Annotated in this window: 50 protein-coding genes (1 of these 50 cut by a window edge); 22 read left to right on the top strand and 28 right to left on the bottom strand. The window is 64.8% G+C overall.

Translation table 11 applies throughout. The features are described from left to right. From V9L17_RS20105 to V9L17_RS20095, 3 genes are all read right to left on the bottom strand, one after another. A protein-coding gene (locus V9L17_RS20105) for an NAD(P)-dependent malic enzyme (RefSeq protein WP_337352646.1) crosses the window boundary here: on the bottom strand, positions 1-336 show its 5' portion. Its footprint begins 864 nt before the window's first position; only the first 336 of its 1200 coding nucleotides appear in the window; its start codon is at positions 334-336; its stop codon lies beyond the left edge, outside the window. A 290-nt stretch (positions 337-626) separates the two neighbouring features. Further along, positions 627-1232, bottom strand: a complete 606-nt coding sequence (locus V9L17_RS20100) for a TetR/AcrR family transcriptional regulator (RefSeq protein WP_337348707.1) — start codon at positions 1230-1232, stop codon at positions 627-629. A gap of 103 nt (positions 1233-1335) precedes the next feature. After that, positions 1336-2622: an MFS transporter gene (locus V9L17_RS20095; protein ID WP_337352645.1), complete on the bottom strand. Its 1287-nt coding sequence runs from the start codon at positions 2620-2622 to the stop codon at positions 1336-1338. 120 nt (positions 2623-2742) lie between these two features. On the opposite strand from V9L17_RS20095, the gene rraA reads away from it, so the two are divergent. From rraA to V9L17_RS20080, 3 genes are all read left to right on the top strand, one after another. Next, a complete protein-coding gene (gene rraA / locus V9L17_RS20090) occupies positions 2743-3240 on the top strand; it encodes a ribonuclease E activity regulator RraA (RefSeq protein WP_337352644.1) in 498 nt (165 codons plus the stop codon). A gap of 115 nt (positions 3241-3355) precedes the next feature. After that, positions 3356-5017, top strand: a complete 1662-nt coding sequence (locus tag V9L17_RS20085; RefSeq protein ID WP_337352643.1) for an MDR family MFS transporter — start codon at positions 3356-3358, stop codon at positions 5015-5017. A gap of 209 nt (positions 5018-5226) precedes the next feature. Beyond that, positions 5227-6663: a sugar porter family MFS transporter gene (locus V9L17_RS20080; RefSeq protein WP_337352642.1), complete on the top strand. Its 1437-nt coding sequence runs from the start codon at positions 5227-5229 to the stop codon at positions 6661-6663. An 84-nt stretch (positions 6664-6747) separates the two neighbouring features. Here the strand turns inward: V9L17_RS20080 and V9L17_RS20075 are convergent, their stop codons facing one another. The 4 genes from V9L17_RS20075 to V9L17_RS20060 form a co-directional block, all read right to left on the bottom strand. After that, positions 6748-7269 (bottom strand): GNAT family N-acetyltransferase, encoded by a 522-nt coding sequence (locus V9L17_RS20075; protein WP_337348702.1) that lies wholly within the window; start codon positions 7267-7269, stop codon positions 6748-6750. Between the two features lie 193 nt (positions 7270-7462). Beyond that, positions 7463-8626: a mannitol-1-phosphate 5-dehydrogenase gene (locus V9L17_RS20070; RefSeq protein WP_337352641.1), complete on the bottom strand. Its 1164-nt coding sequence runs from the start codon at positions 8624-8626 to the stop codon at positions 7463-7465. Further along, on the bottom strand, positions 8626-10677 hold the full coding sequence (locus V9L17_RS20065) for a PTS mannitol transporter subunit IICBA (protein ID WP_337352640.1): 2052 nt from the start codon (positions 10675-10677) through the stop codon (positions 8626-8628). The genes V9L17_RS20070 and V9L17_RS20065 overlap by 1 nt, the downstream gene beginning before the upstream one ends. A gap of 100 nt (positions 10678-10777) precedes the next feature. Continuing rightward, complete coding sequence (locus V9L17_RS20060; protein ID WP_337348699.1) at positions 10778-11500, bottom strand: TetR/AcrR family transcriptional regulator; 723 nt, start codon at positions 11498-11500, stop codon at positions 10778-10780. Between the two features lie 158 nt (positions 11501-11658). On the opposite strand from V9L17_RS20060, the gene ptsP reads away from it, so the two are divergent. Then, entirely contained in the window at positions 11659-13344 is a 1686-nt protein-coding gene (gene ptsP, locus V9L17_RS20055; protein WP_337348698.1) for a phosphoenolpyruvate--protein phosphotransferase, read from the top strand. A gap of 43 nt (positions 13345-13387) precedes the next feature. Next, positions 13388-13666: an HPr family phosphocarrier protein gene (locus tag V9L17_RS20050; protein ID WP_131135386.1), complete on the top strand. Its 279-nt coding sequence runs from the start codon at positions 13388-13390 to the stop codon at positions 13664-13666. 3 nt (positions 13667-13669) lie between these two features. Here the strand turns inward: V9L17_RS20050 and V9L17_RS20045 are convergent, their stop codons facing one another. Continuing rightward, positions 13670-14476, bottom strand: coding sequence for an alpha/beta fold hydrolase (locus V9L17_RS20045; protein ID WP_337348697.1), 807 nt, complete (start codon positions 14474-14476; stop codon positions 13670-13672). 51 nt (positions 14477-14527) lie between these two features. On the opposite strand from V9L17_RS20045, the gene V9L17_RS20040 reads away from it, so the two are divergent. After that, positions 14528-14947 carry a helix-turn-helix domain-containing protein gene (locus tag V9L17_RS20040; protein ID WP_337348696.1) on the top strand — a complete coding sequence of 140 codons (420 nt, stop codon included), beginning with the start codon at positions 14528-14530 and terminating at the stop codon, positions 14945-14947. A 74-nt stretch (positions 14948-15021) separates the two neighbouring features. Continuing rightward, entirely contained in the window at positions 15022-15375 is a 354-nt protein-coding gene (locus tag V9L17_RS20035) for a hypothetical protein (RefSeq protein ID WP_337348695.1), read from the top strand. Here the strand turns inward: V9L17_RS20035 and V9L17_RS20030 are convergent. Further along, a complete protein-coding gene (locus V9L17_RS20030) occupies positions 15372-16592 on the bottom strand; it encodes a PucR family transcriptional regulator (protein WP_443198052.1) in 1221 nt (406 codons plus the stop codon). The genes V9L17_RS20035 and V9L17_RS20030 overlap by 4 nt on opposite strands. Before the next feature lie 233 nt (positions 16593-16825). Here V9L17_RS20030 and ald point away from each other — a divergent pair, with 233 nt between their 5' ends. Then, on the top strand, positions 16826-17944 hold the full coding sequence (gene ald, locus V9L17_RS20025; protein WP_337348694.1) for an alanine dehydrogenase: 1119 nt from the start codon (positions 16826-16828) through the stop codon (positions 17942-17944). Positions 17945-18013: 69 nt separating this feature from the next. Here ald and V9L17_RS20020 read toward each other — a convergent pair whose 3' ends face one another. The 6 genes from V9L17_RS20020 to V9L17_RS19995 form a co-directional block, all read right to left on the bottom strand. Continuing rightward, a complete protein-coding gene (locus V9L17_RS20020) occupies positions 18014-19072 on the bottom strand; it encodes a Gfo/Idh/MocA family protein (protein ID WP_337352639.1) in 1059 nt (352 codons plus the stop codon). A gap of 108 nt (positions 19073-19180) precedes the next feature. Next, positions 19181-20899, bottom strand: coding sequence for an ABC transporter family substrate-binding protein (locus V9L17_RS20015; RefSeq protein WP_337352638.1), 1719 nt, complete (start codon positions 20897-20899; stop codon positions 19181-19183). A 52-nt stretch (positions 20900-20951) separates the two neighbouring features. Next, on the bottom strand, positions 20952-23189 hold the full coding sequence (locus V9L17_RS20010; RefSeq protein WP_337352637.1) for an ABC transporter ATP-binding protein: 2238 nt from the start codon (positions 23187-23189) through the stop codon (positions 20952-20954). Beyond that, positions 23186-24187: an ABC transporter permease gene (locus V9L17_RS20005; RefSeq protein ID WP_337348690.1), complete on the bottom strand. Its 1002-nt coding sequence runs from the start codon at positions 24185-24187 to the stop codon at positions 23186-23188. Before V9L17_RS20005 ends, V9L17_RS20010 begins: the two co-directional genes overlap by 4 nt. A gap of 2 nt (positions 24188-24189) precedes the next feature. Next, a complete protein-coding gene (locus V9L17_RS20000) occupies positions 24190-25173 on the bottom strand; it encodes an ABC transporter permease (RefSeq protein WP_337348689.1) in 984 nt (327 codons plus the stop codon). Positions 25174-25534: 361 nt separating this feature from the next. After that, the gene (locus tag V9L17_RS19995; protein WP_337348688.1) at positions 25535-26143 is read right to left on the bottom strand and encodes a TetR/AcrR family transcriptional regulator; all 609 of its coding nucleotides are present in this window, start codon (positions 26141-26143) and stop codon (positions 25535-25537) included. A 124-nt stretch (positions 26144-26267) separates the two neighbouring features. Here V9L17_RS19995 and V9L17_RS19990 point away from each other — a divergent pair, with 124 nt between their 5' ends. Together V9L17_RS19990 and V9L17_RS19985 are read left to right on the top strand one after the other, a co-directional pair. Further along, positions 26268-26825 (top strand): NAD(P)H-dependent oxidoreductase, encoded by a 558-nt coding sequence (locus tag V9L17_RS19990; RefSeq protein ID WP_337348687.1) that lies wholly within the window; start codon positions 26268-26270, stop codon positions 26823-26825. Between the two features lie 197 nt (positions 26826-27022). Next, positions 27023-27865: a hypothetical protein gene (locus V9L17_RS19985; protein ID WP_337352636.1), complete on the top strand. Its 843-nt coding sequence runs from the start codon at positions 27023-27025 to the stop codon at positions 27863-27865. Between the two features lie 9 nt (positions 27866-27874). On the opposite strand, the gene V9L17_RS19980 is transcribed toward V9L17_RS19985, so the two are convergent. Beyond that, entirely contained in the window at positions 27875-28717 is an 843-nt protein-coding gene (locus V9L17_RS19980; protein ID WP_337348685.1) for an isocitrate lyase/PEP mutase family protein, read from the bottom strand. A 111-nt stretch (positions 28718-28828) separates the two neighbouring features. Between V9L17_RS19980 and V9L17_RS19975 the strand changes: the two genes are divergently transcribed. The 3 genes from V9L17_RS19975 to V9L17_RS19965 all read left to right on the top strand — a co-directional run bounded on the left by V9L17_RS19975 (position 28829) and on the right by V9L17_RS19965 (position 31096). Next, positions 28829-30121 (top strand): aminotransferase-like domain-containing protein, encoded by a 1293-nt coding sequence (locus V9L17_RS19975; RefSeq protein WP_337352635.1) that lies wholly within the window; start codon positions 28829-28831, stop codon positions 30119-30121. Between the two features lie 46 nt (positions 30122-30167). After that, positions 30168-30596, top strand: a complete 429-nt coding sequence (locus tag V9L17_RS19970; protein ID WP_337348683.1) for a universal stress protein — start codon at positions 30168-30170, stop codon at positions 30594-30596. Positions 30597-30757: 161 nt separating this feature from the next. Continuing rightward, positions 30758-31096 (top strand): hypothetical protein, encoded by a 339-nt coding sequence (locus V9L17_RS19965; protein ID WP_337352634.1) that lies wholly within the window; start codon positions 30758-30760, stop codon positions 31094-31096. Between the two features lie 46 nt (positions 31097-31142). Here V9L17_RS19965 and V9L17_RS19960 read toward each other — a convergent pair whose 3' ends face one another. The 5 genes from V9L17_RS19960 to V9L17_RS19940 all read right to left on the bottom strand — a co-directional run bounded on the left by V9L17_RS19960 (position 31143) and on the right by V9L17_RS19940 (position 36835). Beyond that, positions 31143-31751 carry a phosphatase PAP2 family protein gene (locus V9L17_RS19960; protein WP_337348681.1) on the bottom strand — a complete coding sequence of 203 codons (609 nt, stop codon included), beginning with the start codon at positions 31749-31751 and terminating at the stop codon, positions 31143-31145. A gap of 63 nt (positions 31752-31814) precedes the next feature. Next, the gene (locus tag V9L17_RS19955; RefSeq protein WP_337352633.1) at positions 31815-33266 is read right to left on the bottom strand and encodes a dihydrolipoamide acetyltransferase family protein; all 1452 of its coding nucleotides are present in this window, start codon (positions 33264-33266) and stop codon (positions 31815-31817) included. Between the two features lie 85 nt (positions 33267-33351). Next, complete coding sequence (locus V9L17_RS19950) at positions 33352-34332, bottom strand: alpha-ketoacid dehydrogenase subunit beta (RefSeq protein ID WP_337348679.1); 981 nt, start codon at positions 34330-34332, stop codon at positions 33352-33354. After that, on the bottom strand, positions 34332-35567 hold the full coding sequence (gene pdhA, locus V9L17_RS19945; protein ID WP_337352632.1) for a pyruvate dehydrogenase (acetyl-transferring) E1 component subunit alpha: 1236 nt from the start codon (positions 35565-35567) through the stop codon (positions 34332-34334). Before pdhA ends, V9L17_RS19950 begins: the two co-directional genes overlap by 1 nt. A 149-nt stretch (positions 35568-35716) precedes the next feature. Next, complete coding sequence (locus tag V9L17_RS19940; protein WP_337352631.1) at positions 35717-36835, bottom strand: histidinol-phosphate transaminase; 1119 nt, start codon at positions 36833-36835, stop codon at positions 35717-35719. 58 nt (positions 36836-36893) lie between these two features. Here V9L17_RS19940 and V9L17_RS19935 point away from each other — a divergent pair, with 58 nt between their 5' ends. Further along, positions 36894-37322, top strand: coding sequence for a phage holin family protein (locus V9L17_RS19935; protein ID WP_337352630.1), 429 nt, complete (start codon positions 36894-36896; stop codon positions 37320-37322). A gap of 8 nt (positions 37323-37330) precedes the next feature. Here the strand turns inward: V9L17_RS19935 and V9L17_RS19930 are convergent, their stop codons facing one another. Continuing rightward, on the bottom strand, positions 37331-38776 hold the full coding sequence (locus tag V9L17_RS19930) for a hypothetical protein (RefSeq protein WP_337352629.1): 1446 nt from the start codon (positions 38774-38776) through the stop codon (positions 37331-37333). Further along, on the bottom strand, positions 38776-39078 hold the full coding sequence (locus V9L17_RS19925; protein WP_337348674.1) for a hypothetical protein: 303 nt from the start codon (positions 39076-39078) through the stop codon (positions 38776-38778). Before V9L17_RS19925 ends, V9L17_RS19930 begins: the two co-directional genes overlap by 1 nt. A gap of 177 nt (positions 39079-39255) precedes the next feature. Between V9L17_RS19925 and purB the strand changes: the two genes are divergently transcribed. Further along, entirely contained in the window at positions 39256-40698 is a 1443-nt protein-coding gene (gene purB / locus V9L17_RS19920; protein ID WP_337352628.1) for an adenylosuccinate lyase, read from the top strand. A gap of 244 nt (positions 40699-40942) precedes the next feature. Further along, positions 40943-41614, top strand: coding sequence for a histidine phosphatase family protein (locus tag V9L17_RS19915; RefSeq protein WP_337348672.1), 672 nt, complete (start codon positions 40943-40945; stop codon positions 41612-41614). Positions 41615-41618: 4 nt separating this feature from the next. Here the strand turns inward: V9L17_RS19915 and V9L17_RS19910 are convergent, their stop codons facing one another. Together V9L17_RS19910 and V9L17_RS19905 are read right to left on the bottom strand one after the other, a co-directional pair. After that, positions 41619-42554, bottom strand: coding sequence for a serine/threonine-protein kinase (locus V9L17_RS19910; protein WP_337352627.1), 936 nt, complete (start codon positions 42552-42554; stop codon positions 41619-41621). A 346-nt stretch (positions 42555-42900) separates the two neighbouring features. Further along, positions 42901-43410, bottom strand: a complete 510-nt coding sequence (locus tag V9L17_RS19905; RefSeq protein ID WP_337348670.1) for a MarR family winged helix-turn-helix transcriptional regulator — start codon at positions 43408-43410, stop codon at positions 42901-42903. Between the two features lie 213 nt (positions 43411-43623). On the opposite strand from V9L17_RS19905, the gene V9L17_RS19900 reads away from it, so the two are divergent. The 5 genes from V9L17_RS19900 (at position 43624) to V9L17_RS19880 (ending at position 53450) form a co-directional block, all read left to right on the top strand. Beyond that, positions 43624-48489: an NAD-glutamate dehydrogenase gene (locus V9L17_RS19900; protein WP_337352626.1), complete on the top strand. Its 4866-nt coding sequence runs from the start codon at positions 43624-43626 to the stop codon at positions 48487-48489. Between the two features lie 140 nt (positions 48490-48629). Next, on the top strand, positions 48630-49133 hold the full coding sequence (locus tag V9L17_RS19895) for a GNAT family N-acetyltransferase (protein WP_337348668.1): 504 nt from the start codon (positions 48630-48632) through the stop codon (positions 49131-49133). 283 nt (positions 49134-49416) lie between these two features. Then, a complete protein-coding gene (locus tag V9L17_RS19890; protein ID WP_337348667.1) occupies positions 49417-50502 on the top strand; it encodes an extracellular solute-binding protein in 1086 nt (361 codons plus the stop codon). Positions 50503-50544: 42 nt separating this feature from the next. After that, positions 50545-51612, top strand: a complete 1068-nt coding sequence (locus tag V9L17_RS19885) for an ABC transporter ATP-binding protein (RefSeq protein WP_337348666.1) — start codon at positions 50545-50547, stop codon at positions 51610-51612. After that, on the top strand, positions 51609-53450 hold the full coding sequence (locus V9L17_RS19880; RefSeq protein ID WP_337352625.1) for an ABC transporter permease: 1842 nt from the start codon (positions 51609-51611) through the stop codon (positions 53448-53450). The genes V9L17_RS19885 and V9L17_RS19880 overlap by 4 nt, the downstream gene beginning before the upstream one ends. On the opposite strand, the gene V9L17_RS19875 is transcribed toward V9L17_RS19880, so the two are convergent. Next, on the bottom strand, positions 53451-54506 hold the full coding sequence (locus V9L17_RS19875; RefSeq protein ID WP_337352624.1) for an FAD-dependent monooxygenase: 1056 nt from the start codon (positions 54504-54506) through the stop codon (positions 53451-53453). Positions 54507-54562: 56 nt separating this feature from the next. Here V9L17_RS19875 and V9L17_RS19870 point away from each other — a divergent pair, with 56 nt between their 5' ends. After that, positions 54563-55102: a TetR/AcrR family transcriptional regulator gene (locus V9L17_RS19870; RefSeq protein ID WP_337352623.1), complete on the top strand. Its 540-nt coding sequence runs from the start codon at positions 54563-54565 to the stop codon at positions 55100-55102. Between the two features lie 98 nt (positions 55103-55200). On the opposite strand, the gene V9L17_RS19865 is transcribed toward V9L17_RS19870, so the two are convergent. Both V9L17_RS19865 and V9L17_RS19860 read right to left on the bottom strand, forming a co-directional pair. Then, positions 55201-56394: a 4-hydroxybenzoate 3-monooxygenase gene (locus V9L17_RS19865; RefSeq protein ID WP_337352622.1), complete on the bottom strand. Its 1194-nt coding sequence runs from the start codon at positions 56392-56394 to the stop codon at positions 55201-55203. A 121-nt stretch (positions 56395-56515) separates the two neighbouring features. Further along, positions 56516-57265 (bottom strand): IclR family transcriptional regulator, encoded by a 750-nt coding sequence (locus V9L17_RS19860; RefSeq protein ID WP_337352621.1) that lies wholly within the window; start codon positions 57263-57265, stop codon positions 56516-56518. Positions 57266-57337 lie beyond the last annotated feature (72 nt).

Below are 57337 nucleotides of genomic sequence, written 5' to 3'. Positions count from 1 at the left end.
GCCGAACGTCTTGAACAGCGCGGACTTGCCCTCCATGACCGGCAGGGAAGCGCTGGCGCCGATGTTGCCAAGGCCCAGCACCGCGGTGCCGTCGCTGACCACTACCACCAGGCGTTGGGCCCAGGTCAGGGTCTTGGCGAGTTCCGGATTGTTGTGGATGGCGCGGCTTACTTCCGCCACGCCGGGCGTATAGGCGATCGAGAGGTCGCGCTTATTGGACAGCGGAACGGTGCTGGTGATCGAGAGCTTGCCGCCCTGGTGGGCGTCAAAGATCTCCGCTTCGGTCAGGGCCGTTGCTGCGGAATTGTCAGTGGGTGCGATTGCGTCAATGGACACGTCTTTGTCTCCTGGGGCTAGCCGTGGGCGCACGGCGCAGAAAGGCTCAAGCACATGGAGGCTCAAGATGGTGGATTCGGCGCTTCGCGGGCCCAGGGGTGGCGGGCCCGGGGTGAAGTCCTTGCAGGTGCGGGTTTCCAGCCACTCCGGTTCTGCAATGGTAAACAGGCTTAATGGGTGAAAAAGGCCGCCGGGCGCCCGTCTTGGGCTGAAAAATCGATTATTCGGAACGTTTTGTGAGCCGGATCACGCGAATAAGGCTGATTTAAGGGCCTAATGGTCTAGACCGGTTACGCCGATTTATGCACTGGGTAGTCCTCAGAGGAGGCCGGAACCAGCAATGAGCACGCCTTTTTGAGGTCTTCCTCCGCCTCAAAGAGGGACAAACGCCGGTTCCGGACAGACTGGACCAGACCAGTGACCGTTAGCAACACAACCCTGGCTGTGATGTCGTTACTGGCGGCAGCGACGGCGTCCTGGCTCAGGGTGTCGATTTCCCGCAGCAGCACCGTGGTGTCCCGATCCTTGAGGTACACGCCACGGGCGAGGCACTGTTCCACCGCCGGCTGCATCACCCGCATGTGGAAGATCTCCATCACCACTCCGGACAGGGCACGCCCGCGGAAGCGGGCCGAAGCGCCGCGGGTCCCTGTCTGCAGTTCATCCAGCTGGTGGCGGTACAGGGCGAGCATCAGGTGGGTGGGAGACGGAAAATACCGGTAGAGCGTGCCGAGGGGAACGTCTGCCTTTGCTGCAACCTCGGACAGTTCCACCGAGTCCAGCCCTTTGCGGGCGAACCCTCCGGCTGCTTCCAGGATCCTGGCGTAACGCAGTTTCTGGCGTGGGGCAGTAGGCCTCGCGGCCATGGGCGGATGGTCTGAAATGGTCTGGGGCATCAGGATTCCGGGGTTGTGTTCTTATGGTGCAGCAGCAGGGAGCGTCCCCATTCCGTGCCGCCTGCAGTCCGGTTCAACTATACGGCACGTGTTTATGGCCCTATCAGTCCACGCTCTTGATTTTGACCACGAAAACCGCACCGAGCAGGCCGATCACGGCGGCCGTGATGAACAACGTAAGGTACCCGCCAAAATAGGTCACGGCGAGGAATGCGAGGGCTGGCGCGAACACCTGCGGAAGTGAGTTCGCGACATTGATGATGCCCATGTCCTTGCCCCTGTCCGCGGCAAGGGGAAGGACCTGCGTCAGCAGGGCAAAATCGACGGCAAGGTATGCGCCGAACCCGACACCCAGGATGCCGGCCCCCACGAGGGCGCCGTTCCAGACCGGGAAGAATGCCATTGTTAGTCCCGCGGCGGCAATGATGGCGGAGGACCCGATCACGAACGGCTTCCGCCGGCCAAGCCGGTCGCTCCACGGGCCTGCCACCACAGCAGTGATCATCACCATTACCGCGTAAATGCCAGTCAGGGTCAGGACCCCCAGGGCCGGGTCCTCATGTTTGAGGACGTCCCGGAGGAAAAAGAGCAGGTACACAATGGTCATCTGGTTGCAGACGTTGACCAGGAAGCGCGTGAGCCACGCCCAGGCAAAGTCCGGGTAGCGGACAGGGCTGATCCAGAAGCTTCGGACGAACTCACCGAGCCGGAACGGAACGCGCTCCGCTTTTGGCAAGGGCGGGTCGTTGCGGTGGAACAGGTACGGCAGGATGGACACGATCAGCGCTCCGGCGCATAGGGCGTACCCCACCATGTAGTTGCCGCTGACGACGGCGCCAAAAACCGCGCCGATCAGGATTCCCACCGTCTGGCCCATGGCAGCCAGCCCGCCCACGCCGCCACGCTGAAGCACGGGAACCCGGTCCGGGACAGCAGCGGTGATGGCAGCGTAAGCCGCATTGGCTCCCAACTGCACCAGGCACCAGAACAGCACCATCAGGGCCACTGTGACGGCGCCCGACAGGGCAAGGAGCGCCGCGGTGGCCAGAATCGCACCCGCCAGGACCCACGGCGACCGGCGGCCGAAGCGCGAGGTGGTGCGGTCAGACAACGCCCCAAACAAAGGATTGGCCACCAGGGATACGGCAGCACCACAACCGGTCACGAGCGACAAAATCGCTTCCTTGTTGGCCTCGTCGATGCCGATGGCCTGCTGTCCGATAAAGACGTTGATCGGCCCAAAGAAGGCGGCGTTAATACCAACGTTGACCAGCACCAACCCGGTGACCCAGCGGGCGGTGACTTTCGTAGTCGGCTCGGCGAGGGCCGCCGTCGTGCCGTCCGCTGCAGGGCCGGGATCCGGCGGTGCGGGTGTGTTGGACAGGCTCATGGCTGGTTCCCCCTGGAACGGTTGGTGATTCTGAAAATCAGACTATCGTGGGCATCATCGTCCCGCTTGTCATACGGCACAACTGCCTTTCAGGGACTGCCGGAAACCCCAGGAGAACGCATGACATCAGCTGCAGGAAACCCCTCCACCCAGGCCATCAACACGGCCGATCTCTACGATGAACGAGGGGAGGAGCTTGCCTCGGTGTCTCTCCAGTTCCAGTCGCTCGGGGGCCGGTCACATTTCAGCGGCCAGGCGCGGACCATCCGCTGCTTCCAGGACAACGCCCTGGTGAAGGCCACACTGGCCACCCCCGGACACGGCCATGTATTGGTGGTAGACGGCGGCGGCTCGCTGGCCACCGCCCTGATGGGGGACATGATCGCCGAAAGCGCCGTGGCGAACGGTTGGGCCGGCGTCGTGATTAACGGTGCCATCCGCGACCGGGAGGCGATCGCCCGGCTGGACCTGGGCGTCAAGGCGCTGGGCAGCAACCCGCGCAAGAGTGGCAAGGACGGAGTCGGCGAGGTTGATGTTGACGTTGTGCTCGATGGCGTGAGCATCCGGACAGGGGCCATGATCTGGTGCGATCCGGACGGCATCCTCGTGGAGCGCTGACCCCGCCCGGCAAGGGGCCGCAAAAGAAATCCATGGCTCAGGGAATGAAACGGGACGTAACATAGTTACCGAAAGCAACTATCAAGCGTGATCCCTTTTCTTCCCTGGAGCAGTTATGTCCAAAACAACCGCTGTGAGCGCCGCCGGCGAAACCCTGACGCAGCGTCAGATCGTCACCGTGATGGTGGGACTCATGCTGGGCATGTTCCTGGCATCCCTGGACCAGACCATTGTGTCCACCTCCATCTACACCATCGCCAACGACCTGGACGGGCTCTCCCTGCAGGCGTGGGCCACTACCGCGTACCTCATCACCTCCACCGTGAGCACGCCGCTCTATGGAAAGCTGAGCGACATCTTTGGCCGTCGCCCGCTGTACCTGATCGCCATCGTGATCTTCTTGGCCGGCTCGTTGTATGCCGGCTCAGTGCACTCGATGACAGAATTGGCCATCGCCCGCGGTGTCCAAGGCCTGGGTGCCGGCGGCCTGCTGGCCCTCGCGCTGACCATCATCGGCGACATCGTGTCCCTGAAGGACCGGGCCAAATACCAGGGCTACTTTATGTCGGTGTTCGGCATCTCCTCGGTCCTGGGACCCGTGGTGGGCGGCGCGTTCGCCGGATCAGCCAACATCCTGGGCTTTGACGGCTGGCGCTGGGTGTTCTTCATCAACCTGCCCATCGGCCTGGCCGCGCTGACCGTGGTGTTCCTGTTCCTGCACCTGCCGGCCAAGCACGTGAAACAGAAGATCGACTACTTCGGCGCTGCCGCCATCACCCTGGCAATCGTCCCGCTGCTGCTTGTAGCGGAACAGGGCCGCAGCTGGGGCTGGGCGTCCATGAACTCCTTCCTCTGCTACGGGCTGGGTGTTGTAGGCATCGCTTGGTTCCTGCTCGCCGAAAAACGGGCCGGCGACTACGCACTGATCCCGTTGCGGCTCTTCCGGAACGCCACGTTCGGCTTGTCCTCGCTGCTGAACTTCATCATCGGCATTGGCATGTTCGGTGCCATCGCCATGCTGCCGATGTACCTGCAACTGGTGAAGGGCCTCACCCCCACTGAAGCCGGCCTGATGATGATCACCTTTACCCTTGGCATCCTGACCGGTTCCATCACCGCCGGCCGCACCATCTCGGCCTCTGGCACGTACCGGATCTTCCCCATCACGGGCACCGCCATCCTTACCGCCGCTGCACTGGTCATGGGACTGTCCCTCGGTGTGGACACAGGCCTCTGGGTTCCCGGCGTGATTGCCGTGTTCTTCGGCATGGGGCTGGGTTTTTGCATGCAGCCGCTCACCTTGGCCATGCAGGTGTCCGTGCCGCCGAAGGACATGGGTGTGGGCACGTCCTCCGCCGCCTTCTTCCGGTCCATGGGCGGCGCGGTGGGAACGGCCGTGTTCATCTCCATGCTGTTCAGCGTCGCGGCGGGCCGGATCGCGGACGGCATGAAATCCGCGATGGAAAGCGCCGACTTCCAGGCCGTTCTCAAGGACCCGGCCGTTGCGGCGGATCCGGCTAACGCCAAGCTCTACGAGTTCTTCCAGAACGGCGCGTCCAACGAGTCCCTCAACGACACCAGCTGGCTGCATTCCGCCAACAGTGTGCTCACCCGACCCATCACGGAGGGCTTCGCCTACGCGATCGACACCGTGATGCTCACCGCCGCGGTGCTCACGGGCATCGCGTTCCTCATCAGCTTCGCACTGCCGAACAAGAAGCTGACCGACCCGAAGGCCGCCCCTCGGGAAGACGCAGTTGCGGTGGCGGCTCACTAAGGCGGCCCCGGGCCGCAAAACTGATGACGACGACGGCGCCGCGGGCCCGCCGTCGTCGTCTGTCTGTCTGGGAGGGTGATCGTCCCAAGTGGAACCGCGGGCGGTGACGTGCCACACTGTTTAGCGCGTGTGCGCCGGCCGTCTGGGCCGGTACCGCAGCCGACGACGTCCGCACCGCATCCACCCAACCCCCAAACCCAGGGAGCACCATGCCCACCGCCAAGGAGCAGACAACCGCCAAAATCCCCCAGCGGGTGATCTGGCTGGCACTCGCGGGCGCGGTAGGTGGCTTCCTGTTTGGTTTCGACTCCTCCGTGGTGAACGGCGCAGTCGATGCCATCAAGGACGAGTTCGCGCTCTCGGAGGCCGTCACCGGCTTCGCCGTGGCCATCGCCCTGCTGGGCTGCGCCGCCGGCGCTTTCCTCGCCGGCAAGGTGGCCGACCGCTACGGCCGCATTCCGGCCATGAAGCTCGGCGCCCTGCTGTTCCTGGTCAGTGCCGTCGGCACCGGCTTTGCGTTCGGTGTCTGGGACCTGATCTTCTGGCGCCTCGTGGGCGGCCTGGGAATCGGCCTGGCCTCGGTCATCGCGCCGGCCTACATTTCGGAGATTTCGCCACGGCAGGTCCGCGGGCGGCTGGCATCGCTGCAGCAGCTGGCCATCACCACCGGTATCTTCGCCGCACTCCTTTCGGATGCCCTCTTCGCCACCAGCGCCGGAGGCGCGGACCAGGCGTACTGGCTGGGCATCGAGGCGTGGCGCTGGATGTTCCTTGCCGCAGCCGTTCCGGCCGTAGTCTACGGCTGGATCGCATACACCCTGCCGGAATCCCCGCGGTTCCTGGTGTTCCAGGGCAAGGAAGACGAAGCCCGTAAGGTCTTCGACTCCATCGCCCCGGACGAGGACACTGACCGACACATCCGCGAGATCCAGGACGCGATCGAAGAGGACAAACTGGCTGGCCAGAAAGGCTCCCTCCGAGGCAAAACCTTCGGGCTGCAGGCCGTCGTCTGGATTGGCATCATCCTCTCCGTCCTGCAGCAGTTCGTGGGCATCAACGTGATCTTCTACTACTCCACCACCCTGTGGAAGGCTGTCGGATTCCAGGAGAAGGACTCGCTCACCATCTCCGTTGCCACCTCGGTCACCAATATCCTGGTGACTCTCATCGCCATCGCCCTGGTGGACCGGATCGGCCGACGCCCCATCCTGCTGGCCGGATCCATCGGCATGGCGGTCTCGCTGGGCACGATGGCCGTGGCATTCTCCACCGCCGTGGGCTCAGGTTCGGACATCTCCCTGCCGGGCGCCTGGGGCCCGGTAGCCCTGGTGGCCGCCAACATCTTTGTGGTCAGCTTTGGCGCGTCCTGGGGCCCGCTGGTCTGGGTGCTCCTCGGCGAGATCTTCCCATCCCGGATCCGCGCCCGTGCCCTGGGCCTCGCCGCCGCCGCACAGTGGGTGGCCAACTTCGCCATCACGCTCAGCTTTCCCGTCATGGCCGCCGGCTCGCTGCCGCTGACGTATGCCATGTACGCGCTCTTCGCTGCGGCGTCCTTCTTCTTTGTGATGTTCAAAGTGCCGGAGACCAACGGCATGTCCCTGGAACAGGCCGAGACACTGTTTGTACGCAAGGGCGCAGCCGCCTAACCCCCCTCGCGCCGCCCAACTAAGTAGCAGCACATGTCGTTTTGAGCCCTCAAAAGAGCATCTGCTGCTACCTAGTTGGGGTATTCAGAGGGTCAGCTTCATGCCCTCATGGCTGGCGTCGAACCCCAGCCGCTCGTAGAACCGGTGGGCGGCCGTACGGGACTTGTGAGTAGTTAGCTGCATCATCGAACAGCCACGGCGCCGGGACTCCTCGATCGCCCACTGCACCATGAGGTTGCCGATGCCCTGCCCCCTCAGGCTGCCCGCAACGCGCACACCCTCGATCTGCGAGCGCCAGGACCCCTGCCGCGAAATACCAGGGAGGAAGCTCAGCTGGAAGGTGGCAACCACGGGCCCCTCCTCGGACCCGGGCGGCAACAGATCACCAACAGCCAGAAGGTGGGACCGGTCGGCGTCGATCGCTTCAAAGGCCTGCTCGTAAGGGGCCATGTCCTCGGCCCGTTCGCGGCCGGCACCGAGGGAATCATCGGCAAGCAGCGCCACAATGGCGGGCAGGTCGGCGGGCAAGGCATGGCGGAGGCGGAAGGTCCCGCCGTCGACGTCGGCAGTCAACAAAGGGGGCAGGGCGGCTGGGTTCCGGGTCACCTCACCAGCATTCCACAGCCCTGCGGGCGTGCGTGTACGGTGGAAAAGCCGATTTTGTAACCGCCATCACCCATTCGGCGGGCCACTCGAAGGATTTTGCACATGCCTGGTCAGAGCGTCAGGGCCGGGAGAGAACAAGGCACGACGCCGGCACTCGAGGTGGGTGCCGGCGTCGTGTGTGTTGAGAGAGGGTCTAGGCCGGGGCCTTGGCACCTTCCGCCTGGCGTTCCTCCACCAGGGTGGACACGGCCTCGAACAATGGATGCTCCGGCGCCAGCCCGGTGATCCGGGCAGTGGCGTCGGCCGGTGATGAGGAAGCCAATATCTCCGCGAGCTCGGTGGCCTCGGCGTCGGCGGGGTCGTTGAAGCGCAGGGCTGCGGCGATCGCACCCAGGAGCGCTTCGGGCACGATCCCGCGTTCCGCCAGCTCCGCGGCCGGGCCGATGAACCGCTCGTGCCGGCTGAGTTTCCGCAGCGGGGCGCGGCCCACCCGGTTCACGGTGTCCGGCAGGTGCGGGTTGGAGAACCTGACCAGGATCTTCTGGACGTAGGCCTCCTGCTCGTCGTTGCTGAACCCATGCTTGGCAACCAGGAGCTGCTTGGTTTCCTCCAGGACCGCGCGGACATCCTCGGCAACGTCCTGGTCGGCCATGGCTTCGGAAATCTTCTCCAGCCCGGCCTCAAAACCGAAGTACGCCGCGGAAGCGTGCCCCGTGTTCACGGTGAAGAGCTTCCGTTCGATGTACGGTGCGAGCTCGTCCACAAAAGTGGCCCCAGGAATCACCGGCGGTACGCCACCAAACGGCGTCCGGTCGATGACCCATTCGTAGAACGTCTCCACCGTGACATCCAGCCCCTGTCCGGGCTCCTGGTTGGGCACGATCCGGTCCACTGCTGTGTTTGCGAACACTGCCGCGGAGTCAAGTGAACCGGCGGCTTCGTCCCAGAGCCCGGCGACTTCGCCGCGCAGGATGTCCGTGGCGTTGATGGCGTTCTCGCAGGCCATGACCTGCAGGGGCGCCAGTCCGGCCTCCCGCGCCGCGATGCCCCGGGTGATGGCGGGGGCCACGAACTTCAGGATGTGCGGACCGACGGCGGTGGTGACGATGTCCGCCGTCGCGATTTCCCGCACCAGCTCCGCATCGTGCGTGCCGGAGTTCAGCGCCCGGAAGTTGTCGACCGTCCGGACGGTAGGGTTCTCCCCTACCTCGTGGACGTTGTAGCTGTCAGCTGCCGCCAACTGGTTGATGAGGTCCTCGGCGACGTCCGCGAACACCACCTCATACCCGGCCTGGTGCAGCAGCAGCCCGACAAAGCCACGGCCGATGTTTCCCGCCCCGAAATGTACTGCCTTCACTATGCGTTGACCTTTCCGAACAGCTCCAGCACTTCGTCCACCGATGTGGCGGCCTCCAGCTGGGCAACCTGGGCCTTGTTGGTGAAGACCTTCGCGATGGAGGACAGGATGTGGAGGTGTTCGTTATTGATGCCGGCCACGCCCACGACGAACTTGACCTCCTTGCCGTTCCAGTCGATGCCCTCCGGATACCGGATCACGGACACAGCGGACTTCCTGATGTGGTCCTTCGCCGCGTTGGTGCCGTGCGGGATGGCCAGGTAGCTGCCCATGTACGTGGACACCGACTCTTCACGTTCGTGCATCGCAGCGATGTAGCCCTCGTCCACGGCACCGCGGGCCAGCAGGAGCCGGCCGGCTTCATCGATCGCGGCATCGCGGGTAGTGGCGGTGCCGTTCAGGATGACGCTGTCCGCTACCAAAATCTCGGAAGGTACGACGGCGGCTGGTGCGGTTGTCCCCGCGTCACCCGGAGCCGTGCCACCCGGGGCTGAGTCCACCGGGGTGTCCGCAGCGTGGGCGCCATGGCCGGCGGCAGCACCGGCGTCGGACGTTTCCGGAGCGTTGCTCTTCTTGACCAGCTCAACAATTTCGTCGTAGCGCGGGCTGCTCATGAAGTTGTCCACGGAGTAATGGACGGCGCTGGAGGTTGCAGGCTTGGCCCGTTCCGTCAGGTCCTGGTGCGTGATCACCACATCGTAGGTGTCGCTCAGGTTGGCGATGGCCGCGTTGGTGACCTTGACCTCCGGGAAGCCGGCGGCCTTGATCTTGTTCCGCAGCACCGATGCGCCCATGGCACTGGAGCCCATGCCGGCGTCGCACGCGAAGACGATGTTCCTGACCGGTCCGGCCAGGACAGCCGTCCCTACCCCGCCGCCGGCACCCGCGCCGGTCAGCGTGGAAGCGACGGAACTCTTCTTGCCCTTCATGGCTTCCATGCGGCTGGTGGCCTCGGTCAGGTCCGTTTCGTCGCTGTGCTTGGTGGTCTTCAGGATCACCGAGGCGACGACGAAGGAAACTGCCGTGGCGAGCAGGACTGCAAGGATCACGCCCAGGTAGCTGTCCCGGGCGGTCTGGGCCAGCACTGCGAGGATGGAGCCGGGAGCGGACGGCGCCACGAGGCCCGAGTTGGTGATGGACAGCGTGGCAATGCCCGTCATGCCGCCAGCGATCGCGGCCAGGATCAGCAGCGGGCGCATCAGGACGTACGGGAAGTAGATTTCGTGGATGCCGCCGAAGAAGTGGATGATGGCAGCGCCCGGGGCGGAGGCCTTCGCTGCACCGCGGCCGAAGAACATGTAGGCGAGCAGGATGCCGAAGCCGGGGCCCGGGTTGGCCTCAAGCAGGAACAGGATGGACTTGCCCTGCTCCAGGGACTGCTGGATACCCAGCGGGGTGAGTACGCCGTGGTTGATGGCGTTGTTCAGGAACAGCACCTTGGCGGGCTCGATGAAGATGCTGGTCAGGGGAAGCAGGCCGTTGCTGACCAGGAACTGGACCACATTGCCGGCGGCCGTGCTGAAGGCCGTGACCAGTGGGGAGATCCCGTAGAAGCCCAGCATGGCCAGCAGGCCGCCCCAGATGCCGGCGGAGAAATTGTTCACCAGCATCTCGAAGCCAGGCCGGATCTTGCCGTCCCAGAGCGAGTCGATCTTCTTCATGGTCCAGCCGCCCAGGGGCCCCATGATCATGGCGCCAATGAACATCGGGATGCCGGCGCCGACGATGACGCCCATGGTGCCGATAGCACCCACCACGCCGCCGCGGACGTCGTAGACCATGCGGCCGCCGGTGTAGGCAATCAGGAGCGGCAGGAGGTAGGTGATCATGGGACCGACCAGGCCAACATTCGCCACACCTTCGGCATTGGTACCAAAGCCGCCCAGTTGGGGAACAGGGATCCAGCCCTTTTCGATAAAGAGGGCGGTGATGAGGCCCCAGGCGATGAACGCCCCGATGTTGGGCATGATCATTCCGGACAGGAACGTCCCGAACTTTTGGACGCCAACGCGCACGCTGGTACGGGGTTTTGCAACTGTCTCTGTTGCCATGTGATTTCCTAACCGTGATTCCTGCTGCTCCGCAGGATGGTCCGATATTTCGACGACGGTACTGCCTGTGCAAAAGTGCTGTTGTGCGGCTTGGGACCGGCTAGCTGCTGGTCGAGATCCGGTGAAGCCACTCGAGGAAGAGTTTGAGTTCCGAGCTGGAGAGCTGGTCTGAGTGCGAGGCCTGAAGTGCGGCATTCAGGGCAATCGCTGCCACCACTACCGAGGACTTCCCGGAGTCATCCGGGCTGCCACCGGCAGACTGGTCCGCGGACACCGCAAAAATCATGGCGTCCCGCGTCATGGTGGACAATTCAAGGTTCCGTTCAGCGGCAGGCTCCGCAATCAGCATGAGGGTCACCCCTACGTTGGCGGCCAGGATGGATCTGGCTGCTTCCCGCGGCTGGACGTTCAGCTGGCCTGCCACCGCTGCTTTGTTCAGCATCTCCTCCATCAGGGCCTCGGCATCGGCAACGATGGCGGGACGGCTTTCAGGACGGATATTGCCGAACATCACCAAGTACAGTTCCGGCTGGTTGAGCCCGAACTGGACGTGGTTGTCCCACATCCGCCGGATGTCCTCCAGCGGGTGTCCGGACGGGGCGAAATCCCTTTCCCCCGCGACATATTCCTCAAATCCCGCGGCGACGACGGCGTCAAACAGACCTTCCTTGTCACCGAAGTGGTGATACAGAGTAGGTGCCGTAACCCCTGCCAGCTGTGTGATCTGGCGGGTGGAGACGGGTGCCCCCGCGGATTTTGCCAGCAATTCGGCCGCCGCACGCAGCAGCCGCATTTTGGGGGGAAGCTGGCCATCCAAACTCATAACCGCTACCCTATCACCTATAGCATTGCTATATGAACTGAATCACATACAATTTTTTCAGGCACGTTTCGCGCCACCTGACGTAGCAGTCACGGCGCCCCGGCATGGCGCCGGGAACCTTGGCGGGCCTGGCTACCGGCAGAGAATGAGGACCTTCAGTGCAGAACTTCCCAGGAGTTGGCGTCAGCCCAGGCCGCATCATCGGCACCGTCCGGCAGATGCCCAAACCGATCAGCGAACCGCCTGCAGGCGAACAGCTGGCCGCCGGTGTCACGCCTGAGGATGCAACCGCAGCACTCAAGGCAGCCTCGCAGGCCGTCCACGACGAACTCAAGGCCCGTGCCGCCCACGCCACCGGGGACGGCAAGGCTGTCCTGGAGGCCACGGCACTGATGGCCAAGGACACCATGCTGATCAAGGGCGCGGCCAAGCTTGTTGCCCGCGGCCTCTCGAGCGAACGCGCCATCTGGGAATCCGGTTCCTCGGTCTCGGAAATGCTGCACAACCTGGGCGGGTACATGGCCGAACGCGCTACGGACGTCCTGGACGTCCGCGCCCGGATCGTTGCCGAACTTCGCGGCGTTCCTGCGCCCGGCATCCCCAGCTCCAGCACGCCGTTTGTGCTCGTGGCGGAGGACCTGGCACCGGCCGACACCGCGACCCTTGACCCGAACAAGGTCCTGGCCCTCGTGACGGCAGGCGGCGGACCGCAGTCCCACACCGCCATCATTGCCCGTTCGCTTGGCCTGCCGGCGGTGGTGGCTGCTGTGGGAGTAGACGAGCTCGCGGATGGCACGGAAGTCTATGTTGACGGCGCCGCAGGCAGCATCACCGTAGATCCTGACGACTCGCTGCGTGCCGCGGCGGATGCGTGGGCGGCCACGGCTTCCCTGCTGGCTGAGTTCAGTGGCACGGGCACGACGGCGGACGGCCACCTGGTGCCGCTGCTCGCCAACGTGGGCGGCGGCAAGGACGCCGAGGCGGCCGCCAAGCTCGGCGCCCAGGGCGTGGGCCTGTTCCGCACCGAATTCTGCTTCCTGGAACGCGACTCCGAGCCCACCGTCGAGGAACAGGCCGCAGCCTACAAGAGCGTCTTTGATGCCTTCCCGGGGAAGAAGGTGGTGCTTCGTACGCTCGACGCCGGCGCTGACAAGCCCCTTCCGTTCCTGACCGACTCCACGGAACCCAACCCGGCCCTGGGGGTCCGCGGCTATCGCACGGACTTCACTACGCCCGGTGTCCTCGACCGCCAGCTGGAAGCCATTGCCCTGGCTGAGAAGCAATCCGAAGCGGACGTGTGGGTCATGGCTCCAATGATTTCGACGGCGGAAGAAGCGGCCCGTTTCGCTTCAATGTGCGCCGACGCCGGCATCCGGACGCCCGGGGTCATGGTGGAAGTTCCTTCCGCCGCCCTCACTGCCGAAGCGATCCTGCGCGAGGTGGGCTTCGCGAGCCTGGGCACGAACGACCTCACCCAGTACGCCATGGCCGCGGACCGCCAGCTGGGCCCGCTCGCCAACCTGAATACGCCCTGGCAGCCCGCAGTCCTCCGCCTGGTGGGGCTGACTGTGGAAGGCTCCCGCGCCGAAGGCAATAACAAACCTGTGGGTGTCTGCGGTGAGGCCGCAGCCGACCCCGCCCTCGCCGTCGTTCTTACCGGCCTGGGTGTGGCCACGCTGTCCATGACTGCGCGCTCCCTGGCCGCCGTCGCAGCGGTCCTGAAGACCGTGACGCTCGCCGAGGCCCAGGAGCTCGCCAAGCTCGCGCTGTCCGCACCCAGTGCCACCGAAGCCCGGGCCTGGGTCCGCGAAAAGCTGCCCGTCCTCGACGAACTTGGGCTCTAGCGCCGGTGCCCGCGCGAACTTTCAACTACCAGGAGGAATAAAAATGCCCGAACGCATCGCCACCATTGCCAGCCGCTCAGGCCTGCACGCCCGTCCGGCCGCTCTCTTTGCCGAGGCCGCCGGCGACGTCGGAGTGGAGGTCACCATCGCCATGCAGGGTGAGCCGGCGGATGAGGCGCTGGACGCTTCCAGCATCCTGTCGCTGATGACGCTCGGTGCGGCCAAGGGCGACGTCGTGGTGCTCCGGGCCGAAGGTGACGGGGCGGATGCCGCACTCGATTCCTTGGTCAAGCTCCTGGAAACGGATCTCGACGCCGAGTAGTGCTCAGGCGGTAACACCGAATCCGTCGACTGCCCGGACCCAGCTGCTGATCGCGGCGGCCGTGGCTCCCGGCGCCGTGTGCTGAAGGACGTGCCCCACCCCGGGTATCTCCGCCAGGCTGCCTTGTGGCGCCTGGGCGGCGAGCCGTTCGCACCACCCGCGCCGGGCCACGGGGTCTTTCGCTCCGCGCATCACCAGCACAGGCTGGCTGACACCCTGGATCCTGGATTCGAGCGGATAGTCCATCATCACAGGCAGCTGTGTGAGGTACCAGCGCAGGCCGGTCCGGAAGTAGTCCCCAAAGACAATGACATTCGAGGACACGGATTCGCCGAACACCGCATCACGTGTGAGGGCCAACGCCTGGAGCGGCACCGATTTCCTGGTGCTGTCCACCACCGGGCCCATCAGCACCAGGCCAGCGACCAGTCCGGGGTCCTGGAGGGCAAGCTCCACCGCGTATTGCGTGCCCATGGAGTGGCCTACCAGCATGCAGGACCGGACCCCGGCGCCAGCCAGCACACTGCTGACAAACGCAGCATATTCCCCCACGGGCACCTGGCGGCCGGGCCTGGGCGCGGCGCCGAAGCCGGGGAGGTCCAAGGTGTAGACATCAGCCACCAGGGCCAGCTCATGGTGTAGACGTGCAAAGTAGCGGTGGGAAACACCGATGCCGTGCAGCAGCACGTAGGTGGGCCTGTTCCCGCTTCCATTTTCGGCGGCGGGTCCGCTGGCGTGTCGCGTTGCCGAAGCGTACAGCCGTCCGGTGAGGCCGCCCGACGTGACCTCCCGGCCATCACCTAGTTTCATCAGGCGAGCATACCGCCACCGGGTCCGCAGCAGCGGGTTAGGCTGTTGCCCATGGCATTGATAGCTCCCCGGATGACCGCCGGCCTCCCGGTCGAGGACGCTGAGAATCTGCAACGGGCACTGGCGGGAAGCCACGACATCACAGTCTTTGTGGACGGCACGGTCCACCGACTTCCGCCCCAGGCGCGGGACGCCGTCGTTGACCTTCTCAGCCGCTTTAGCCGGGGTGAGGCAGTGGCCGTCAGCAGCGTGGAGGAAATGCTTACCACCTCCCAGGCGGCGGAACTGGCCGGCATCTCCCACACGTATTTGCGCAATATGACCGATCGCGGCGAAATACCTGTGGAATACCGGGGCACGCACCGCAGGATCCGGCGGGCGGCCATCGTAGCCTGGCTGGAAGAACAGAAGAAGACGGACCAGGCGAAGCGGCAGGCCACCGAAAATGACGGCCCGCGCGCCCCAGAATGACGGAGTGATAAGGATCAAGCAACGATCTTGGCGAGCCCTTAAAAGAGGCTGACTGCCGGGGTTAGGCTTGATTTGTGGCGAATTTCAGAGGGTTGCACGTGGTGGCGGGCATTGCCGCCATGCTGGTTGCTGCCATGCTGGGATCCGCCATGAGGCTGAACAACACTGCGGTGGTGATGTCCAGTTGCGTAGTTTTCGTCGCCGTGGCCATGTGGGCTGACAGCGCAATCTCCAAGCGCCGCCGCGCAGCAATGGGAATTCAAGAAACCCTGACCCTGCAGCAGGCAGCTTCCCTGGACCAGGCAACGTCCCTGGAGTCCGGCCGTGAAGCTGCTCCTGCCACCCGCCAGGACATTCCGCAGCGCGCCGTCCAGGACCAATCGATGGCACCTGACGAACCCTCCAAACACGAAGGTAACGCCGCCTAAATCCTGGGCCGGGCCGCCCACCGGCGCATCTTCAGGGCAGCATGCAATTCCAGCCTGGGCAGGCCCTTGAGCGGGTCCACCCCGAGCAGGGCCCGGATACGGCCCAGCCGGTTGTAGATGCTGCTGCGGTGCAAATGGAGTTTATCGGCCACGTCCTGCACTGCTCCGTCGTTGTCGTACAGCAGCTCCAGGACAGGGATCAGTTCACCGTTTCGGTCGTGGTCCTCCAGCATTCGAAAGTAGACCGACCCGGAATCCGTCCAGGCGCCCGCCCCGCCGCCGGCCGATGCCAGCAGCTGGTAGACCCCGGTGGCCCGGCAGTCCACCAGCTCACCCAGCTGCGGATCCACCGCTGCTGCCTGCGCGGCCAGCTTGGATTGCCGGTACGCCTCTGCGAAACCCCTCGGCCGGGCGAATCCCTCGCTGATTCCAAGGATGATGCGGTGCACCGGGCGGCCGGAGCGCTTGGCCAGTTCCAGCTGATAGTGGACCAGCACCTGGGCATGGTTGGCGCGGCCCGTGGACTCCTTGAACAGCACCACGGAATGCGTTTCGGTGCCCGCGCTGAACAGGGCCACGTCCACCCCGATGGTGGCCTGAAGTGCCGCCGACCGGTGGATCAGGGTGGACGCGATGGGGTCCGGCCCTCCGGCCCAGCCGTCGGAGTCAAGGACCGTGACCATCTGCCACGGACCCTTGCCCTGAATCTCCTTCCATCCCGCAACAGCCGCCACAGCGTTCGCCTCGCCGGAACAGGCAGCCAGGAATTCGCGTTCGCGGCCGCGGCGGAACTCGGATTCAGCCGTGTTCGAATCCAGCAACAGGCCGGAGAGCATCTCGATTTCGTGGTTCACTTCCGGCAGTTGGGTGAGGATCGCCGTCGGGTTTTCATCCTCCGAGTCCTGCTGGACCCACAAGTAGCCCACCCGGAAACCGCGCACCATCAACGGCACGCAGACCCGGCCCAGCATGCCCAGCTCTGGGTTAGCGGGGATCACAACGGGGCGGACCGCCGTCGAAATACCGTGCGAAAGCTGCCAGGCGCTGACGTCCACGGGGACGCGTTTGCTCAGCAGGAAGTTGACCCGGACGCGGTCGGCGTGGGACTGGTTGGAGCTGTACGCGAGCAGCAGCCCGTCCAGGTCCTCCAACGAAAGCCCCCGCCCGAGCTTCTGCGCGATGCGCTCCACGAGCTGTTCGACATCCTGCTGCTGCATGGGCCAACAGTACTGCCGGGACGGGTGTTGCCGCGAACGGACACGAGGCGACACCTGACGCTTGCACGCTGGACAAATGTCGAGCCGTGTTTTCAAAAATCCGCGGAATGGCGCGGCTGCCACAGTGCCGTCTCGCCGGATTCGTGTCACCTGCCTCACAACCGGATTTATTCTGGAATCAACAACTTTCCCCGCAATGCAAGGGCCTTCGGGCCCTGAAAATGGAGCCCACAATGATCATCGGTGTCCCCAAAGAGATCAAGAACAACGAATTCCGCGTGGCCATCACAGCGGCCGGCGTCAACGAATTCCGTACGCACGGGCACACGGTGCTGGTGGAGCGCGGTGCAGGCGTTGGCTCCGGCATCACCGATGAGGAATACGCCATCGCCGGGGCCGAAATCGTAGCCTCCGCCGACGACGTCTGGGCCCGCGCCGACATGGTCATGAAGGTCAAGGAACCCATCGCCGCGGAATACCACCGCTTCCGCAAGGGCCTGATCCTCTTTACGTACCTCCACCTCGCCGCAGAGCCCGAACTGACCCGGGAGCTGATCAACTCCGGCGTCACCGCCATCGCCTACGAAACCGTCCAGGAAGGCCGGACCCTGCCGCTGCTGGCCCCGATGTCCGAGGTCGCCGGCCGGCTCTCCGTGCAGGTGGGCGCAACATCGCTGATGGCACCGGCAGGCGGCAAAGGCGTGCTCCTGGGCGGTGTCCCCGGTGTCCGTCCCGCCAAGGTGGTTGTGCTCGGTGCCGGCGTTGCCGGAACCAACGCAGCAGCCATGGCCTTGGGCCTGGGCGCTGACGTCACCATTCTGGACATCAACATCAACCGGCTCCGCGAGCTTGACGCCCAGTACCAGGGCCGCCTGAAGACCGTGGCGTCCAACAAGTACGAGATCGAAAAGTCCGTGGTCGACGCCGACCTCGTCATCGGATCCGTCCTGATCCCCGGTGCCAAGGCACCCAAGCTGGTCAGCAACGAACTCGTCGCCCGGATGAAGCCCGGCTCCGTACTTGTGGACATCGCCGTGGACCAGGGCGGATGCTTCGAGGACACCCACCCCACCACGCACCAGGAACCCACGTACAAGGTCCACAACACGATCTTCTACTGCGTGGCCAACATGCCCGGCGCCGTCCCGAACACGTCCACGTATGCCCTGACCAACGTCACCCTCCGGTACGCCGTGGCACTGGCCAACCTGGGCGTCAAGGCCGCCTTCGACCGCGACCCCGCCCTCGCCGCCGGCCTCAACATCGCCGCCGGCCACGTGGCGCACCACTCCGTGTCAGAAGCCCACAACCTGCCCCTCGTGGCGGACTGGCACGAACTGGTCTCCGCGTAACCTCATCGACTGCTCCGTAGCCGCCCTTTTGGACCCCCAGAACGGCAGTTACGGAGCAGTCGATTGCCCTTAAGCCAGTTCGCGTGCTTTTTCTATTAGTTTGAGGACCTCTACCGGGCCGGTGGGGTCTACTGGGAGGGGGCGGGCTGAGGCTGTGCCGCCGTCGAGGATCTTGTCCGCGAGGATCCTGTAGAACTCGGGGTAGGCGCCGCGTTCGGTGGGCAGCGCGTCCAGGTGTCCGTCGCGGCCCAGGACGCCGGCCCATTCCGGCGCCTCCAGCCCGAACTCCTCGTCCAGCGGGCTGCCGCCGGCCACGATATACGGTTCCTGTGGATCGACCCCGTGCTTGGTGAATGCTCCCGAGGATCCGAGGATGCGGAACCGGGGGCCCTGCTGCGCGCAAAGCATGTTCATCCTCAGGTGGCTGGTCACCCCGGATTCGTGGCTGAGGACAAGGAAGACGTCATCGTCCACTTTCTCGTGCGGCCGCCGCGCATGCAGCTCCGCGTGGGCCACCGTGGCCGGGCCGAACAGCAGGAGGGCCTGGTCGATGAGATGCGTGCCGAGGTCAAAGAGCACACCACCGCCATCGGCTGCTGTGGCGTTGGCCTTCCATGCTTTTGAGATGTCCGGGGACCAGCGTTCAAAGCTGGATTCGAAGCGGGTCACGCTTCCAAGTGCCTCCCCGGCCAACAACTTCCGGACTGTAAGGAAATCCCCGTCCCAGCGCCGGTTCTGGAAGACCGTGAGAACCCGTCCCAGCCGCTCCGCCAAGGCGATCAGTTCCTGCCCTTCGGACGATCTGACAGCGAAAGGCTTGTCCACCACCACATCGAGTCCGGCTTCCAGGGCGGCCTTCGCCAGCGGAAAGTGCGTGGCGGGAGGCGTCCCCAGCACCACCAGGTCAAGGTTCCCGGCCAGCGCAAGCACAGCGTCGCCGTCGGGCACTGTTTTGACGCCTGGATACCGCTCGACTGCGGCAGCCTGCCGCCCGGCGTCGGATGTTGCAACGATGTCCAGCGAGTAGCGGCGGTCCGCCGCGATCAGCGGCGCGTGGAAGACGCTCCCTGACAGTCCAAAGCCGACGACGGCGGTGCGGATGGTGCGTTCATCAACAGTTCCGGTCATAGGGCTACGCTACCCGCACGCTCTCTCACTTCCCGTGTGTTAAACCCAAGCGCTCCCTCACTTCCAGCCGGGCGACCGACCGGAAGTGAGAGAGCGTTGGAGGGGGTGTTACTTCTTTTCCCAGCCCAGCGTGGTCCAGTCCGGGACCTGCGACAGGCTCTGGAACAGGGACGGGCCGTAGTTGGCCAAGCCCTTACGGACGAAGGAGATCTGCGGGCCGTTCATCACGACACCCATGGAGAAGTACTTCGCCATGTGCTCCTTCTCAACTTCCATTGCCGCCTTGTTGCGCTCGGCGTTGTCTTCGATGGAGGCGAGGTCGGCGATCTTCTTGTCCAGTTCAGCGTCGCCCAGGCCGTTCTCGTTGACCTTGGAGTCGTAGTACTGCTTGACGGCGTCCGTGGCGTCCGGGCCAACCGTGTAGCCGGAGACGCTCATATCGAAGTCTCGGCCACCAATGACCTTGCCGAAGTCGGCCGAGGCGCGCTGGTCGATGCCAACATCCATGCCGCCGGCCTGGAGCTGCTTCTGCAGGGTCTGCGTGAAGGCCAGGGTGGTGGGATCGTCACCGAAGTTGCTGATCTTGAAGGCAGCCGGCTTGCCGTCCTTCTCCATGATTCCGGCAGCGTTCGGGGCGTAGCCGGCGTCGGTCAGGACCTTCTTGGCAGCGTCCGGGCCGGTTTCCTTCACGGGGTAGTTGTCCTGGTAGTACTCGGAGAACGGCAGGAGCATCATGGAGCCGGAGCTGGGTTCTTCCCAGTTCAGGCCGTTGAAGCGGACCTTGCGGAGCGCTTCGCGGTCGACGGCGGCGAAGATGGCTTCGCGGACGGCGACGTCGGTGATCTTCTGGGCGTTGATGTTCATGCCGCCGGCGAAAAGGCGCTGGCCGCGGCGGACCTCGGAGTTATTGGTGCCCTCCAGCTGCTTGTACAGGGCGATCGTGTTGGCCGACATGGCGTCGATTTCACCGTTCTTGAAGGCGGCGATCTGCGCGCTGGTTTCAAGCTGGCGGAAGACCACGCTGTCCAGGACCGGCTTGTTTCCCCACCACTTCTCGTTCGGAACGAGAGTCACGGTCTTGGCCGCGGCGTCGTACTGGTCCAGCTTGAAGGGGCCAGCCATCCATTCCGGGTGCATTTCGCCCACGAAGCCTTCGTTGAAGATTTCAGGGGTGTTGACGGCCGGGTGGATCAGGCCGAAGAACAGCGAGTCCAGCGGATAGACCGGCTGGCTGGTCTTGACGATGATCTCCTTATCGCTGCTGCCGGCTTCGACGGATTCAATGAATTCGTAGGCCCCGGAGCTGACGATGTCGTAACCGGCATCCGGGCTCTTGAGGATGTTCCAGGTGTTCTTGAAGGCCTTGATGTCGATCGGCGTGCCGTCGTTGTACGTGGCTTTGTCGTTGACCTTGATGGTGACAGTCTGCTTGCCATCAACAACTTCGCTCTCCACCGACTCGCAGAAGTCCTTGTTCGGGGTTGCCTTGCCCACAAAGTTCAGTTTCCAGCAGCCGCCGATGCCGCCGCTGTTCACGGCCACCGGGTTGATGGGGATCTGCAGGGCGGAATTGTCAGAGCTGTTGCCGTTGTTGGAGAACCCGTTGAAGTCCGGCCCGATGCTCCCCAGCGGCAAGGTCACCTTACCGCCGGGCTCAAGATCCGCGGCAGGCTTCTCGTTGATGCTTATGAGCTTGGAGAGGTCGCTGCCAGCCTCCTGCCCCTTTGCCGTTTCCGGTCCCGTGGGTGTGCCACCGCCCCCGCAGGCCGTGAGCGCCAGAGCGGCAGCTACAGCCGCCGCTCCCCCAATCCTGGTCAGATTCTTCATGGTGTTCCCTTCATTGGTGCGAGTGGTGGTGCTTGTGATGGGTCGAAAAAATCTAGGGTGCATGGGGTTCCGCCGTTTCGTGGACCACCAGCATGTCCTCGTCCAGCTCACCGTCCGGGAAGAAGCAGGCGAACTGCTGGTCCACCGGAGGCAGCCAGCCAGCTTCCAGCGCCTGTGCTGCGGCCGAAGCCGGAACAGCTTCCAGCGGCGGTTCGAGCGTGAGGCATTTCTCCTGCTTCGCCGCGGGAAGCGCCGCGAAGACGGGGCAGCGGGTTGCGAAGTTGCAGCCCTTGGGCGCATCGAGGGGCGAGGGGAGGTCGCCCTGGAGGATGATGCGCTCCCGGGTGCGCTCCAGCTGGGGATCCGGGACCGGTATGGCGGACAGCAGCGCCCGCGTGTACGGATGGCGGGGGTTGTCAAAGACGCGGTCCACCTCGCCGATCTCCACGATCTTGCCCAGGTACATCACGGCCACCCGGTTGGAGATGTGCCGGACCACGGAGAGGTCGTGGGCAACCATCAGGTAGCTGAGGCCCAACTCGGCGCGCAGCTGGTCCAGCAGGTTGATGACGCCGGCCTGGACGGACACGTCCAGAGCGGATACGGGCTCATCGAGGACCACAAGTTTCGGGTTCACGGCCAGGGCGCGGGCGATGCCCACACGCTGCCGCTGGCCGCCGGAAAACTGGTTGGGGAACCGGTTGACGTGGTCGGGCTGCAGCCCCACCAGCTTCATCAGCTCCATGATCCGCTTCATGATGGCCCGCTTGTCCAAGCCCGCGTTCTGCAGCGGTTCGGCCAGGACCTCATAGACCGTGAACCGCGGATCCAGGGCCCCGGTTGGATCCTGGAACACCATCTGCAGTTCGCGGCGCATGGCGCTCTTGGCCTTGCCGGTGGTGGCTTCCTTATTGCTGAGGCCGCCGATCACCACCTCGCCGTCCTGATCCTTGTGGAACTCCATGATTTCCAGGAGCGTGGTGGTTTTTCCGGAGCCGGACTCCCCGACGATGGAGAAACACTCGCCCTCGCGGATATCAAAGCTCAGGCCATCCACGGCCTTGACGGTGCCGATGCGCCGCTTCAGCAGGGCACCCTTGGTGAGCGGGAAGTGCTTGCGCACGTCCTTGAGTTCCAGCACCGTTGCCCGTTCCGCACGGGGAATGGCATCGAAGCGGGACACGGGCACCGGTGGTGCCGAGAAGATTTCCAGGACGTCGGTGTCCCCACCCAAGGCATCGGACTTGATGCAGGCAGCTTTGTGTCCGGCGTGGCCCGCAGCAGGGAGTAGTTCCGGTTCCCCGGCCCTGCAGGCATCTGTGACCAGCGGACACCGCGGGGCGAACGAGCAGCCGGTGGGCGTGTGGATGAGGTTGGGCGGGATGCCCTCGATGGGGACCAGCGACGTCTTCTCGGCCACGTCCACGCGCGGCACGGCCCCGAGGAGGCCCATGGTGTAAGGCATCCTCGGGTCGTAGTAGATGTCATCCACGTGCCCGGTCTCGACGGGCCGGCCGGCATACATCACCATGATGTCGTCGGCGATGCCCGCCACCACACCCAGATCGTGGGTGATCATCACGACGGCGGCACCGGTCTCCTCCTGCGCCGTATGAAGCACCTCCAGCACCTGGGCTTGGATGGTGACGTCCAGCGCCGTCGTCGGCTCATCCGCGATCAGCACCCGGGGGTTGTTGGCGATCGCGATGGCGATCATCACGCGCTGGCGCATGCCGCCGGAGAACTCGTGCGGGAAGGCTTTGAGCCTGTCCTTGGGGCTCGGGATCCCCACCATGGCCAAAAGTTCGACGGCGCGGGCTTCTTTGGCCTGTTTGCTCATCGTGGGGTTGTGGATGGTGAGGGCCTCGATGATCTGGGTGCCCACCGTAAAGACCGGAGTCAGGGAGGAGAGCGGATCTTGGAACACCATGGCGATGTCATTGCCGCGGTAGGCGCACATCGCCTTGTCGCTGAGGCCCAACAGTTCCTTTCCCATCAGCCGCACGGACCCAGCGATTTGAGCCGTGGGAGGCAGGAGGCCCATGATGGCCAGCGATGTGACGGATTTACCGGAACCGGATTCGCCCACGATCCCCAGGGTCTTGCCCGGCATCAGGTCGAAGTCGACGCCGCGGACCGCGTGCACCACCCCGTTCTCGGAGTTGAACCGGACGTTCAGGTCACGAACCGACAGGACAGCGTCCGACGGCGAATACAGGCCGGCGACTTGGAGGCGTTCGGCGGCGGATTGTGTGGGATCGGCCGGTTCGAGGTACGTTTCGCTGCTCATTTCGCCGGCTCCTTGACGCTGTTCTTCGCGCTGTCCTTGGGGGTCCTGTTCTTCGTGGCCTTGCCGACGGAACTGGAGCTGGGGTCGAAGGCGTCCCGCAGGCCGTCGTTCATCATGGCAAGGGAGCCTGTCAGCAGGAACATCACCGTCAGCGGGACCCAGAACATCCAGGGGAAGGTCTGGACCTGGGACGTGGCGCCACCGATCAATACTCCCAGGCTTACATCGGGGACCTTGATGCCGATGCCGATGAAGGAAAACGCAACTTCGGCCAGGATGGCACCTGTGACACCGCGGGTGATGTCCAGGACCAGCAAGGATCCGATGTTGGGAACCAGGTGGCGCCACACGATCCTGCGGGGCGGGACGCCCATGTATTGGGCGGCCTTGACGAAGTCCCGCTGCATCAGAGACATGGACAGGGACCGGATAAGCCGGGCGGTGCCCATCCAGCTGAAGACCAGGAGCACGATGATCAGGAGGAGCCAGCTGGGCAGGTTCTTTTTCAACCCGTCCCCTCCGCCGCTCGTGGCCACAGCCACCACCAGCAGGGCAGGCATCATGATGAGCGCCTCAAGGACAAAGAGCATCACCTTGTCCACTTTTCCGCCGAAGTAGGCCATGGTGCAGCCGTAGACGGCGGCGACCAGGACGGACACCAGCCCAACAATCAAGCCAATCATGATGGAGATCCGGGTGCCCTCCACAGTCATGGCGTAGAGGTCGATTCCGGCCTGGGAAGTGCCCAGGAAGTGGTCCCCGGAGGGTGGCATGCCAATGTTGAAGGGGTCGATGGTCTCCTTGTCCCAGGGTGTGAAGTACCCGCCGACGAAGGAGAAGAGCGTGAGGCCAAGGAAAATGATGAGGCCCGCCACGGCGGTCCGGTTCCGCATGAAGCGGCGGAAGATAATGGTGGATTTGCCGATGACCGCGTCGGCGCTTTCCAGGTGAGCGTCCTGCGCTACTGCTGCCGGGTCGACGGCATTGAGGTTGGTCACGGCTACTGCACCCTCACTCTCGGGTCAACAAGCGTGGTGGCGAAGTCCGCCAGGATGGCGCCGAGGGCGAAAATGACTGAGCCATAAGCAAGCGTTGCCGTGGCGGCGTTTACGTCCTGGAGGGAGATGGCGTCGATGCTCCAGGAGCCAACCCCCGGCCAAGCGAAGATTTTCTCGGCGAAGAAGCCGCCCGCGAAGATGGCCGGAATGGTGAAGGCAATGCTCTGCGCAACCGGGATGAAGGAGACCCGGAGGGCGTGCCGTGAGATGGCCTGGTTGCGGGTCAGGCCCTTGGCGCGGGCCGTGCGGACGAAGTCGGCGTTGACGTTATCCAGCAGGTATTGCCGCTGGGCGATCTGGTAAGAGCCCCACCCCACGAGCGTGATGGCGACGGTGGGCACCGCGTAGTGGGCCACCATGTCCACGAACTGCGCCCAGCCCTGTTCCATGCCTGGCGTCGAGATGCCGGTGACGAAGAAGATCCGCTCGCCGACGGTTTCGTTAATGTTGATCGCACCGAGTTGCACGAGGAAGTAGGCGATTGGCGCCGGCACGATGTAGGCAAGGTAGCTGTACGAGGTGATGACGCGATCTTGGAACTTGTATTGGCGGGCCGCCGAGTACACACCGAGGGCGACGCCGATCACGAGCGTCAGGACGATGGAGGCGAGGAAGAGCCGTGTGGAGATCCACACGCGATCGCCGAACTCGGCGTTGATGTACGCGCCGTTGGGACTGCGGCCCCAGTCCCAGCGGGTCACGATACCCGTCAGCCACTCTACGTAGCGCTCCCAGGGGCTAAGGTCCGGGTCCAGTCCCTTGAGGCGCATGGAGTTGGCGACCTGCTCTGGAGTGGGGCGCGGGATTCTTTCCTGCTCCAGCAGCGCGGGTTTGAGGGAGCTGACCGCAAGGAAATACCCGGCCGAAGTGGTCAGGAAGATCATAAAAACATAGGTGATTCCGCGCTTGGCGAGGTACCGGAGCATGTGCCAGCTACTTCTGTATCGCCGCTACCGGTTGCTCGACCTGTTGTGTCAGGGAACTCCGGCGCGCTGGCTCCGGGGCGTTGGCCGTAACTGCTATCACGAGCTTGATCCTTCCGTCGTCCCCGGCCAGGCAGGGGATGCGCCGCCACTTCCGGGTTCCTCACCAGCGGGTAGCTGGCTTCCCGCACCGTTGCCGGCTTGGTCCTGGTGGACTATGTTGCGGGTCACATTCCACAGGAAATTACCACACAGATCCTGTCAAAAAGCGACCAAACGGACGGGAATGCCCCACGCCGTATCGAATCGTTATGAATAATTCAGTGGAACTGATTTGACAGACGCATCAATCGGGCCGGGCGGGTTACGCCCCACGCACTACACGGGTGACGAGCTCACGCCAGGACTCGGCGAGCCGCTCGGGCTCAATGCCATGCACCCGGACCGCGTGCAACAGCCGCTCCGGGTCCAGCGTGGCACTGAGGGCCATGGCCATCAGGCGGGGGTCCGCGTCCATGCCCTCCTCACGGAGGAGCAGTTCGATGTGCCTGTGCCAGAGGACGGCGGCCGGGACGTCGAAGCGGTTGTAGGCGGATTCATCGGCAGCGCGGGCAAGCTCCCCGTATTCCAGCACATAGGCGATGCGGGCCGAACCGAAGGCTATGAGCCGCTCCAGGCCGGGGGCGCCGGGACCCAGGGGCGGCGGCCCGAACATAAAGCGGGCCTGGAATTCAGCTTCGGCGTCACTGAGAAGTGTCATCATCAGGCCGGCCCTGCTGCCGAACCGGCGGAACACGGTTCCCTTGCCCACGCCGGCGCGCTCGGCCAGCCTGTCCATGGTGAGTCCGTCCGCACCGCATTCATCGATAAGTTCGCGGGCGGCTCCCAGCAGGCGCTCACGGTTCCGGGCAGCATCGCTGCGCTCGGTGACCGGTCCGGACAACGATCCGGGACGCAATGGGATGAAGCTCACATCCCACATTCTAGACCCCGGGAATATTATCCGGACCGTAGTCCGTTTAGATCGTGAAGGCCCCAACAGCCTGAGTTTTCCAGCCAGCCTGCGGACCCGCCGCAGCCCCGACCCAGGAGTCCCCATGTCAAAGAGCACCGTCCTTACCCTCGTCGGCAGCCTCCGCGCCGAATCCACCAACCAGAAGCTCGCCGAGGCCATCCGGCTGAACGCGCCCGAGCAGGTTGACGTGGTCATCCACGACAGCCTCGGCAACATTCCGTTCTACAACGAGGACATCGACGTCGAAGGCCAGGTTCCCGCCGCAGCTGCAGCCCTGCGCGCCGCCGCCAACGAAGCCGACACCCTCCTGCTGGTCACGCCCGAGCACAACGGAACCGTGCCGGCGTCGCTCAAGAATGCCATCGACTGGCTGTCCCGCCCGTTCGGTGCCGGTGCCCTGGCAGGCAAGCCCACCGCCGTCGTCGGTACCGCCTTTGGCCAGTTCGGCGGGGTATGGGCCCAGGATGAGGCACGCAAGGCTGTCGGCATCGCCGGCGCACAGGTGCTTGAGGACGTCAAGCTGGCAGTCCCCGGTTCCATGGTCCGCTTCGCAGAACTGCACCCGAAGGATGACGCCGAGGTTGTCGAGCAGATCAAGGGCGTTTTTGATGCCCTCGCCGCTGCACGCCCCGCAGCCTAAGCCCCACAGATACCGAATGCCCCGTCTACCGCAAGGTATCCGGGGCATTCGTTATGGCTCCGTGAGTCGCCGGGCCAAAGGGGCCTCCGGCGTGACCAACTCTTGTCCCAACCGGTACCGGAGCGGCATTCCCTGGCCTGAGTGGCGGCCGTAACGTTAAATGCACGGAAATGTACCGGACGGAATTGCGGTGCGGGATGGCGAGCAGGCGTAGTGCCACGAAACGGGCGGCGGCAGCAGCTGTGGCCCTGGTGCTTCCGCTGTGGCTGGGGTCCTGCGCTGCCGTGGCCGAAATACCCGCCGGCACTGCTGCCAGCGAACAGGCTCTCCCGCCTGCGGAACCCCTGACCCCCATTCCCCAGCCCCAGGCCGCACCACCCGCCGGGTCCTTGGGCGCTGACAGCCCAGTGGCGAGTCCGGTACCTTCCGGGGACACACCCGACAGCGCCCCGGCGGATGGGACTGCGATCCAGACAGGCGAACCACCAGCAGCCGCAGCTCCCGGCTCCGGCACAGGAGCTGGCAGCGCCGGTAACCCGGGGCAGGCCCAGACCGGGGTAGCGGGAACGGCACCTGCTGCGGAACCGCAGCCCGCCCAGACCCGCAGTCCCGACGAGCCGCCTATCGGCAATGCCGCCGGAGCGCAGTCCGTCACGGCGTACTACGTCCTCCTGGACGACGGCGGCAGCAGCGGTGTGCGCTTCGGCTGCAACGACAGCCTGGTGGGCGTCAAGCGCTCCCACACGGAGTCCACCGAACCCCTGCCGGCGGCCATCACCGCCCTGCTGGACGGATCCGAGCCGCCGATAGCCGATGTCTATAACTCGCTCTCCGGCTCTACCCTGGACTTCCTGTCCGGCACCTTTGACGGCACCACCGTCACGGTTTACCTGGCAGGCACCATACGTCCGGGCGGAGTATGCGACATTCCCCGGATTGAGGCCCAGCTGACCCAGACCGCGGTATCGGCGGTGGGCGCCATCCGGGCCGAGATCTACGTCAATGGCGCAGGACTCGCCGAGGTCCTGAGCGTTAAGTAGAGCCCCCGATTATCCCCCGAACAGGGCGTCCATGGCGGCGTGGCTGCGTGCCCCGGCAAGCTCGGACCAGTTGCCGTCGCCCAGCACCTCCTCGGCCACCCGGGAGACCGTTGCATACGCCGCCTTGGCGGTATTGCCGCCGATGCTGATCCGCTGCACACCGGCGTCGTGCAGTTCACCCACAGACGGCGCACCGACGCCTGCTAGTGCGTTCAGCGGCGCGTCGATCCGGCGGGACAGCTCGTGGAGCACGTGCAGGTCGGTTACCCCCGGCACAAAAATCCCGCTTGCGCCGGCCGCAAGATAGGCTTCGGCCCTCGTCAAGGTCTCTTCGAAGGCCAGCTCCGGATAATCCCCGGACAGGTATGTGTCAGTGCGGGCATTGATGAAGAGGTCGACGCCGGCGGCGGACGCGGTCTCCCGGACCAGGTCCAGGCGGCGGCACTGCTCGCTGGTGCCCGTGAGGGGGCCGTCTCCGGAGTCCTCGAAGTTGATGCCTACAGCCCCTGCCTCCAGCACTGCCAGGACGGTGTTGCGCAGCTTCTTATCGTCGAAGCCGTCGCCACTGCCGGCATAGCCCGTTTCAATGTCAGCCGTGACTGGAAGCGAAGTGGCCGCAACGATCCTCGCCAGTGCGGACATGGCCAACCCGGCCGGAAGCCTGTTGCCGTCCGGGAAACCCATGCTCCAGGAAATGGCGGAGCTGGAGGTGGCAATCGCTGTGGCACCGGCTTCTTCCACGAGCCGGGCGGAGGCCGCGTCCCAGACATTGACCAGGAGCAGCGGCGCCCCGGAACGGTGGAGGGAGCTGAATGCTGCGGCTAGCTGCGTGGACTGCGGGGGCGTCATCATGGGTCTATTCCAGCCCGTCCGCCCCTTCACGTAAAGCTGCCGGCACGCCGACGTGCTTCACAGATAAACAAGTGTTGCCTTATCAGCAACTGTCGGTTGTATCCTGAGGGTGTGAGCCACGAAACACTTGATGCCGCAGCAGGGCTGCTGCCAGCAGAAGCCATTGACGCTATCGAACGCGCGGCCACGTCCGCACACCGCCACGAGGACCTGTTCTCGGAGCGCGCCGCCAATATCAGGCAATCCGCCGTACGCGACGTTTTTGACATCTCCATGCGGCCCGGACTGGTCTCGCTCGCCGGAGGAAGTCCCTACCTGCAGTCCCTCCCGCTGGAGCGGCTGGCCCAGACAGCTGCCACCATCATCGCCGACGACGGCCTGACCGCCCTGCAGTATGGCGGCGGCCAAGGAACGGAAGAGCTGCGTGCGCAGATTTGTGAGGTGATGGCGGCCGAAGGCATTCTCGATGCCGTGCCCGAGAACGTGGTGATCACGGCGGGCTCGCAGTCTGCCCAGGACGTGGCCACCAAGGTGTTCTGCAATCCAGGCGACGTGGTGCTGGTGGAGAATCCCACGTACGTCGGCGCACTGAACACCTTCGAGGCCTACCAGGTCCAGGTGGAAACCGTTGAGATGGACGACGACGGGCTGGTCCCCGAACTGCTGGAGGCCAAGATTGCAGCACTCCAGACCGCGGGGAAGAACGTCAAGTTCCTCTACACCATCCCGAACTTCAACAACCCCTCCGGTATCACGCTCGCGCAGGACCGCAGGCAACAGATCGTCGATATATGCCGTAACGCGAATATTCTGGTGTTGGAAGACAATCCATACGGCCTCCTGCGGTTCGATGGGGAACCCCTGGCCCCCCTGCGCGCGGCTAACCCGGCCGACGTCATCTACATGGGCTCCTTCTCCAAGATCTTCGCGCCGGGCCTTCGCATTGGGTGGGCCCTTGTTCCGGAGCACTTGCAGCGCCGCTACTACCTCGCGTCGGAAGCGGTCACCCTGTGCCCGCCGACGCTCAACCAGATGCTGGTGTCCGCCTACCTTCGCGACTACGACTGGAAGGGCCAGATCGAGATCTACCGCGGACTCTACGCTGAGCGGTGCCACGCGATGCTGGCCGCGCTTGAGGAGTACATGCCCGTCGGCGCAAGCTGGACCAGCCCTGAGGGCGGCTTCTTCGTCTGGGTGACCCTACCTGAAGGGGTGGACACCTATCCCCTCTTGAAGAAGGCCATCGATGCCGGTGTGGTTTTTATCCCCGGCGCTGCCTTCTCGCCGTCGGACGAACCGTCCAACAAGCTGCGGCTGGCGTTTAGCGCCGTGCCTCCCGAGGCCATCACCGAAGGTGTCCGGCGTTTGGCCCCTGTACTGCGGGAAGCCATCACCGGGCTGTAGCCTTGCCACACTGGATCAGGCCACTTACCAAAGCGAAGGAGCAAAGATGAGCGGAATTATTGTTGTTGGGGTAGACGGCAGCGGAACGGCCAAGAAGGCCGCCGAGGCCGCGAGGGACCTGGCGGCCGCCGTGGGCGCGTCACTCCATGTCGTCTCAGCGTTCGACAGTGACCGCACCGAGGTATTCGGCAGCGGCAGCGATCAGTGGATCGTCTCTGATGCTGATGGAGCGGAGCACGTGGCCAAGACGGTGGCGGATTCCCTCACCGGCGAGGTCAAGGTGACATATTCCGCCGCCCGCGGCAAGCCTGCGGAGGCACTCATCAAGGAAGCCGAACGTCTCAGTGCCCGGATGATCGTGGTGGGAAACAGGCGGATGCGCGGCATTGGCCGGGTTCTGGGCAGCGTGGCCAACAGCGTGGCCCACAACGCCACGTGCGATGTCTACATCGCTAACACCTACGACGCCGACTGACCCGCCAGCACTGAATCGCGGACTGCGCACCGCCTGTACCGGGCGGTGCGTGGTGTCGCTTCTCACCCCCAGAACGCCATTTTCGTTGCGTGACCAACGATAAAATTGGAGTGCCCCCGAAGGAGCGGACAACCACCAGCCGCACCACCTAAGGGGCCCCCTTGATTACTCTCCAGCGCCGTCAGCTCGTTGGCCACGATATCCTCCTCGCCAGGCACGGCAACCACATCTGCTCCATGCGGGTGGACCGCGGCAACGGCCGGGTAGTGGCCCTGCTGGACGACGGTTCCGTGGACAGCGCCCCCAACCTCATCTCCCCAGGACTGCAGCTGCCGGACACCTTTGAAAGTGTCCTGCGCGAGGACTGGAAGTTTTTCGCAGCACTCTCAGCCATTGCAACCGGCGTCGGAGGCCTCATGATGGCAGCTGCCTGGACACTTGGAGGCACGGCAATGGGCGCTGAGGCCACCCAGATCATGTCCACGTACGCATCCTTCTAGGCGGCGTGCTGCCGGTTCGGCCGACAGGATGCCAGCCGAACGTCGGCTAGGCCAGCCAGCCCTGGAGCAGCCACCAGAAGCCCGACATCGCCAGCCCGCCAACGAGCGACCCGGCCACCACCTGGCCCGCCGTATGGGCGCGCAGCACCACACGGGACCAGCCCACTGCGGGAATCAGCACCAGCAGCGGCAGCCAGGCCGGACCCAGCATCATCACAGTGATAACGGCCGACGACGATATGGCCGCGGCGTGTCCGCTGATCTTCCAGAAGGGACTCACCGCTCCAGTCACCACAATGCCGCCCACAATGGTCAAAACCATCACCACAACACTTGGCGGCGCGCCGACAGCAATGAGCACCAGCAGCCCTGCCACCACCGACGCCAAGGCCATCAGCAACACCGGCGCCCTCTGCTCGCGGTTGCTGACATGGTGGTCCGTGACCTTGCCCAGCCGCACGAGGCCCAACAGCAGCAACACTGGCAGGACGCAGACGAACAGCGCGGCAAGGGCCCCGTAGCCAATGGTTCCCGGGAATCCAGGCTCGGTGAGGGGGCTGATCAGCAGCTGAAGCGTGACTACCACCGGCGGCTGGAAAACCTCCGTCAGCCATCGTGCTGACCGGTTTTGGGCGCGGAGGGCTGAATCAGTCAAAGTGCCTCGTCTTCCGATCTTCCGGGCTTGTTCGCCTACGGGGCCTGTGTCTGTGGGGTGAACCTAGTCCAGCAGGAGTGCCGGCTCCTCAAGGATGGCTGCGACGTCAGCCATAAAGCGGGCAGACAGGTCACCGTCCACCACGCGGTGGTCGAACGAACCGCCCAGGGTGGTGATCCAGCGCGGGATCACTTCCCCGTCCAGGACCCAAGGCTTCTGCTTGATGGTTCCGAAGGCGACGATCGCCACCTCTCCGGGGTTAATGATGGGCGTCCCGGTATCGATTCCCAGCGCGCCGATATTAGTGATGGTGAGCGTGCCGCCCTGCATTTCGGCGGGTCGGGTCTTGCCAGCGCGGGCCGTCGTGGCCAGGTTGTTCAGCGCCAGGGCAAGTTCCTTCAGTGAGAGATCCTGGGCATCCTTGATGTTGGGCACCATCAGGCCACGGGGCGTGGCTGCTGCAATGCCCAGGTTCATGTAGTGCTTAACGTGGATCTCGGCGGAGTCGGTGCCATCGGCGTTGTCCACCCACGTGGCGTTGACGCTCGGGTTCCGGGCTGCCGCCCAGATGACGGCCTTGGCCAGGATCAGCAGCGGCGAGACCTTGATTCCTTCGAAGTCACGCGAGGCCTTCAGCCGCTTCACGAACTCCATGGTGCGGCTGGCATCCACGTCCACGAAGATGCTGACGTGGGGTGCGGCAAAGGCGGACTCCACCATGGCCTTCGCCGTCGCCTTCCGGACGCCCTTGACGGGAACACGCTCAATCCGCTGGTCCTGCGGCTTATTGGCCTTGCCCCAGAATCCGTCGGCCTTGTCCAATTCGGCGTCGCGCTGGGCCTGGTAGCTCACCAGGTCCTCGCGCGTGACCTCGCCGCGGGAGCCCGTCGCCACAACGTCCGCCAGGTCGATTCCCAGGTCGCGGGCGATCTTGCGCACGGGAGGCTTGGCCAGGACCCGGTTCACCAGGCCGGTGATCGTGTCACCCAGAGTGGGCCGGTCATCCACAGCCGGGGTCTCGACAGGCTTGGCCGCCGGGACCCGGGCGGCAACAGGCGCAACCTCCGGGACCGGGGCTGACCCGGCAGCCACGGCAGGCGCGGTTTTGCGCGCGCGGCGCTTGACGGCGTCGGCCTTGGGACCGGATCCCACCAGCGGACCGCCGGCCAGGGCACTGTCCGTTGTGCCGGCGTCGGACGCTGGGAGCTTACCGTACAGAGGCTGGACCGGAGTGGCCGGAGCCGGGACATCGGCCGGAGTGGGGTCGCCGGATACAGCGTCAGTGACACTGATGATGGCGGTTCCGACGTCGATGGTGATCCCCTCAGGGACCAGCAGCTCGGTGACTGTCCCGGCGAAAGGTGACGGCAACTCCACCAAGGACTTAGCCGTTTCAATCTCGCACAGGACGTCATTGATGGCGACGGTGTCGCCCGGCTTGACCTTCCAGGAGACGATTTCCGCCTCGGTGAGGCCTTCGCCCACGTCGGGAAGGTTGAACTTGTTCACAGTCATGATGTCCTCGGTTTCGAAAAGCTCAAGTCCGCGCTCCGGGCCAGGAGACGGGGCGGCAAGTCTGAGTGGGGATAGGCGGACCGGGCTAGTAGGCCAGGGCCCGGTCCAGCGCCTCAAGGATCCTGTCGATGTCCGGAAGGTAGTCTTCCTCGACCTTGGCGACCGGGTACGGCATGTGGAACCCGCCAACACGGATGACGGGGGCTTCGAGGGACAGGAAGGCGCGTTCGCTGATCCTGGCCGCGATTTCGCCGCCGATGCCGCCGAAGGTGGGTGCCTCGTGGGCAACCACCAGGCGTCCGGTCTTCTTCACCGACGCCTCCACCGTGTCGAAATCGATCGGTGAGATGGAGCGGAGGTCGATAACTTCCACGCTGCGCCCGTCCTCGGCCGCAGCGTTCGCAGCGGCCAGTGCCACGGGCACCAGGGGGCCGTACGCCACGATGGTGGCATCCGTCCCCTCCCGGAGGACGTGTGCCTTGAAGGGATCCTCCGCTTCGCCGGCGGCCTCAGTGTCCACCTCGCCCTTGAGCCAGTAGCGGCGCTTGGGCTCAAAGACGATGACGGGATCCTGGCATTCGACCGCCTGCTGGATCATCCAGTACGCGTCATGCGGGTTGGACGGGGTGATGATGCGCAGCCCGGCGGTGTGCGCGAACAAGGCCTCGGGGGACTCGGAGTGATGCTCTACCGAACCGATACCGCCGCCGTACGGGATGCGGATGACTACGGGCACCGTAAGGTTGCCGTTGCTGCGGGCATGCATCTTGGCCAGCTGGGTGGTGATCTGGTTAAAGCCTGGGAACACAAACCCGTCGAACTGGATCTCGCAGATGGGGCTGTAGCCCCGCAGGGCAAGGCCAATTGCCGTGCCGATGATGCCGGATTCCGCCAGCGGTGTATCCACCACGCGGTCGGGGCCGAACTCCGCGATCAGCCCGTCGGTAACACGGTAGACGCCGCCGAGGGGACCGATGTCCTCGCCCATCAGCAGGGACTTGGGGTTGTTGGTCAGGGCTGAGCGCAGGCCTTCGTTGATGGCCTTGGCGATTGTCATGGTGGTCATCAGTGGCCTGCCTCTGTTTCTGCCTGTCCGGCGGGTTCCTCGCCGGCAAACCCTGCGCTGTACTCCTCGAACCAGGCAAGCTCCTCCGCAACCAGCGGGTGGGCTTCGACGTAGGTGTTCGCGAAGGCCGTACGGATGTCAGGGGTCTCAAGGTCGTGGGTAGTTCGCCGGACGTAGGCCGCAAGGTCGTCGCCGTCAGCCTTCACCTTGGCAAAGAAGGCGTCGTCCGCCATGCCCTCAGCCCGCAGGTACTTTTCCAGCCGGAGCAGGGGATCCTTGGCCCGCCACGCATCTTCCTCCGCCGACAGCCGGTACTTGGTGGGGTCATCAGCCGTGGTGTGGGCACCGACGCGGTAGGTAAAAGCCTCGATCAGCACCGGCCCCTTGCCTTGGCGCGCGTGGTCAAGGGCCCACTCGGTGACCGCGTGCACGGCAATGACGTCGTTGCCATCCACGCGGATGCCGGGGAACCCGTAGCCCTTGGCCCGGTGGGAGAGCGGAATGCGGGTCTGCACGGTGCTGGGCACTGAAATGGCCCAGTGATTGTTTTGGCAGAAGAAGACCACCGGAGCGTTGTAGGACGCGGCGAACACCATGGATTCGTGGACGTCGCCCTCGGAACTGGCGCCGTCGCCGAAGTAGGCCATGACCGCTGCCGGCGGTTCCGTACCCACGGGGTCCGAAGCCGCAGCGGACTTCTGGTCCCGCTGGATGCCCATGGCGTAACCCACGGCGTGGAGCGTCTGGGCGGCCAGGACCAGAGTGTAGAGGTGGAAGTTGGTGTCCTTGGGGTTCCACCCGCCGTTGGACACCCCCCGGAACTGGCGCAGCAGTTCGGCGAGGTCGACGTCGCGGGTGAGGGCAACGCCGTGCTCGCGGTAAGTGGGGAAGATGTAGTCCTGGGGCTGGCTGGCACGGCCGGAGCCAATCTGCGCAGCTTCCTGACCGGTCAACGGAACCCAGAGGGCAAGCTGACCTTGGCGCTGCAGGGCCGTGGCCTCCACGTCAAAGCGGCGGATTGCGGCCATGTCGGCGTACAGCCCGCGCAGCTTCTCCGGATCGAGCTTCTCGGCGTACTGGCCAAAGACGGGATCAGTGCCAAGCTTTCCGTCTGGTCCCAGCAACTGGACCATCGGCGCCGGGGGCTCGCCCATGGCAGCCTCGGCATCAGCCTCAAGCTGGTCGTCTACCGCTGTTCCGTCGAACTCGGTGGAGGGCAAATGTGTGGCGCCCATACCGTCTCCTTGCTTGCCGCATGCGGATGCGTTGCAATGTCGCTGGGATATATGCCGCTGGAGGAATGCATTCCGCAGCGGGCATATATATTGGCTTACTGATCCTAACTTTATCTTCAGTAGGTAGCGCGCGGGCTACATGTTAAGCGCTAGGAACGGCGTGGCGGCTTTGTATAGTCTGCACACAACCGCAGGAAACGGGTGTTGGCTTCCACCTCGCCGATACTCACCCGGACACCCTCGGTGCCGAAAGCCCGGACCGAGAGGGCCTGGGCCCCCGCCAGTTCGGCAAATTCCGTACTGTTGGCACCCAGGTCAAGCCAGACGAAATTGCCCTGCGCCTCGGGGACGAACCAGCCCAGTTCGCGCAGTTTAGCCGTAACCCGGTCCCGCTCATCCACGATGCTTTGTACCCTTTCTACAACCTGGGGGTAGTTCTGCAGCGAGACAATTGCTGCCAGCTCGGCGATTTGGGACACCGCAAAGGGTGTGGCTGCAACGCGGAGGTGCTGCGTGAGCTCCGGATTCGACACGCTGTAACCCACCCGCAGCCCTGCGAGGCCATGGGCCTTGGAGAAGGTCCGGAGCACCACCACGTTGGGGTACTTGCGGTACATGGCGATGCCGTCAACTGCGTCCTCGGCCCGCACGAACTCCTGGTAGGCCTCATCGATGACCACCACGACGTCGGACGGGATGGCCTGGATGAAGCGCTCTGTTTCCGAGGTGGTCAGAACGGGACCGGTGGGGTTGTTGGGGGTGCACAGGAGGATTACCTTGGTTCGGACGGTGACCGCCGCCGCCATGGCCTCGAGGTCGTGGCGCCCGTCCGCGGTCAGGGGAATGCGGACGCTTTCCGCCCCCGACAGGCCGACGCTGATGGGATACGCCTCGAAAGAGCGCCAGGCATAGATCACTTCGTCTGCCTTGCCGTCGTCGTTCTGGCCGGCGAAGGTGGTCAGCAACTGGTTGAGGGCGCCGAGGCTTCCCGCCCCGGTGACGATGTCCTCCGCCGGGACGTCGAGGAACTCGGCGAGCGCCGCGCGGAGCTTGCTGCTGAGGGGGTCCGGATAGCGGTTGAAGTCGGTCTGGCGTGCGATGGCCTCCACAACGGCGGGGAGCGGGGGCAGCGGGTTCTCGTTGGAGGACAGTTTGTAGCTGGCCAGTCCGTCAACAGCGACGGGTGGTTTGCCGGCTGCGTAGCGGGGAAGCCGGCCCACCACTGGACGCGGCATGATTCCCCCTGCAAGGGTCTCTGGTGAGGTCATGCCAACTAGCCTACTTCTCCCCTGCCCTGGTGTTCGGGCGGTGTGACAGCATGGGCACATGCGCTCTTTCATCATGCGGGTCCTGATCAACGGTCTGGCTCTCTGGATTGCCAGTTGGATCCTGCCAGGCCTGGATATTTCCACTGCCGCCACCACGAACGCCGTTGCCGAAACCGGTGTCACGCAGGGCACGGATGCCATCGGGGTCACCCTGGCCTATCTTTTCGTGGGGCTGATTTTCGGCGTTGTCAACGCGTTCGTCCGGCCGCTGGTCAGCTTCCTCTCATTGCCCATCACCATCCTCACCCTGGGCCTTTTCACCATCGTCATTAATGCCGCCATGCTGTATCTGACGTCCTGGATCAGCGGATTTACGCCGGTGCGTTTCACCATCGATTCCTTCTTCTGGACTGCGGTTCTCGCGGCAATCATCATCAGTGTCATCTCGGTGGTGGCAGGGCGGCTCCCAGGCGCACGGCGGCGCTGAAGGACAGCTCACCGCGCCCGATCAATCTCAGACGGACGCGGAGGGGGCATTGGTTTCCGTACAGCCACGGGCGGCAGTTCGGGTGGCTTCGAACGGGTCAGTGCGAAGCGGGTAGCCGTTGCCGTGCCGCCGACTCCCAGGACGCTGCCCAGAACGGCGGTTGAGGCCACAAGGGAAGGATCATCGCTCACGGCAACGAGCCGGGCGCCTTCCTGGTAGTTAGTGAGCTTATGGCCTGGACCCAACCCTGGGTCCTCGCCATCGGCGGTGCGGACGTCGTTGGTCAGCGTCACGGTGACACGATTGCGGGTATCAGGACTGGCAGCGCCATCGGATCCAGGCACCCAGTCCTGCCTATGCTCCAGATGCAGGGTGCTGATGGCTGGGTCCGGTTCAATGCTGCCCACTGGAGACCCTGCCGTCAGCACGTACTTGACGTTGTACTCGGCACGGAACTGCGCATCGGCCGCCATGTTCATGGCATGGATCCCGCCTTGGCTGTAGCCGACGGTGACCACGGATGCCCCCTGTTCCGCACCGGCGGCCCGCAGTGCCTTCAACACGGCCGCATTGACCTCGGCAGAGCCGTAACCCAGCCCCTCCGCGATGCCGGCTTCGTCGAAAGGATTGTCGCCGCCCATCTCCCCGCCTGCGGGCTGCGTGCCGGGAACAATGACCACGAAGGCTTTCTGACCGCCGTTATCCACTTTGAGGACCTCGATGTAGCCGTCTCCCCGTTCATCAATGAGCCGTGCGCGTTCCAGCAGGCCTGCCGGTGATGCGTCCAGCTCCACGGGATAGGACTCCACCTCGCGGGCAGCAACCGGGCGTGGCTCCAACATCCGGGGATGAAGTCCGGCCAAGCTCCTGATCATGGGGGTGGCGGCCCCTACGTGCGCGGCGGCGGAGGCATCGGCCGCAATCTTTCCAGCCAGATATGCCTGCGGCCCGTACATGACGCCGAGTAAGGCCGGGATATTTCCCAATGCAAGCTCAGCGGCGTCCCTATTGAAGGAACCTGTCACGTCGGTATCCCGGATCTGTTTCAGGCAAGTCCCCAGCCCCGTCAAAGCGTGCTCCCGCCTGAAAGACATCACTGCCTCGGCCACTTCGTAGTCTCTCTTGCAGTCGCGTACCTGCTGGCTGATGTGCTGCAGCTCCGTCCGGACTGCCTGGATGCTCCACTGGGCCTCTCCGATATCCATCAGGGCAGCCGTGCCGGTGGGGCGCGGCTCATTCCCGTAAAGGCAGAGGTCTTCCCAGATGCGGCGAACCTCCACTTCCACGGCAGCCAACTCCTCCGCGGCGGCGTCAAGCTTCTCAGCGCCCCCGGCAAGTTCCTCCAGCTGAAAACTGATGCCGCCCAAGCCTCCGCGGATCTCCAGGGGACCGTCCACTGCCGGTCCGGTCAGGTGGATGGGTCCGCCGCTGCCCGACGGGGTTACCTCTGCCATCAGAAGCTCCCCGCCGGGCTGCCGGCCAAGGCTCCCACCGCCTGCGAGTGGCGCCTCACGGATGCCACTGCGTCCTCCAGCCGCCCACGCGCCCTGCCCAACGACACCTCCTGGAGTGCGACTGAATTCCGGTACGCCCGGCCCGCCGGTGACTGCCAGTCCAGGAGCTGGATCTCCCGAAACCCGGCGAGGACCTTTTCCACCCGCCCAAGACACAAGTCAACCCGGCCTGCCAACCGCTGAACCTCATAACTGCGGGACTCGCATGCCGCCATGTCGGCTGCCGCCACGTCACTGCCCATGTCCGTTTTCCTCCCGGTGCAGGTAGGGAATACCTGGGTCCCCCAGCCGCCACTGTCTGGACCCCCGACGCTACGGAACGGCACCCGGCCACGGAAGCACCGCCGTCGGCTATGTGGACAAGTCACACCCAGCAGCCGCTTAAGCGGGGGGTGGGCAGTTCGTGAAAGAATCAGCACATGCCTGAAACTGCCGCCACAGCTGATACCCGCACGCCCTCCGGACGCCTGGCCCTCGCCGCGTCACCGGACCAGATCGCCCTGGGCCCGCTGGACGGCCGCTACCAGTCCGCCGTCGCACCCCTTGTTGACTACCTGTCCGAGGCGGCCCTCAACCGCGACCGTGTGGCCGTCGAAGTCGAATGGCTCATTCACCTGACCAGCAACAACGTCCTTCCCGGCGCCGGCCCGCTCACAGCGGAACAGCAGGAGAAGCTCCGCGGCATCGTCACTGAATTCGATTCCGCCTCGGTCTCCGAACTCGCCGAGATCGAGGCCGTCACCGTCCACGACGTGAAGGCCGTGGAGTACTACATCGGCCGCCGCCTGCCCGCCATCGGCATCGAGCATCTCACCGCCATGGTCCACTTCGGCTGCACCTCAGAAGACATCAACAACCTCTCCTACGCACTGGGCGTCAAGGGTGCTGTGGAGGACGTGTGGCTGCCGGCCGCACGCGCCCTTGTGGCGCAGATCAGCAAGATGGCCGAGGACAACCGCGCAGTTCCCATGCTGTCCCGCACGCACGGCCAGCCGGCCACGCCCACCACGCTGGGCAAGGAACTTGCTGTCATCGCGCACCGGTTGACGCGCCAGTTGGACCGCATTGCCAAGACCGAATACCTCGGCAAGATCAACGGCGCCACCGGCACCTACGCAGCCCACGTGGCTTCAGTTCCCGGAGCCGACTGGCAGCAGGTTTCCAAGTCCTTCGTGGAGGGTTTGGGCCTGACCTGGAACCCGCTGACCACCCAGATTGAAAGCCACGACTGGCAGGCGGAGCTGTACGCCGACGTCGCGCGCTTCAACCGGATTCTGCACAACGTCTGCACGGACATTTGGAGCTACATCTCCATCGGCTACTTTGCCCAGATCCCCGTGGCCGGCGCCACCGGATCCTCGACGATGCCGCACAAGGTCAACCCGATCCGGTTCGAAAACGCCGAGGCCAACCTCGAAATTTCCTCGGGCCTCCTGGACGTGCTGGGCTCCACGCTGGTCACGTCCCGCTGGCAGCGCGACCTCACGGACTCCTCGAGCCAGCGCAACATCGGCGTGGCATTCGGCCACTCCCTGCTGGCCATCTCCAATGTCGCCAAGGGCCTGGACCGCCTCGACGTAGCAGAGGACGTCCTCGCCGGTGACCTGGACACCAACTGGGAAGTCCTGGGCGAGGCCATCCAAATGGTCATGCGGGCCGAGGCGATTGCCGGCGTCGAAGGAATGGAAAACCCGTACGAGCGCCTGAAGGACCTCACCCGCGGACAGCGTGTGGATGCCGCGCGGATGCAGGAATTCGTCCAGAGCCTGGGCCTCTCCGCCGAGGCCGAGGCGCGCCTGCTCGCGCTGACGCCCGGCAAGTACACCGGCATCGCGGACCAGCTGGTGGACCACCTCAAGTAGGACGGCCTGTACGTCCAACAAAAGTACGGCGGCACCGGGCTCCTCGAGGGCCCGGCGCCTTCGTTTTGGGCTTCGGTGTCCGCTCCTGGTTCGTTCCCGCCCAGTTGCTGGCCCGGGCTTCGCGCGTGTCGCAGTGACACGCCGTGTCTTGCCGCCCTGTGGCATCAGGAACCGGGAAGGAACGCACGACGCCGGACGGTCACGCACGCGCCCCGGTCTTGCCGCAAGATGCGAAACTGGGAGCATGAAGTTGCTGCTCATCCGCCACGGACAGACCCCCGGTAACGTACTCGGCCAGCTGGATACGGCCCATCCGGGGCCTGGGCTGACGGAGCTGGGAAAGCGGCAGGCAGAGGCCATGGCACGGTCACTGGCCGATGAACCGATCGGGGCCCTCTACGCCTCAACACTGCTCCGCACGCAGATCACGGCGGCACCGCTGGCACGGCTGCATGGCCTCGACGTTGAGGTGCTGGACGGGCTCCACGAGATAGAGGCCGGTGCACTTGAAAAACTGACCGACCACGAATCACACATGCGGTACATGAGCACGGTGTTCGCGTGGGCAGCCGGTGACCTGGGCCGCCGTATGCCGGCCGGTCCGGACGGTCATGAATTCTTCGAGCGGTATGACGCCGCCATCACCCGGATTGCCCAGCGCGCCGCCAGCAACGGGAATTCTGCCGCTGCTGCCGTGGTCAGCCACGGCGCCGCCATCCGTACTTGGGCGGGCCTCCGCGCGGCGGACGCCGATCATGAGTTCGCGGCCCGCCATGTCTTGTCCAATACAGGCATCGTGGCGTTGGAAGGTGATCCGGACGCAGGCTGGAAGCTCATCCATTGGGACGGGAGCCCGGTGGGTGGCCTTGCCCTGGCCGATCCCACCGCCGAGGATCCCACCGGCGGGACCGCCTAGCGTGTCAGTCCGCTGACGCGGGCTTCCCGAAGCGGACCTGGCGTGCCGTGCCCAAGGACACCAGGTTGGCATACCGCGGGCGGCCGCGGGGAATGAGGCGGGAGGCCAAGGCCGAAGCTTCGGCGGCTGTCGGCCTGTCGGCTGCGTCCATGGCAGTGGCGGCGGCCAGCAACTCGTGCCACCCGCGGCCCAGGCTGTGGGGGATCTCGGGGCTGCGCAGGGTACGGGCCACGAGTGATTCCAGGGGTGTCCCGGGAAAGGCTTTTGTACCGGTCAGCAACTCAAGCAGGACAAGCCCGAGCGCGTAGACATCCCAGGATGGCTGGGCGGCCTCCACTGATGCCTGCTCCGGACTCATGTAATGCGCCGTTCCGGAGGAAATGCCCGGCTCGGGCAAGGTCCCGGCGCGGGCGGCAATGCCAAAATCTACTATCCTCACAGGGCTACGCCGTAGCCCGCTCAGCATCAGGTTTGCAGGTTTGATGTCGCGATGGACCAAGCCCCGCGCATGGAGGTGGCTGACTCCGTCGAAGAGGTCCACGGCCCACGCGGCGACGTCTGTCCGGCTGTGGTCCGCGACCCTCAGCCTTTCCGAAAGGCTGGTGCCAAAAGCAAGTTCCTCGACAATGAATGGCCTCCCCGCCTGCGGGGAGCCGTCAGGCACAAGTCCCTCCGCCACGAAGCCGATAATGGCAGGGTGGTCCAACCTGGCCAATATCCTGGCCTCATTGTGGATCCTTGCCAGCTGCTTGGTAGTGGAATCCGCAGCGATCTTGACCGCAACGTCGCGTCCGCCGGCAAGGTCCACTGCGCGGTATACCTCGGCCAGCGAGCCCCGGCCCAGCCGCTCACGAAGCTGGTAGCGGCCGAGGAGGAGGCCCCCGGCGGCCGCCTGCCCACCATTCCGGAGAGCATGGACCGGGACGGCCAGGGCTGTCATGGCCTTGAATCAGAAACGGGATGGCTGGCCAGTGAACTTTCAAAGAACGGTCCGGCGCCCCAGGCATCCAGCTGGAAGCCGCAACTGCAGCGCCATACGGGCGGCAGGCGCACAGGCTCGGCAGGAGGTTCGAAGCTGTAGCCGGTCGCCAGCGGCCCCATTGTCGGCGTCCCCAGTTCCATCAGGCTTCCGCAATGGACCGGAGCGTCCGGGCCCTCGGCGGGATATTCGTCTTCGCAAAGCATGGATTCCGGTTCGCAAACTCCGGCAATACTTACCAACGCACACGCCTCCTTCACACTCACAACCCCAGGACTGATCGTAAGCATACATATAACTAGTCAGGCTAGCTAATCTCAGGGGCCGTGTCCTCGTGAACAGCGGAGGTCATGCTGTTGAGGAACTGCACCACAATGCGGGCCTCCTCTGCGCTCAGGCCTTCGGCAACAGACATCATTCGGCGATGCATGGCCCCCAGCGTGAGCCTCACCTCCTGATCCGATTCCGTGGTGGGGACGACGATCACCGAACGGCGGTCCGATGGGTGCGCCTCGCGGCGGACATGGCCGCTTGCAACCAACCGATCGATGAGCGAGGTGGTGGAAGCACTGGTGATGCCCAGAATCCGGCTCAGATCCTTTGGCACCACGGTCTCGCCGGAAGCCTGCGCCCGCAGGAGGAAGCGGAGGGCGAGGATGTCGGTTTCGCCCATGCCCATCGAATTCCTGGTTGACCGTCGAACGGACTGTTCCGCCGCCCGGTAATCCCGCAGGGCTTTCAGGACGGCCGCCCCGGAGTCGAGTTGGCCGTCCGGGCCGTACCAGTAGCCGGAACCGTCAGTTTGATGTGCGCCCATTCCACAATCCTAGACGGGCTGGTATCTAGACAAGCTTGCGATCCGGCAGGTGGCCCGCAGGCGGCGGGCTTGCGGGTGCATCGATGCCGAGGAACAGTAGTCGCATGACGCCGGGGAACAACACTGGACTGCATTGGCCGCGGCGACCATGATGAAGAGTAGGCGCGGGGAGGCGTGATCCCGGCAGCCCGCCGCGCACGGAGGCGCAGTGGCATGGCACGGACATCGGAGCAGACCCCCGCAGGTTCGCTGGAACCCGACGCGGATTTCCTCGCCGCATACTACGCGCACGTAGCGGCCGAGGACCTGCACAATGACGATCCTGAGACCCTCCGCGCCAGGGCAGCCCACCATCTGGAGCTGGCTTCCCGGCGGCGTCCCGGTGAGGCGGCCGTCGGCATCCTGAATGAACTGGACACCAGCGTCGTGGCGGTGGTCGCCGAAGACCTGCCCTATCTGGTCCAGTCGGTCACCGCAGAGCTCACGCGCGAGGACACCCCGATCCACCAACTGGTCCACCCCACCTTCCTGGTGCACCGCGACCCTGTCTCCCATGCACTGCTGGAAGTCCGCCCTGGTCCGGCCCGGGAGGGACTGGAGGCGGGCAATGCTGTGCCATCCGATGGAACGCCCGAGGTCTGGATCGGCATGGAAATTGGGCGGTTGGCCGACACCGAGGCGGCCCGGGCACTGATGGAACGGCTGCGGGCTGTCGTGGCCGACGTGCGTGCAGTGGCCCATGACGAGGCCGCTATCCATGGCAAGCTGTCCGCAGCCATCGCCGCAGCGGGGCAGGCGCCGCCTCATGCTGTTCCAGCGGTCCAGCAGCTCCGCGATCTGCTCCGCTGGCTGGCCGAGGGCAACTTCGTCTTCCTGGGCTACAGTGAATATGGATTGACGACGGCGGGAGGCGTTGACTCGCTCGCCCTCAGGCCAGGCTCGGAGCTGGGGCTGCTGCGCCACCGAAGTCCCTCCACCACACTCGTCCCGGACACCGGCCCCGGTCCCCGGAACAGCGCAGGGGAATCCGGCATGAAGGACCAGCAGGTCCTCGCCTTGGCCACCTCTGATGTTCGCTCCACTGTCCTGCGGGGATCCTACCTGGACGAGATCCGGGTGAAAGCCTTCGACCCGTCAGGAAAAACCACCGGAGAACAACGGTTCCTGGGCCTCTTCACACCCAGCGCCGAGCACCAGTCCGTCCGGCGGATCCCGGTGATCCGGGAAAAATTGAACGCAGTCAGCGACGCTCTTGGATCGGCGCCCGAGTCCCCGCAGGGCAAGGATCTGATTGCCGCTCTGGAAGCGATCCCGCGCGAGGTGCTTTTCCAGATCGACATCCCAGACCTCAGCCGGCTCGCGCGTGAAATCATGCGCGCGGAACAGCTCCGGCAGACACGGCTGTTCCTCCGCCCCGATACACTCGGCAGGTTTGTGCTGGCTCTCGTCTTCTTTCCCCGTAAGCGTTACAACACCGCTGTCCGGCTGCAGATGGAGCGCGAGTTTACTCACGCCTTCAAGGCCACTTCCATCGAGTTCGAGGTGCGGCTCTCCGAATCGCCCATGGCGCGGATCTTCTTTCGGATCGGAACTGCGGAGCCACAGGCTGACACACGTCCAGCGGCAGTCCGCGAGGCACCAGCAGGCCAGCCCGGCGTCGACCCTGCCCAACTGGAGCGTGACCTGATCGCTGCCACACGCTCCTGGGCGGAAGGCCTCGACGAACTCATCCGCGAGCGCTTCCCGGCTGCGGAGGCAGCGGGAATTTCCCGCCTGTGGTCCCACGCGTTTCCGCCGGCTTACCGCGCGGACTACCGCTTGGACACCGCGGTCCGGGACATTGCGAACTTCGAAGCATTCGACCTGGACGGAGACGGTGGCCGCCCCTCCGGCGATCCCCTCCTGACGGTAACCCGGTCAACAGCCACCCCGGGAGAGGCACGGATCCGGCTTTACCTGACACGGCCCCGGAGCCTGACGCAGATCCTGCCGTTCCTGCACAACCTGGGCCTGGAGGTCCTGGACCAGCGTCCATTCGGGATCCGGCGCGGAACGGCCCGCGAGCTGTTCCTGTACGACTTGGGCGTGAAGTATCCGGCCGGCGTAGACCCGGAGGCAACCAGCGACCTGCTGGCGCAGGCTTTTCGCGCCGCGATGCGCGGGGACATCGAGTCCGATGCAATCGATGCCTTGGTCATCAGGGAGGGCGTGGCGTGGCGGCAGGCCGTAATCCTGCGAAGCTACGCGAAGTACCTCCAACAGCTGGGAACCACCAATTCCTACGGCTTCATCGCCGAGACCCTGAAAAACAATGTCCGGGCAACCCACGCCCTCCTGGCGCTCTTCCAGGCAAAGTTCGACCCCACCCTGGAACCTGCCGCCCGGTTCCGTGAAACGGCCGCGGCGCGCACGGAGGTCCTGGCAGCCATCGAGGCCGTACCCGTCTTGGATGCCGACAGGCTGTTGCGCACGTTCATGAACCTGGTGGAATCCACGCTGCGCACCAACTACTTCCAGGACAAAGGGCACCTGAGCTTCAAGCTGACTCCGGCTGCCATCGTCAACGCCCCGTTTCCGCGGCCGAAATATGAGATCTGGGTTTACTCGCCACGGGTGGAGGGGGTCCATCTCCGCTTCGGCGAGCTGGCCCGCGGCGGGCTGCGGTGGTCCGAAAGGAGCGAAGATTTCCGCACCGAGGTCCTGGGCCTGGTCAAAGCCCAAAACCTGAAGAATTCCGTCATTGTGCCTACCGGGGCCAAAGGCGGCTTCTATCCCAAACGCCTCCCGGATCCCGCTGTTGACCGTACGGGATGGCTGGCGGAAGGAACCGAGTGTTACCGCATTTTCATCCGCGGACTCCTGGACCTTACGGACAACCTCGTGGTGTCACCGGCGGGCGAGAAGATAGTGCCGCCGCCTCATGTGGTTCGCCACGACGGTGATGACTACTACCTGGTGGTGGCGGCGGACAAGGGTACAGCGGCCTTTTCCGATACGGCGAACTCAGTGGCGCACGAATACGGCTTCTGGCTCGGGGACGCCTTCGCGTCAGGAGGATCCGTGGGCTATGACCACAAGAAGATGGGCATCACTGCCCGTGGGGCCTGGGAATCCGTCAAGCAGCACTTCCGTGCGTTGGGCATGGATCCACAGGCGCAGGACTTCACCGTGGCGGGCATCGGAGACATGAGCGGGGACGTCTTCGGGAACGGCATGCTGCTCTCACGGCACATCAGGCTGGTGGCAGCGTTTGACCACCGCCACATCTTCCTCGATCCAACGCCCGACGCCGAGACCTCCTTCCGTGAACGCCGGCGGCTCTTCAGCCTGCCGCGCTCATCCTGGGCCGACTACGATCCGTCACTCATCAGCGAGGGCGGCGGAGTCCACCCGCGCAGCGCGAAGGCCATCGGCATCACCGAGCAGGTCCGGGTTTGCCTCGGCCTGCCGGCCGGTACGTCCGCGCTCCCGCCGCATGCCCTGCTCCAGGCCATCCTCCGGGCGCCGGTGGACCTGCTCTACAACGGCGGGATCGGAACCTACGTCAAGGCTTCCATCGAACGTCACCAGGACGTAGGCGACAAAGCCAACGACCCCCTCAGGATCGACGGCGACCAGGTACGGGCCCGTGTCATCGTGGAGGGCGGCAACCTGGGCATCACCCAGCGTGGCCGGATCGAGGCGGCCCTCAGCGGCACGCTGCTGAACACGGACGCGATCGACAACTCAGCCGGAGTGGACTGTTCGGACCACGAGGTCAACATCAAGATCTTCGTTGACCGAATGATCGCCGCGGGGCGCATGCCGGACACCGAACGCGGCCCGTTCCTGCACTCCCTCACTGACGAAGTGTCCCGGCTGGTATTAACCAACAATGCCGACCAGAACGTGCTGCTGCTCAATGACAGGCACTTGGTGCTTGAGTGGAGTCCCGGGTTCGAACGTGCCATGGACTGGCTGGAGAACGCTTCGGAACTGGACCGCGGACAGGAAGCACTGCCCAGCACGGAGCAGCTTCGCGAACGGCTCCGGTCCGGCAAGGGGCTGACCTCCCCGGAGCTGTCTGTCCTTGCCGGTTACGCGAAAATCGAACTCGCCAAGGAACTCACGTCCAGCGACCTGGCCGATGACCCGTGGTTCCAAGGCACGCTGCGAGGCTACTTCCCCCACCAGTTGGCCGAACGCTTCGACGCCGAGCTGGACTCGCACCCGCTCCGCCGCCAGATCATCTGTACGGTGGTGGCGAACGACATGATCAACCTGGGCGGCATCACCTTTGCGTTTCGGGCAAAAGAAGAAACCACCGCCACCGCAGCGGCGGTGGCGCGGGCCTTCGTGGTGGCGCGCCAGGCGTACGACTTGCCTTGGATCATGGACAACATTGATGCCCTGCCCCCGGAGTTTCCCAGTGATCAGGCCGCTGAACTCGCCATCCATATGCGCCGCGTCCTTGACCGGGCCACCCGCTGGTATGTGACGCACGACCACCGGGACCAGCGCATCGCCACAGCCCTGGCCCGGATCATGCCCACGTTGGAGCTGCTGCGAACGCGGACGTCGGATTACCTGCGCGGCTCCGATATCGACCGGGTCCAGGGGCGCCTGGCACACTGGGACAGCCTGGGCCTCCCGCGGGAGTTGGGCGTGCGTGCCTCTGATCTCCTGGAGAGCTTCGGCCTGCTGGATATCTCCCTCATATCCGAACAGGTGCACGAGCCCATCCCCATCATCGCCGATCTCTACTACGCGGTCTTCCAAAGGATCGACGCCGCCGGCCTCCTCCTGCGCATCACGGACCTGCCGCGCCAAAGCCGGTGGGAGACACTCGCCCGGGCGGCGCTGCGTGACGACGTCTACTCGGCCGTCGCCGACATGACCATCTCGGTGATGCAATCCAGTTCGACGCCGGGAGCAGGAGGACCCGACGCCGTGGAACGCATCGTGGCCTGGGAGCGGGGACACCAGGAGCAGCTGGCACGGATCAAGGACACCTTCGCGGAGGTGACCGGCCCGGGCCAGGTGGACATCGCGTCAATCTCAGTAGCGCTCAAGCTCCTGCGGACGCTCGTGCGGCAGTAGGCCCGCCGCGTTTGTCCCGCCAGGGCGCGCGGGCTGCACCATCACTGACTGTTCTCTGGGCGCTTACGCGAAGGAAACACCGCGGTAACCGCGGCCTCCTAGGCTTGTCAGGCATAACCCTTCGGCGAAACGAGGCAGCCATGCAGACCAATCCCCGACTCAACATCAGGCAGGTCACCTGGTCGAACCCCGTGGGTGCCGACCTGCGCCGGGCCCAGCAGGCGGAACTGGACGCCCGCTTTGGCACCCCTGACCACGAACCCGGCACGCCGCCGTCGTCCGCGGACTGCGCCGTGTTCCTGGTGGCCTACGACAAAGGCTCCGGGCAGCCCGTGGGCTGCGGTGGCCTGAGGCTGCTGGATTCCACGACGGCGGAGATCAAACGGCTGTACGTCCTCCCGTACACGCGGGGTTCGGGAGTGGCCAGCTCCATCCTTGCTGCCCTTGAGGCCGAGGCATACAAGCAGGGGATCACCCGGATCAAGGCCGAGGCCGGATCGGCACAGCCGGATGGGCGGAATTTCTACGAAAACTCCGGCTTCGAAAGCGTTCCCAACTTCGGCCCGTACATCGGAGTGGCGCACTCCTACTGCTACGCGAAATCCATCAACTCGCGCAGCGCCGCCCACACGGCCATGGCCTGAACCGGAGAAACTGGGCTGTCCGCTAACCTCGCTGATTACGCGCCAGAGCATCCTCACCGAGACCCCCGCCCAGGACTGACGACGGCGGCACGCACCGCCGTGGGCATGCCGCCCAGCGTTCACCGCACGTTTACGCACCGTGCCCTGAACGTTTTATCGGGTCCTCCAGACTCATCAGCCGAGCTGTTTATCGAATCGATAGCTATAACAGCCTGAAATTGGCGCGTCCGGCGATAGGCTGGCCGGACATGCTCCGCTGACAGTCCAGAAATGAGTCCTGATCGTGCGTAAATTGCAGACATTGGTTGCCGCCGCAGTCGCCGTCACCCTTCTCGCCGGATGCGGAGGCGGCACAGCATCGCCCGCCGCTTCAGGGGCGGCGTCTACCTCCCCGGCAGCCGGTTCCGGCGAAACCCTCGTGATCTACACCAACTCAAACGGCGAAGGCCGCGGCGAGTGGGTGACCGCCAAAGCCGCAGAGGCCGGCTTCAAAATCGAGATTGTAGGCGCCGGTGGCGCCGATGCCACGAACAAGTTGATCGCGGAAAAGAACAATCCCATTGCCGACGTAGCCTACGGCCTGAACAACATGTACTTTGCCCAGATCAAGGACGAAGGCGCGCTTGAGCCCTATGAGCCCTCATGGGCGGGCGAGGTTGACACGGCCCTGGGCGACAGCGGGGACGGTAAGGCTTACTGGCCCTTGGTCAAGCAGGCCATCCTGCTCGGTTACAACTCAGACAAAATCAGCGCCGACGATGCTCCGAAGGACTGGACAGATCTCTGGACCAAAGACGCACTCAAGGAACGCTATGAGCGCGTGACCGGACTCGGTACTGCCACCGCGCAGCTGGTCTTTGCCGGCATCCTCACCCGCTACAAGGACGACTCCGGAGACCTCGGCGTTTCGGATGAAGGTTGGAAGCAGGTGGAGCAGTACTTCCAGAACGGCAGCCCCGCCGTGGCCAAGACCGACCTGTTTGCCCGGATTGCCTCGGGCGAGGTGGACCTGGGACAGATGCCGTCGTCGATCATCGCCGAACGGGAGAAGTCCTTCAAGGTCAACGTCGAAACTGTGGCGCCGTCCGTGGGCGTACCCCTGGCAGTGGAACAGATAGCACTGGTGAAGGGGACCGACAAGAAGGAACAGGCGCAGAAGTTCATCGACTGGTTCGGCAGCGCCGAAGTCCAAAGCGCCTTTGCCCAGCAGTTCAACGCCATGCCGGTGAACACCAGCGCCGCCTCGAAAGCGAATCCTGAGGTAGTGGAGTTCTTCGCCGACGTGAAGCAGCAGGACATCGACTGGGATTTCGTGCAGGAGAACATGGGCGCCTGGGTGGAGAAGATCGAGCTCGAGTACATGACGTAGCCGCCCCTATCCGCACCCACAGTCCCACCAGACAGGTTTCCCATGATCCGCTTGGACAACATCGAAGTTTCCTTCGGCGACTTCACAGCCATCCCAGACCTGAACCTCCACGTCAGGCCAGGGGAATTCTTCACACTCCTGGGCCCCTCCGGCTGCGGAAAAACGACGGCGTTGCGCACCTTGGCAGGGTTCATCGAGCCCTCCAGGGGAACCGTCCACGTGGATGGGAAAAACGTCACCCGGCTGGCCAGCGACAAACGCCAGGTGGGCATGGTCTTCCAGAACTATGCCCTGTTCCCCAGCATGAGCGTATGGGAGAACATCGCCTTCGGACTCCGGGTCCGGAAGGAAAAATCCGCCGACACTGACCGCCTGGTGCGCGATATTGCGCGCCGGGTGGAGCTCAGCGAAGACCAGCTGGGCAAGAACGTGGCGGAGCTGTCGGGAGGTCAGCAGCAACGTGTGGCCGTGGCCCGCGCACTGGTTCTGCGGCCCAAGATCCTGCTGTTGGACGAGCCGCTGTCCAACTTGGACGCCAAGCTGCGGAACCAGCTCCGGCAGCAGCTCAAAGACCTGCAAAGTGAGTTCGGCATCACCACCGTCTACGTCACCCACGACCAGGATGAGGCCCTGGCCATGAGCGACCGCGTGGCCGTGTTCAACAAGGGAGTGGTTGAGCAGGTGGGCACGCCGAAGGACATCTACGACCAGTCAGCCACCGAGTTTGTCTGCAACTTCATCGGTGATAGCTCCCCGCTGACCCCGGAGTTCGTGGCGGAGCTGAACCGGCTCTCCGGCGCCGGCCTGGACCCTGACGCCAATTCCTACCTGCGGGTGGAAAAGGCGTCACTGACACCGCCGGCGGACGGAGGCACCGCCGTCGGGCTGTCCGGAACAGTCGTATCTCGTACCTACCACGGCCTGCATAGCCGCTATGTGGTGCGGAGCCGCGGCGCGGACATCCGGCTGTTGGTCAAGGAAGACGGCGGTGCCCACCCCGAAGCCGGCGCCGAAGCCACAGTGTACGTCCAGCCGGCCCACGTGCTGCAGTACCATCCGGGCACCGGAGCCGCCCTGGCCAAGCAGGACCAGGCAGTGGCCCTGCCATGAACCGCGGTCCCGCTAACATCGGCGGTAAGAAGGGCGGCAGGAACGGCGGCTCTGCCAGGAGCATGCTCCGGTCCCCCTTCGTCCTGATGGTGGGCGCAGTGCTCACCTGGTTTATCGCAGCGTTCCTGGTCTGGCCCAACCTCAACGTCCTGATTGCAACGTTCTTCCCGGACGGCAGCTTCTCGGGGCGGGCGGCCGAGAAGCTGTTCTCCTCGCAGCGCGCCATGAAGTCACTGGGCAACAGCTTCCTTCTGGCACTGGCCCTGTCCATCACGGTGAACGCCGTGGGAATCTTCATTGTGCTGGTCACGCACTACTTCAAGATCCGCGGCTCCCGTATCCTTTTCCTCGGCTACGCCACCACGTTCATCTACGGCGGCATCGTGCTGGCCGCTGGCTACAAGTTCATCTATGGCGACAAAGGCATTGTCACTTCCCTGCTGCTCAGGGTCTTCCCCGGAATGGACCCGGCATGGTTCTCCGGCTTCTTTGCTGTCCTTGTGGTGATGACCTTCGCCACGACCACCAACCACATGCTGTTCGTGGGCAATGCGCTCAAGGGCGTTGACTACCAGACCATCGAGGCGGCCAGGAACCTCGGGGCGTCCACTTGGACCATCCTGCGCCGCGTGGTGCTGCCCATGCTCAAACCCACGCTGTTCGCCGTCACCATCCTGTCCTTCCTGACTGGCCTGGGCGCACTCAGCGCTCCGCAGGTGCTGGGCGGCCGGGAGTTCCAGACCATCACGCCGATGATCCTGACGTTCGCCAACAGCCCCACCTCCCGGGACCTGGCTGCGCTGCTGGCCGTCATCCTGGGCGTTTCCACCATCCTGATGCTCGCGGTCATGTCCCGGCTGGAGAAGCGCGGCACGTACTACTCACTGTCCAAGGTGTCCTCGGCCCTGCAGAAGCAGCGAATCACCAGCCCTGTTGCCAACGCTGCCGTGCACGCCATCGCCTACCTGCTTTTTGCCTTGTACACCTTGCCCGTGGTGCTTATCGTGTTGTATTCCTTTGCCGACGGCGCCGCGATCCAGACCGGCCAGATCTCCCCGGGCAGCCTGACCCTGGACAACTATGTACGGGTCCTCACCCAGGAGTCGGGCCTGCGCCCTTTCATCGTCAGCGTCGTTTACAGTGGGCTGGCCACCCTGATAGCGGTGGGCGGCCTGCTGTTCGTGGCCCGGCTGCTGCAGAAGTACAAGAATTGGGTCGCGTCCGTTTTCGAATACTTGCTCCACATTCCCTGGATCCTGCCGTCCGCCCTGCTCGCCCTCGGACTCATCATCAGCTACGACCACCCGAATCCGCTCGTGGGCGGGGCCGTGCTGACAGGAACCACGGTGATCCTCCTGATCGCGTTCGTGACTGTGAAGATCCCGTTCACCCTCCGTATGCTCAAAGCCTCGTTCGCGTCGGTCAACTCCTCGATGGAGGAAGCCGCAGCCATCATGGGAGCCAAAACGCTGTATGTGTTCCGCCGGATCCTGCTGCCCATTGTCCTCCCGGCTGCTGCAGCCATCGCGGCCTTGAACTTCAACAGCATGCTGGATGACTATGACACCGCGATCTTCCTGGCGCACCCACTGGTCCAGCCGCTGGGGCTGGTGATCAAGGCCAATACCGACGGTGCAGAAGGAGTTGAGGGCGTGGGGAACACGTTCGTCTACACCGTGCTGCTGATGATCATCACGGGGCTCACCATGTACCTCGTCTACGGCCGCTCCAGCCGCCGCGGTGCGGGGCGCAAAAACGTCCCGGGGGCTGCTCCAGATGCGGCCACGTCACCTGGGCTGGTGGCGGCCGGCGCAGAACCAGCCGCCCCCGTCCGCTGATCAGGTGGGGGAACCAGTAACGACGGCGGCGTGCTCCTTCGGGCGCCGGGCCAGCGTCAGCAGCCGGTCGCGCAGGGGCTGGGCGGCTTCCGTCAGCGCCACGCGCATCAGCGCGGACGACGCCAGGCCCAAGGCTTGAGTGCGGAGCCGCCGCTGGCGATCGTATGACCTCAGTGCCTCGTCAGCAGGAAGGACATTCAAAAGTTCCGCCAGTGTGACTGCATCGACTAATGCTTCGCAGGCTCCCCTGCCGAGGTTGGGCGTCATGGCATGGGCTGCATCGCCGATCAGCACAACCCGGCCGCGGACGAAGGACCGCAACCGCGGGGTGGTCCAGATCCCCTGGGCAAGCGAACGCTCCGGAGTGGCTTGGGCAAGGACGTCGCGGATGGCACCCGCGTGCCCGGCGTAGCGGATCCGTGCCTGCTCAAGGGCTGCGGCGACGTCGATTCCCTCCACCCCAAGGTCGGAGCGATAGCTTGCGTACCAGTTGGTGCCGGCGGCTGCAGCGGCGATGCCAAAAAGATCTCCGCGCCCCCAGTACTCGCCAACGTGTTCCGGGTGGACAGGCACCGGAAGCGTACCCCGGACGGCAAGGTACGGAGTGGGCCGGGCTGCGGTCCTTTCCCCCCAGATGCCGCGACGCACCGCGCTGTGTACGCCATCCGCCCCTACCACCAGGCCGGCCCCGGACGGGACCGCGTGGAAGCGGCCCGTGATCCGGCGGACAGTGTCCGGCACGGCGGCGTCCAGCAGGCGCAGCAGGTCCACCCTGGAAATGCCGAACATCTGGCCGCCGTTCACGGTAACCCAGGGCACGCCCGCGGCATTGCGGATGGATCCGCTTCCAATCACCGGGCTCACGGTGCGGGCCTCAGCCAGGACACCCACTTTTTCCAGGGCACGTTGCGCGTTGGGCCACATGGCCAGCACTGTCCCAACCGCGGGCAACTCCGGCCGCTTCTCTGTGACCGTCACATCGAAACGGTCCTGGTCCAGGCAGGCAGCCAGTGCCAGCCCGGCAATTCCTCCGCCAACAATCGAGATTGTTTCCATGCGTGCGATCCTACTACTTTTGTAGTAATTCGGAAGGGGTCAATTACACTGGGCCCATGCCTGACCGCCGCACAGAACTTATGGACGCCGCCTTGAGGGTAGTGGCGGACAAAGGAATGAAAGGCCTCACCCACCGGGCCGTTGACGCGGCGGCGCAGCTGGCCGAAGGGACCACCTCCAATTACTACCGGAACCGGGCTGCCTTAGTGGAGGCCGTTCTGGACCGCCTGGAGCAGCTGGAGGTCGCACTCCTGCAGGACCAGGGGCAGGCCGGCCCGCCCGGGAACATTGAGGAGCTGGCCCGTCAACTGGCCGCCCTGGTGTTGGCGCTGGCAGGACAGCACGCTGCCCTCACGCGTGCCCGATTGGCGCTTTCCCTGGACAAACCCGAGGCGGTGACCGCCGGGCATCTCCGGCTGGTGGGCGGGCTGGAGCAGGCGCTGACCGCCTTAGGGGTGGCTGACGCAGCCGGGCGGGCTCGGGACGTAGCGGATTACGGCGACGGCGTACTGCTCCACATGCTCACCGTCAGGCAAGGCGAGCATCCGGACGTTGCAGCCATTGCCGCCCCAATCCGGCGGCTGCTGGCACCCTGACGCCCTTGCCTGATTCCGCACGTCGGGGACCGGCCTGCACAGCCGGCGTCAGCCCCGCCGTCGTACTTCAATTTCACGGCAGCCTATGTCACGGCATTCTAGGAAACGGCGCCGGGCCAGCCGGTGTAGGCCTCGGCCAGGTAGGCCATGCCGTGCCGGGAGGAGACCACGGAGTTCAGTTCGCCGAGCTGGCGGGCGCGGGTGAAGTCATCCGCGTCCACCGGCGTGTGGAGCATGGTGGTCATCCAGTAGGAGAACTGCTGGGCCTTCCACACGCGCTCCAGTGCCCGGTCACTGAAAGTGTCCAGCAGGTGCGTAGAGCCGGAGTTGTAGTAGCTGTCCAGTCCTTCGAAGAGGACCTTGACGTCATGGACGGCCAGATTCAGGCCCTTGGCGCCGGTGGGCGGGACGGTGTGCGCTGCATCGCCGGCCAGGAATAGGTTGCCGTGGCGCATGGGGGTGTGCACAAAGCTGCGGAACGGCAGGACCATCTTGTCGATGACGGGGCCTTCCTTGAGTTCAAAGCCGTTGCCGTTGACCCGGCTGCGGAACTCGGCCCAGATCCGGTCGTCGTCCCAGTCAGCCACGTTCTCATGGGGATCGCACTGGAAATACATCCGCTGCACGGTTTCGGTGCGCTGGCTGATCAGGGCGAAGCCGTTGGCGGAGTTGGCATAGATCAGCTCGTCCGCGCTGTGCGGAGCTTCGGCCAGGATGCCGAACCATGCGAAAGGGTACTCGTGGAAGTACCACTTCCGGTTGGCCTCCGGGATCTGGAAGCGGCAGTGGCTGCGGGAACCGTCCGCGCCCACCACGAAGTCCGCCTGGATCTCGTACTCCACACCGTCGGCGTCGGTGAACCACACCTTCGGCTTGCCTTCGAGGTCGTGCACGGTGGTGTCCGTGACGCTGTAGCGGACGTCGCCGCCGTCGGCCTTCCGTCGTGCTGCGAGGTCCAGGAAGACGTCCGTCTGCGGGTAGAGCCAAACGGACTCCCCCACGAGGTCCTTGAAGTCGACGCGGTGGCTTTCGCCGTTGAACCGCAGTTCGATGCCGTCATGCCGGTCCCCGTCACGCAGCACCCGGTCCGAGACTCCGCTGTCCACGAGCAGGTTGACGGTGCCGTGCTCCAGGATGCCGGCGCGGACGGTTTCGGAGATGACCTTGTGGCTGCGGACTTCGACCACGGTGGAGTCGATCCCGGCGTTGGCCAGGAGGTGGGAGAGCATCAGGCCGGCCGGGCCGGCGCCCATGATGGCCACCTGGGTGGTGATGATTTTGCGTGGTGCCATGGCTGTTTCTCGCTTCGTTGCGGGGCTCGTGCTGGAAGAGCTGCGTGGGGCGTCAGGGCTTCAGTGTGCAGCAGGAAGCCTGACCGGCGTAACGCGCATTCCATTCAACGGAAGAAGGATTTCAGCTTCCGGCGTCGCCCAATCGCCGGGCGATTCCCCGCGCGGCAGTCTGCAGCGCGGGAACCAGGGCCTGCAGGCGCATCTCCCGGAGCGGAACCACGACGCCGAGCGCGGCCACCGCGCGCTGCCTCGCGTCAAGGACGGGAACGGCAATGCCCCAGGTATCCGGATCCACGACGCCGGCGAGCTGCGCAAAGCCCTGCAAGGCCGTTTCGCTGAGCAGGCCGCGCACCGCATCCCGCGTTACCTTCCCGGAGGGGTCAGCGAACTGCTCGAGGTACTCAGCCTGCAGCGCCTTCCCCTGGTGCGCCATCAGCGCGAGCCCGGCTGAGGAAACGTGGACGGGCATCCGTCCGGCCACTTTGGCCCGGTTGGCCACGGAACCGCGGTAAGACAGCCGTTCCACAAAGAGGGCCTCCCAGTGGTCCAGGACCGCCAGGTTCACGTTCTGGTTCAGGACCTGCTGGATGTCCTCCATGAACGGCATGGCGGCCTGCCGCAGCGCCAAGGTAGGCGAATTACGGTTCACCAGTTCCCACAGACGCAGCCCCAGCCGGACGGTTCCACCGGTGCCGGTCTCAAGCAGGCCGTGCGCTGCCAACTGCCGGACCAGCCGATGCGCCGTAGTGAGGGGAAGCCCCGCCCGGGCGGCCAAGTCCGAAAGCTGGAGGCTGCTGACGCCTTCAGGGAACGCTGAAATGACCCTCACCACACGATCCACCACAGAGTCCCCGGAGACTGAATTGGCCATGATCCATCGCTTCCATTGAATGGGGTGACTTTGTCCCAGAGTGGGGGGGGGGGGGGGGGGGGGGGGGGGGGC

Origin of the sequence: Pseudarthrobacter sp. CCNWLW207 (assembly GCF_037203945.1) — a bacterium.
Classification (GTDB): domain Bacteria; phylum Actinomycetota; class Actinomycetes; order Actinomycetales; family Micrococcaceae; genus Arthrobacter.
The sequence above is the reverse complement of the archived record's forward strand: the minus strand, read 5'-3'. Positions and strand labels throughout refer to the sequence as shown.

Coding starts and splice junctions, on each gene's coding strand:
- V9L17_RS20100 (WP_337348707.1), bottom strand. CDS start 1,232: ATGCCCCAGACCATTTCAGACCATCCGCCCATGGCCGCGAGGCCTACT.
- V9L17_RS20095 (WP_337352645.1), bottom strand. CDS start 2,622: ATGAGCCTGTCCAACACACCCGCACCGCCGGATCCCGGCCCTGCAGCG.
- rraA (WP_337352644.1), top strand. CDS start 2,743: ATGACATCAGCTGCAGGAAACCCCTCCACCCAGGCCATCAACACGGCC.
- V9L17_RS20085 (WP_337352643.1), top strand. CDS start 3,356: ATGTCCAAAACAACCGCTGTGAGCGCCGCCGGCGAAACCCTGACGCAG.
- V9L17_RS20080 (WP_337352642.1), top strand. CDS start 5,227: ATGCCCACCGCCAAGGAGCAGACAACCGCCAAAATCCCCCAGCGGGTG.
- V9L17_RS20065 (WP_337352640.1), bottom strand. CDS start 10,677: ATGGCAACAGAGACAGTTGCAAAACCCCGTACCAGCGTGCGCGTTGGC.
- V9L17_RS20060 (WP_337348699.1), bottom strand. CDS start 11,500: ATGAGTTTGGATGGCCAGCTTCCCCCCAAAATGCGGCTGCTGCGTGCG.
- V9L17_RS20050 (WP_131135386.1), top strand. CDS start 13,388: ATGCCCGAACGCATCGCCACCATTGCCAGCCGCTCAGGCCTGCACGCC.
- V9L17_RS20045 (WP_337348697.1), bottom strand. CDS start 14,476: ATGAAACTAGGTGATGGCCGGGAGGTCACGTCGGGCGGCCTCACCGGA.
- V9L17_RS20040 (WP_337348696.1), top strand. CDS start 14,528: ATGGCATTGATAGCTCCCCGGATGACCGCCGGCCTCCCGGTCGAGGAC.
- V9L17_RS20030 (WP_443198052.1), bottom strand. CDS start 16,592: ATGCAGCAGCAGGATGTCGAACAGCTCGTGGAGCGCATCGCGCAGAAG.
- ald (WP_337348694.1), top strand. CDS start 16,826: ATGATCATCGGTGTCCCCAAAGAGATCAAGAACAACGAATTCCGCGTG.
- V9L17_RS20020 (WP_337352639.1), bottom strand. CDS start 19,072: ATGACCGGAACTGTTGATGAACGCACCATCCGCACCGCCGTCGTCGGC.
- V9L17_RS20015 (WP_337352638.1), bottom strand. CDS start 20,899: ATGAAGAATCTGACCAGGATTGGGGGAGCGGCGGCTGTAGCTGCCGCT.
- V9L17_RS20010 (WP_337352637.1), bottom strand. CDS start 23,189: ATGAGCAGCGAAACGTACCTCGAACCGGCCGATCCCACACAATCCGCC.
- V9L17_RS20000 (WP_337348689.1), bottom strand. CDS start 25,173: ATGCTCCGGTACCTCGCCAAGCGCGGAATCACCTATGTTTTTATGATC.
- V9L17_RS19990 (WP_337348687.1), top strand. CDS start 26,268: ATGTCAAAGAGCACCGTCCTTACCCTCGTCGGCAGCCTCCGCGCCGAA.
- V9L17_RS19985 (WP_337352636.1), top strand. CDS start 27,023: ATGGCGAGCAGGCGTAGTGCCACGAAACGGGCGGCGGCAGCAGCTGTG.
- V9L17_RS19980 (WP_337348685.1), bottom strand. CDS start 28,717: ATGATGACGCCCCCGCAGTCCACGCAGCTAGCCGCAGCATTCAGCTCC.
- V9L17_RS19970 (WP_337348683.1), top strand. CDS start 30,168: ATGAGCGGAATTATTGTTGTTGGGGTAGACGGCAGCGGAACGGCCAAG.
- V9L17_RS19955 (WP_337352633.1), bottom strand. CDS start 33,266: ATGACTGTGAACAAGTTCAACCTTCCCGACGTGGGCGAAGGCCTCACC.
- V9L17_RS19950 (WP_337348679.1), bottom strand. CDS start 34,332: ATGACCACCATGACAATCGCCAAGGCCATCAACGAAGGCCTGCGCTCA.
- pdhA (WP_337352632.1), bottom strand. CDS start 35,567: ATGGGCGCCACACATTTGCCCTCCACCGAGTTCGACGGAACAGCGGTA.
- V9L17_RS19940 (WP_337352631.1), bottom strand. CDS start 36,835: ATGACCTCACCAGAGACCCTTGCAGGGGGAATCATGCCGCGTCCAGTG.
- V9L17_RS19935 (WP_337352630.1), top strand. CDS start 36,894: ATGCGCTCTTTCATCATGCGGGTCCTGATCAACGGTCTGGCTCTCTGG.
- V9L17_RS19930 (WP_337352629.1), bottom strand. CDS start 38,776: ATGGCAGAGGTAACCCCGTCGGGCAGCGGCGGACCCATCCACCTGACC.
- V9L17_RS19925 (WP_337348674.1), bottom strand. CDS start 39,078: ATGGGCAGTGACGTGGCGGCAGCCGACATGGCGGCATGCGAGTCCCGC.
- purB (WP_337352628.1), top strand. CDS start 39,256: ATGCCTGAAACTGCCGCCACAGCTGATACCCGCACGCCCTCCGGACGC.
- V9L17_RS19915 (WP_337348672.1), top strand. CDS start 40,943: ATGAAGTTGCTGCTCATCCGCCACGGACAGACCCCCGGTAACGTACTC.
- V9L17_RS19910 (WP_337352627.1), bottom strand. CDS start 42,554: ATGACAGCCCTGGCCGTCCCGGTCCATGCTCTCCGGAATGGTGGGCAG.
- V9L17_RS19905 (WP_337348670.1), bottom strand. CDS start 43,410: ATGGGCGCACATCAAACTGACGGTTCCGGCTACTGGTACGGCCCGGAC.
- V9L17_RS19900 (WP_337352626.1), top strand. CDS start 43,624: ATGGCACGGACATCGGAGCAGACCCCCGCAGGTTCGCTGGAACCCGAC.
- V9L17_RS19895 (WP_337348668.1), top strand. CDS start 48,630: ATGCAGACCAATCCCCGACTCAACATCAGGCAGGTCACCTGGTCGAAC.
- V9L17_RS19885 (WP_337348666.1), top strand. CDS start 50,545: ATGATCCGCTTGGACAACATCGAAGTTTCCTTCGGCGACTTCACAGCC.
- V9L17_RS19880 (WP_337352625.1), top strand. CDS start 51,609: ATGAACCGCGGTCCCGCTAACATCGGCGGTAAGAAGGGCGGCAGGAAC.
- V9L17_RS19875 (WP_337352624.1), bottom strand. CDS start 54,506: ATGGAAACAATCTCGATTGTTGGCGGAGGAATTGCCGGGCTGGCACTG.
- V9L17_RS19870 (WP_337352623.1), top strand. CDS start 54,563: ATGCCTGACCGCCGCACAGAACTTATGGACGCCGCCTTGAGGGTAGTG.
- V9L17_RS19865 (WP_337352622.1), bottom strand. CDS start 56,394: ATGGCACCACGCAAAATCATCACCACCCAGGTGGCCATCATGGGCGCC.
- V9L17_RS19860 (WP_337352621.1), bottom strand. CDS start 57,265: ATGGCCAATTCAGTCTCCGGGGACTCTGTGGTGGATCGTGTGGTGAGG.